At 62.9% G+C, this 55,039-nt stretch carries 59 protein-coding genes and 1 riboswitch (2 of these 60 cut by a window edge); of the genes, 31 read left to right on the top strand and 28 right to left on the bottom strand.

Annotated elements, in window-relative coordinates; genetic code table 11:
- Positions 1-800, bottom strand: the 5' portion of a protein-coding gene (locus RX328_RS19660; protein WP_213246344.1) for a winged helix-turn-helix domain-containing tetratricopeptide repeat protein. The gene continues 772 nt to the left of window position 1, outside the view; 800 of the gene's 1,572 nt are visible here — the first part of the coding sequence; it begins with the start codon at positions 798-800; its stop codon lies off the left edge, out of view.
- Positions 801-950: 150 nt separating this feature from the next.
- Between RX328_RS19660 and RX328_RS19655 the strand changes: the two genes are divergently transcribed.
- Complete coding sequence (locus RX328_RS19655) at positions 951-1,952, top strand: Bug family tripartite tricarboxylate transporter substrate binding protein (RefSeq protein WP_249725983.1); 1,002 nt, start codon at positions 951-953, stop codon at positions 1,950-1,952.
- A 98-nt stretch (positions 1,953-2,050) separates the two neighbouring features.
- Positions 2,051-2,269 (top strand): hypothetical protein, encoded by a 219-nt coding sequence (locus tag RX328_RS19650; protein ID WP_317258784.1) that lies wholly within the window; start codon positions 2,051-2,053, stop codon positions 2,267-2,269.
- Between the two features lie 49 nt (positions 2,270-2,318).
- Here RX328_RS19650 and alaS read toward each other — a convergent pair whose 3' ends face one another.
- Positions 2,319-4,991: an alanine--tRNA ligase gene (gene alaS, locus RX328_RS19645; protein ID WP_213246049.1), complete on the bottom strand. Its 2,673-nt coding sequence runs from the start codon at positions 4,989-4,991 to the stop codon at positions 2,319-2,321.
- A 211-nt stretch (positions 4,992-5,202) separates the two neighbouring features.
- A riboswitch (glycine riboswitch) is annotated at positions 5,203-5,293 on the top strand.
- Between the two features lie 140 nt (positions 5,294-5,433).
- On the opposite strand from alaS, the gene gcvT reads away from it, so the two are divergent.
- From gcvT to gcvP, 3 genes are all read left to right on the top strand, one after another.
- Positions 5,434-6,579, top strand: coding sequence for a glycine cleavage system aminomethyltransferase GcvT (gene gcvT, locus RX328_RS19640; protein ID WP_213246051.1), 1,146 nt, complete (start codon positions 5,434-5,436; stop codon positions 6,577-6,579).
- Between the two features lie 26 nt (positions 6,580-6,605).
- Positions 6,606-6,971 (top strand): glycine cleavage system protein GcvH, encoded by a 366-nt coding sequence (gene gcvH, locus RX328_RS19635; RefSeq protein ID WP_065728594.1) that lies wholly within the window; start codon positions 6,606-6,608, stop codon positions 6,969-6,971.
- A 172-nt stretch (positions 6,972-7,143) separates the two neighbouring features.
- The gene (gcvP, locus tag RX328_RS19630; RefSeq protein WP_213246053.1) at positions 7,144-10,032 is read left to right on the top strand and encodes an aminomethyl-transferring glycine dehydrogenase; all 2,889 of its coding nucleotides are present in this window, start codon (positions 7,144-7,146) and stop codon (positions 10,030-10,032) included.
- 116 nt (positions 10,033-10,148) lie between these two features.
- Here gcvP and RX328_RS19625 read toward each other — a convergent pair whose 3' ends face one another.
- The 3 genes from RX328_RS19625 to recA all read right to left on the bottom strand — a co-directional run bounded on the left by RX328_RS19625 (position 10,149) and on the right by recA (position 13,329).
- Positions 10,149-11,132 (bottom strand): hypothetical protein, encoded by a 984-nt coding sequence (locus RX328_RS19625; protein WP_213246054.1) that lies wholly within the window; start codon positions 11,130-11,132, stop codon positions 10,149-10,151.
- Complete coding sequence (locus RX328_RS19620; RefSeq protein WP_213246055.1) at positions 11,129-12,130, bottom strand: hypothetical protein; 1,002 nt, start codon at positions 12,128-12,130, stop codon at positions 11,129-11,131. Before RX328_RS19620 ends, RX328_RS19625 begins: the two co-directional genes overlap by 4 nt.
- 110 nt (positions 12,131-12,240) lie before the next feature.
- Positions 12,241-13,329 (bottom strand): recombinase RecA, encoded by a 1,089-nt coding sequence (gene recA, locus RX328_RS19615; protein ID WP_213246056.1) that lies wholly within the window; start codon positions 13,327-13,329, stop codon positions 12,241-12,243.
- 542 nt (positions 13,330-13,871) lie between these two features.
- Between recA and RX328_RS19610 the strand changes: the two genes are divergently transcribed.
- The 3 genes from RX328_RS19610 (at position 13,872) to RX328_RS19600 (ending at position 15,438) form a co-directional block, all read left to right on the top strand.
- Positions 13,872-14,051: a hypothetical protein gene (locus RX328_RS19610; protein WP_249726021.1), complete on the top strand. Its 180-nt coding sequence runs from the start codon at positions 13,872-13,874 to the stop codon at positions 14,049-14,051.
- A 749-nt stretch (positions 14,052-14,800) separates the two neighbouring features.
- On the top strand, positions 14,801-14,980 hold the full coding sequence (locus tag RX328_RS19605; protein ID WP_213246058.1) for a hypothetical protein: 180 nt from the start codon (positions 14,801-14,803) through the stop codon (positions 14,978-14,980).
- A gap of 164 nt (positions 14,981-15,144) precedes the next feature.
- Positions 15,145-15,438 carry a DUF6894 family protein gene (locus tag RX328_RS19600; RefSeq protein WP_312017923.1) on the top strand — a complete coding sequence of 98 codons (294 nt, stop codon included), beginning with the start codon at positions 15,145-15,147 and terminating at the stop codon, positions 15,436-15,438.
- 16 nt (positions 15,439-15,454) lie between these two features.
- Here RX328_RS19600 and RX328_RS19595 read toward each other — a convergent pair whose 3' ends face one another.
- From RX328_RS19595 to RX328_RS19585, 3 genes are all read right to left on the bottom strand, one after another.
- Complete coding sequence (locus RX328_RS19595; protein WP_213246059.1) at positions 15,455-15,790, bottom strand: PilZ domain-containing protein; 336 nt, start codon at positions 15,788-15,790, stop codon at positions 15,455-15,457.
- Between the two features lie 111 nt (positions 15,791-15,901).
- A complete protein-coding gene (locus tag RX328_RS19590; RefSeq protein WP_213246061.1) occupies positions 15,902-16,132 on the bottom strand; it encodes a hypothetical protein in 231 nt (76 codons plus the stop codon).
- 79 nt (positions 16,133-16,211) lie between these two features.
- Positions 16,212-16,490: a hypothetical protein gene (locus RX328_RS19585; RefSeq protein ID WP_213246063.1), complete on the bottom strand. Its 279-nt coding sequence runs from the start codon at positions 16,488-16,490 to the stop codon at positions 16,212-16,214.
- A 242-nt stretch (positions 16,491-16,732) separates the two neighbouring features.
- On the opposite strand from RX328_RS19585, the gene RX328_RS19580 reads away from it, so the two are divergent.
- Positions 16,733-17,194: a PaaI family thioesterase gene (locus RX328_RS19580; RefSeq protein ID WP_213246065.1), complete on the top strand. Its 462-nt coding sequence runs from the start codon at positions 16,733-16,735 to the stop codon at positions 17,192-17,194.
- Between the two features lie 831 nt (positions 17,195-18,025).
- On the opposite strand, the gene RX328_RS19575 is transcribed toward RX328_RS19580, so the two are convergent.
- Both RX328_RS19575 and RX328_RS19570 read right to left on the bottom strand, forming a co-directional pair.
- On the bottom strand, positions 18,026-20,059 hold the full coding sequence (locus RX328_RS19575; RefSeq protein ID WP_213246067.1) for a pyrroloquinoline quinone-dependent dehydrogenase: 2,034 nt from the start codon (positions 20,057-20,059) through the stop codon (positions 18,026-18,028).
- Positions 20,060-20,113: 54 nt separating this feature from the next.
- Positions 20,114-21,562, bottom strand: a complete 1,449-nt coding sequence (locus RX328_RS19570) for a caspase domain-containing protein (RefSeq protein WP_213246069.1) — start codon at positions 21,560-21,562, stop codon at positions 20,114-20,116.
- Between the two features lie 306 nt (positions 21,563-21,868).
- On the opposite strand from RX328_RS19570, the gene RX328_RS19565 reads away from it, so the two are divergent.
- Positions 21,869-22,177 carry a hypothetical protein gene (locus RX328_RS19565; protein ID WP_249725984.1) on the top strand — a complete coding sequence of 103 codons (309 nt, stop codon included), beginning with the start codon at positions 21,869-21,871 and terminating at the stop codon, positions 22,175-22,177.
- Positions 22,178-22,179: 2 nt separating this feature from the next.
- On the opposite strand, the gene RX328_RS19560 is transcribed toward RX328_RS19565, so the two are convergent.
- A complete protein-coding gene (locus RX328_RS19560; RefSeq protein ID WP_249725985.1) occupies positions 22,180-23,883 on the bottom strand; it encodes a ShlB/FhaC/HecB family hemolysin secretion/activation protein in 1,704 nt (567 codons plus the stop codon).
- A 213-nt stretch (positions 23,884-24,096) separates the two neighbouring features.
- Here RX328_RS19560 and RX328_RS19555 point away from each other — a divergent pair, with 213 nt between their 5' ends.
- The 4 genes from RX328_RS19555 to RX328_RS19540 all read left to right on the top strand — a co-directional run bounded on the left by RX328_RS19555 (position 24,097) and on the right by RX328_RS19540 (position 30,339).
- Positions 24,097-25,233: a FecR family protein gene (locus tag RX328_RS19555; RefSeq protein ID WP_213246073.1), complete on the top strand. Its 1,137-nt coding sequence runs from the start codon at positions 24,097-24,099 to the stop codon at positions 25,231-25,233.
- Between the two features lie 63 nt (positions 25,234-25,296).
- Complete coding sequence (locus RX328_RS19550) at positions 25,297-28,023, top strand: EAL domain-containing protein (RefSeq protein ID WP_213246074.1); 2,727 nt, start codon at positions 25,297-25,299, stop codon at positions 28,021-28,023.
- 174 nt (positions 28,024-28,197) lie between these two features.
- On the top strand, positions 28,198-29,394 hold the full coding sequence (locus tag RX328_RS19545; protein ID WP_213246076.1) for a GNAT family N-acetyltransferase: 1,197 nt from the start codon (positions 28,198-28,200) through the stop codon (positions 29,392-29,394).
- On the top strand, positions 29,395-30,339 hold the full coding sequence (locus RX328_RS19540) for a cupin-like domain-containing protein (protein WP_213246078.1): 945 nt from the start codon (positions 29,395-29,397) through the stop codon (positions 30,337-30,339). It abuts the gene before it with no gap.
- Positions 30,340-30,429: 90 nt separating this feature from the next.
- On the opposite strand, the gene RX328_RS19535 is transcribed toward RX328_RS19540, so the two are convergent.
- The 3 genes from RX328_RS19535 to RX328_RS19525 form a co-directional block, all read right to left on the bottom strand.
- On the bottom strand, positions 30,430-31,068 hold the full coding sequence (locus RX328_RS19535; RefSeq protein ID WP_213246080.1) for an NIPSNAP family protein: 639 nt from the start codon (positions 31,066-31,068) through the stop codon (positions 30,430-30,432).
- A gap of 129 nt (positions 31,069-31,197) precedes the next feature.
- Positions 31,198-31,863, bottom strand: a complete 666-nt coding sequence (locus tag RX328_RS19530; RefSeq protein WP_213246082.1) for a DsbA family oxidoreductase — start codon at positions 31,861-31,863, stop codon at positions 31,198-31,200.
- Positions 31,864-32,121: 258 nt separating this feature from the next.
- Positions 32,122-32,943 (bottom strand): helix-turn-helix domain-containing protein, encoded by an 822-nt coding sequence (locus RX328_RS19525; RefSeq protein WP_213246084.1) that lies wholly within the window; start codon positions 32,941-32,943, stop codon positions 32,122-32,124.
- Positions 32,944-33,043: 100 nt separating this feature from the next.
- Between RX328_RS19525 and RX328_RS19520 the strand changes: the two genes are divergently transcribed.
- Positions 33,044-33,265 (top strand): hypothetical protein, encoded by a 222-nt coding sequence (locus RX328_RS19520; RefSeq protein ID WP_213246086.1) that lies wholly within the window; start codon positions 33,044-33,046, stop codon positions 33,263-33,265.
- A 40-nt stretch (positions 33,266-33,305) separates the two neighbouring features.
- Positions 33,306-33,704, top strand: a complete 399-nt coding sequence (locus tag RX328_RS19515) for a hypothetical protein (protein ID WP_213246088.1) — start codon at positions 33,306-33,308, stop codon at positions 33,702-33,704.
- A gap of 138 nt (positions 33,705-33,842) precedes the next feature.
- Here RX328_RS19515 and RX328_RS19510 read toward each other — a convergent pair whose 3' ends face one another.
- The gene (locus RX328_RS19510; RefSeq protein WP_283772321.1) at positions 33,843-33,977 is read right to left on the bottom strand and encodes a hypothetical protein; all 135 of its coding nucleotides are present in this window, start codon (positions 33,975-33,977) and stop codon (positions 33,843-33,845) included.
- Complete coding sequence (locus tag RX328_RS19505) at positions 33,977-34,447, bottom strand: group III truncated hemoglobin (protein ID WP_213246089.1); 471 nt, start codon at positions 34,445-34,447, stop codon at positions 33,977-33,979. Before RX328_RS19505 ends, RX328_RS19510 begins: the two co-directional genes overlap by 1 nt.
- Before the next feature lie 84 nt (positions 34,448-34,531).
- Here RX328_RS19505 and RX328_RS19500 point away from each other — a divergent pair, with 84 nt between their 5' ends.
- From RX328_RS19500 to RX328_RS19490, 3 genes are all read left to right on the top strand, one after another.
- The gene (locus RX328_RS19500; protein WP_213246091.1) at positions 34,532-34,960 is read left to right on the top strand and encodes an RrF2 family transcriptional regulator; all 429 of its coding nucleotides are present in this window, start codon (positions 34,532-34,534) and stop codon (positions 34,958-34,960) included.
- A gap of 29 nt (positions 34,961-34,989) precedes the next feature.
- Complete coding sequence (locus RX328_RS19495; RefSeq protein ID WP_213246093.1) at positions 34,990-35,280, top strand: DUF6522 family protein; 291 nt, start codon at positions 34,990-34,992, stop codon at positions 35,278-35,280.
- Positions 35,281-35,450: 170 nt separating this feature from the next.
- On the top strand, positions 35,451-35,960 hold the full coding sequence (locus RX328_RS19490; RefSeq protein WP_317258783.1) for a class I SAM-dependent methyltransferase: 510 nt from the start codon (positions 35,451-35,453) through the stop codon (positions 35,958-35,960).
- Positions 35,961-36,036: 76 nt separating this feature from the next.
- Here RX328_RS19490 and RX328_RS19485 read toward each other — a convergent pair whose 3' ends face one another.
- Positions 36,037-36,720, bottom strand: coding sequence for an SET domain-containing protein (locus tag RX328_RS19485; RefSeq protein ID WP_213246097.1), 684 nt, complete (start codon positions 36,718-36,720; stop codon positions 36,037-36,039).
- Positions 36,721-36,932: 212 nt separating this feature from the next.
- On the opposite strand from RX328_RS19485, the gene RX328_RS19480 reads away from it, so the two are divergent.
- On the top strand, positions 36,933-37,481 hold the full coding sequence (locus RX328_RS19480; protein ID WP_249726015.1) for a hypothetical protein: 549 nt from the start codon (positions 36,933-36,935) through the stop codon (positions 37,479-37,481).
- A gap of 107 nt (positions 37,482-37,588) precedes the next feature.
- Complete coding sequence (locus tag RX328_RS19475) at positions 37,589-37,921, top strand: hypothetical protein (protein ID WP_213246101.1); 333 nt, start codon at positions 37,589-37,591, stop codon at positions 37,919-37,921.
- Positions 37,922-37,992: 71 nt separating this feature from the next.
- Here the strand turns inward: RX328_RS19475 and RX328_RS19470 are convergent, their stop codons facing one another.
- Positions 37,993-38,727 (bottom strand): TetR/AcrR family transcriptional regulator, encoded by a 735-nt coding sequence (locus RX328_RS19470; RefSeq protein ID WP_213246103.1) that lies wholly within the window; start codon positions 38,725-38,727, stop codon positions 37,993-37,995.
- A 111-nt stretch (positions 38,728-38,838) separates the two neighbouring features.
- Here RX328_RS19470 and RX328_RS19465 point away from each other — a divergent pair, with 111 nt between their 5' ends.
- The 4 genes from RX328_RS19465 (at position 38,839) to RX328_RS19450 (ending at position 42,129) form a co-directional block, all read left to right on the top strand.
- Complete coding sequence (locus tag RX328_RS19465; RefSeq protein WP_213246105.1) at positions 38,839-40,242, top strand: carotenoid oxygenase family protein; 1,404 nt, start codon at positions 38,839-38,841, stop codon at positions 40,240-40,242.
- Between the two features lie 285 nt (positions 40,243-40,527).
- Positions 40,528-41,106, top strand: a complete 579-nt coding sequence (locus RX328_RS19460; protein WP_213246107.1) for a hypothetical protein — start codon at positions 40,528-40,530, stop codon at positions 41,104-41,106.
- 43 nt (positions 41,107-41,149) lie between these two features.
- Positions 41,150-41,707: an inner membrane-spanning protein YciB gene (locus RX328_RS19455; protein ID WP_213246109.1), complete on the top strand. Its 558-nt coding sequence runs from the start codon at positions 41,150-41,152 to the stop codon at positions 41,705-41,707.
- A gap of 125 nt (positions 41,708-41,832) precedes the next feature.
- Positions 41,833-42,129 (top strand): hypothetical protein, encoded by a 297-nt coding sequence (locus RX328_RS19450; RefSeq protein WP_065730525.1) that lies wholly within the window; start codon positions 41,833-41,835, stop codon positions 42,127-42,129.
- 212 nt (positions 42,130-42,341) lie between these two features.
- On the opposite strand, the gene RX328_RS19445 is transcribed toward RX328_RS19450, so the two are convergent.
- Positions 42,342-42,908 (bottom strand): TetR/AcrR family transcriptional regulator, encoded by a 567-nt coding sequence (locus RX328_RS19445; protein ID WP_213246111.1) that lies wholly within the window; start codon positions 42,906-42,908, stop codon positions 42,342-42,344.
- Positions 42,909-43,007: 99 nt separating this feature from the next.
- Between RX328_RS19445 and RX328_RS19440 the strand changes: the two genes are divergently transcribed.
- Positions 43,008-43,451: a cupin domain-containing protein gene (locus RX328_RS19440; protein WP_213246113.1), complete on the top strand. Its 444-nt coding sequence runs from the start codon at positions 43,008-43,010 to the stop codon at positions 43,449-43,451.
- A gap of 80 nt (positions 43,452-43,531) precedes the next feature.
- Here RX328_RS19440 and RX328_RS19435 read toward each other — a convergent pair whose 3' ends face one another.
- Together RX328_RS19435 and RX328_RS19430 are read right to left on the bottom strand one after the other, a co-directional pair.
- Entirely contained in the window at positions 43,532-44,206 is a 675-nt protein-coding gene (locus tag RX328_RS19435) for a DUF429 domain-containing protein (RefSeq protein WP_213246115.1), read from the bottom strand.
- Complete coding sequence (locus RX328_RS19430) at positions 44,203-45,855, bottom strand: fumarate hydratase (protein ID WP_213246117.1); 1,653 nt, start codon at positions 45,853-45,855, stop codon at positions 44,203-44,205. The genes RX328_RS19435 and RX328_RS19430 overlap by 4 nt, the downstream gene beginning before the upstream one ends.
- Before the next feature lie 213 nt (positions 45,856-46,068).
- Here RX328_RS19430 and RX328_RS19425 point away from each other — a divergent pair, with 213 nt between their 5' ends.
- The 5 genes from RX328_RS19425 to RX328_RS19405 all read left to right on the top strand — a co-directional run bounded on the left by RX328_RS19425 (position 46,069) and on the right by RX328_RS19405 (position 48,671).
- Positions 46,069-46,620 (top strand): hypothetical protein, encoded by a 552-nt coding sequence (locus RX328_RS19425; RefSeq protein WP_213246119.1) that lies wholly within the window; start codon positions 46,069-46,071, stop codon positions 46,618-46,620.
- Between the two features lie 85 nt (positions 46,621-46,705).
- A complete protein-coding gene (locus RX328_RS19420; protein ID WP_213246121.1) occupies positions 46,706-47,182 on the top strand; it encodes a hypothetical protein in 477 nt (158 codons plus the stop codon).
- Positions 47,183-47,344: 162 nt separating this feature from the next.
- Positions 47,345-47,530 carry a hypothetical protein gene (locus RX328_RS19415; protein WP_213246123.1) on the top strand — a complete coding sequence of 62 codons (186 nt, stop codon included), beginning with the start codon at positions 47,345-47,347 and terminating at the stop codon, positions 47,528-47,530.
- Between the two features lie 90 nt (positions 47,531-47,620).
- Positions 47,621-48,295: a methyltransferase family protein gene (locus RX328_RS19410; RefSeq protein WP_213246125.1), complete on the top strand. Its 675-nt coding sequence runs from the start codon at positions 47,621-47,623 to the stop codon at positions 48,293-48,295.
- A gap of 16 nt (positions 48,296-48,311) precedes the next feature.
- Positions 48,312-48,671 carry a GFA family protein gene (locus RX328_RS19405; RefSeq protein WP_213246127.1) on the top strand — a complete coding sequence of 120 codons (360 nt, stop codon included), beginning with the start codon at positions 48,312-48,314 and terminating at the stop codon, positions 48,669-48,671.
- A 124-nt stretch (positions 48,672-48,795) separates the two neighbouring features.
- Here the strand turns inward: RX328_RS19405 and RX328_RS19400 are convergent, their stop codons facing one another.
- From RX328_RS19400 to flhB, 7 genes are all read right to left on the bottom strand, one after another.
- Positions 48,796-49,503 (bottom strand): glutathione S-transferase, encoded by a 708-nt coding sequence (locus RX328_RS19400; RefSeq protein ID WP_213246129.1) that lies wholly within the window; start codon positions 49,501-49,503, stop codon positions 48,796-48,798.
- Between the two features lie 59 nt (positions 49,504-49,562).
- Positions 49,563-49,751 (bottom strand): hypothetical protein, encoded by a 189-nt coding sequence (locus tag RX328_RS19395; protein WP_213246131.1) that lies wholly within the window; start codon positions 49,749-49,751, stop codon positions 49,563-49,565.
- Complete coding sequence (locus RX328_RS19390) at positions 49,748-50,023, bottom strand: hypothetical protein (protein WP_213246132.1); 276 nt, start codon at positions 50,021-50,023, stop codon at positions 49,748-49,750. Before RX328_RS19390 ends, RX328_RS19395 begins: the two co-directional genes overlap by 4 nt.
- A 126-nt stretch (positions 50,024-50,149) precedes the next feature.
- Complete coding sequence (locus RX328_RS19385) at positions 50,150-50,830, bottom strand: lectin (RefSeq protein WP_213246133.1); 681 nt, start codon at positions 50,828-50,830, stop codon at positions 50,150-50,152.
- A gap of 151 nt (positions 50,831-50,981) precedes the next feature.
- On the bottom strand, positions 50,982-51,968 hold the full coding sequence (locus tag RX328_RS19380; RefSeq protein WP_409410713.1) for a Tim44 domain-containing protein: 987 nt from the start codon (positions 51,966-51,968) through the stop codon (positions 50,982-50,984).
- A 204-nt stretch (positions 51,969-52,172) separates the two neighbouring features.
- Positions 52,173-54,737: a cell cycle histidine kinase CckA gene (gene cckA, locus RX328_RS19375; protein ID WP_213246135.1), complete on the bottom strand. Its 2,565-nt coding sequence runs from the start codon at positions 54,735-54,737 to the stop codon at positions 52,173-52,175.
- A gap of 147 nt (positions 54,738-54,884) precedes the next feature.
- Positions 54,885-55,039, bottom strand: partial view of a flagellar biosynthesis protein FlhB gene (gene flhB, locus RX328_RS19370; protein ID WP_213246136.1) — the end only. Its footprint extends 919 nt past the window's final position; the window shows 155 of its 1,074 coding nt (coding positions 920-1,074); its start codon lies off the right edge, out of view; the stop codon is at positions 54,885-54,887.

Here is a 55,039-nt window from a genome sequence, read left to right as displayed (position 1 = left end):
GAATCTGGATGTGGCGCCCGCGCCGCTCGTCGCGCCTCGGCCGTGACCAGCTCCGTTCCGAGCTGATTGGCAAGACGCGCGGCAATTTCATCCTGCATATCGAAGAGATCGGCGATTGGCTTGTCGAATCGTTCGGCCCACAGATGATTGCCGCTTTCTGCATCGATGAGCTGGACGTTGATGCGTATGCGACCTCCACCACGCTGCACGGACCCCTCAAGGATATAGCGAACGCCGAGTTCCAGACCGATTTGCTTCAGATCGACATGCCGTCCCTTGTAGGTAAAAGCAGTGTTGCGACCGATCACGAAGATACCAACCATGCGCGATAGATCCGTGGTGAGGCTCTCGGTCACGCCATCGGCGAAATATCCCTGCTCGGGATCAGGACTCAGATTGGTGAACGGCAAAACGACCAGCGAGGGTGTATTAGGAACGGCTAGGCCCGATTTCGGCGAGTCGCTTGCGAGCCTTGCGCCGGCGGGCGCGGGCGTTTCGTGCACGGTGCCGATGAAACGAACGCCCTTGCGCGGAAAAGTCTTGATCAGGCGCTGTTCATCTCCGGAATCACCAATCGCCTTCCGCGCAGCATTCAGGCGGGTAGTCAGGGCCACATCCGAGACGACGCGGCCTTGCCAAATGGCTCTTATGAGGTCGTCCTTGCTGACGACGCGTTCCCGATTGCCGATAAGATAGATAAGCAAGTCGAAAACCTTCGGCGCAATAACGATCACATCTGTCCCGCGACGCAGCTCGCGCCGGGCGGTATCGAAGGAAAAATCTTCAAAGAAATAGCGCAAGCCACTTCCCTGCACGACGGTCAACCATCGAAGTCCCTATGCCTGAGCGCAACAATAAGCTGTCGGTAAGGAAAAAGTAAGCCGAAGGCCAAGCATCTCCCATCCTTGCCGTGGTACATCCGAAGATAGAGCCCGCGCGGAGAAATTGAGATGAAGTCGGGGAGACAGTTGATGATCACACGACGTGACTTGTTGACCGTGTCGGCGGCCGGTGTCGCGTTCTCCGCCACGGGTCTCGTACAGCGGGCCATCGCACAACCGCTCGCTAGAACCGCGCATATACTGACGGGCTTCACGCCCGGGTTGCAGGACGCCTTGGCAAGGCTCATAGCCGGCCAGATGAAGGATTATGCGGAAACGATCGTGGTCGAGACCCGGCCTGGTGCAGCCGGTCGTGTCGCGGTCGAGGCAGTGAAGACTGCTGACCCCGACGGAACGGTCATGCTGCTCGCGCCGCTTGGATTCATGATGCTCTTTCCGCACGTCCACAAGACACTCAGATACGAGCCGCGGGATTTCACCCCGGTGTCGACCGTCGCCTCAACCCCGACCTTGCTGACGGTAGGTCCGAAGGTGCCGGGTGACGTAAGGACCCTTGCAGATTTCGTCGCCTGGTGCCGCGCCAACCCAAAGCAAGCCACCTACGGCACGGCGGGTGCCGGCACCACGCTGCATTTCCTCGGTGCGATGCTGGGCCGCACCGCCGGCTTCGATTTTCTTCACGTACCCTATCAAGGCAACGGCTCGATCCAGGATTTGCTCAAAGGGGAGATCGCATCAGCCATTATGCCAGTCGGCAGCTCCCTGGGCCTCGTCCGATCCGGAGATCTTCGTGCACTGGCGACCACCGGACCGCACCGCAGTCCGTTTCTTCCCGCTGTGCCAACGGTGGGAGAAGCTGGATATCCGTCGCTTGAGGACCTCACGTGGTATGGGGTTTTCGTTCCAGCGAAGACGCCAGCGAATATCGTCGAAAAGCTCAATGCTGCTATCCAAAGGGCCCTGCGCACCGACGAGGTAAAGTCCGGCATGGCAAAATTAGCAGTCGAAGTTGACGCGATCTCCATGGGGGACTTTGCCCGGCTGATCGCATCGCAATCCGAACGATGGAAAGCGATCGTTCAAGCAACCGGGTTCGTCCCGACTGATTGAAGGCCCCGGGGGCGCCTACCAGGCAATATCCTGCATTCCGAGCCAGGTGCACTGGCGGACTGGTGAAGCTGGCTCCTATCCAAACCGGGAGCCTGCACATGCAAGCACCTCGGATCCATTTCATTGTCGTGTCACCAACCACTCGAAGCTCGATCCTGCTGATGAGATCCGATCGCCGCACCTCGGCAGCGCTCATGGCAACCATCGCCTTTCGCAACGTACCGACGTTCGATCCGAGCGATACGATTCCGCCGAGCACCATGACAATCGATCCGATGGCGGCGACCTGGCTGGAGCCGAACGGCCGAGCATCATAACGAGCGGCAATGCGACGCCGCAAGGTTCAATGCCAGAAATGGCGGCAGGTCAGGCCCCAGCCATCGCCTGTTCGATCGCCGACAGCGCCGCGTTGGCCTTGGCTCCATCGGGGCCGCCAGCCTGCGCCATGTCGGGCCGGCCGCCGCCGCCCTTTCCGCCGAGCGCTTCCGAGCCCTTGCGCACCAGTTCGACGGCGTTGAATCGCGCCGTCAGATCGGCGGTGACGCCGACGACGATGCCGGCCTTGCCGTCTTCGGTGACGCCGACGATCGCGACGACGCCGGAGCCGATCTGCTTCTTGCCGTCGTCGACCAGGCTCTTGAGATCCTTGGTCTCGACGCCCTCGACCGCGCGGGCCAGTAGCTTGACGCCGCCCGCTTCGCGCACGCCGCCGGCCGCCGCGCCGTTGCCCGCGCCGCCACCCATCGCGAGCTTCTTGCGCGCATCCGACAGATCGCGCTCGAGCTTCTTGCGCTCTTCCATCAGCGCTGCGATGCGCGCCGGCATGTCGTCGACGCTGGTGCGCAGCTCGAACGCCGCCGTCTTCGCAATCGCCATCGTATCATTGGCGTGCTTGCGCGCATGACGCCCGGTCAAGGCCTCGATGCGTCGTACGCCTGAGGCCACCGCACTTTCGCCGGTCACCGAGATCAGGCCGATATCGCCGGTGCGGCGCACATGGGTGCCGCCGCACAATTCGACCGACCAGCCGAGCGCGTTCTGGCCGTGCGCGCGGGCCTGCTTGCCCATCGAGACCACGCGGACCTCGTCGCCGTATTTCTCGCCGAACAGGGCGCGCGCGCCGGCTTCGCGGGCATCATCGACCGCCATCAGCCGCGTCGTCACCTCGTCGTTTTCGAGCACCACGTCGTTGGCGATGTCCTCGACGCGGGCGAGCTCTTCCGCCGTGATCGGTTTTGGATGCACGAAGTCGAAGCGCAAACGGTCGGGCGCTACCAGCGAGCCGCGCTGGGCGATATGGTCGCCGAGCACCTGGCGCAGCGCCTCGTGCAGCAGATGCGTCGCCGAGTGATGGGCGCGGATCGATGACCGGCGCGCATGATCGACCTCGAGCTGCAGCGCGGTGCCTACCTTCAGCGTGCCCTGCTCCACGGTGCCCAGATGCGCGAACAGATCGCCCGCCTTCTTCTGCGTGTCGGTAACGCGGAACTTGACGCCCTCGCCCGTCAGCAAGCCGGTGTCGCCGACCTGACCCCCGGACTCCGCATAAAACGGCGTCTGGTTCAAAACGATCGCGCCGCTCTCGCCCGTCTTCAGGCTGTCGGCATCCTTGCCGTCCTTGACCAGCGCCGTGACCACGCCCTCGGCGCTCTCCGTGTCGTAGCCAAGGAATTCGGTGGCGCCGAGCTTTTCGCGCAACGGGAACCAGATGGCCTCGCTGGCGGTATCGCCCGAGCCGGCCCACGACGCGCGCGCCTTTTCGCGCTGCCGCTCCATGGCGTCAGAGAACGCCGCCTGGTCGACGCTGATGCCGCGCGATTTCAGCGCGTCCTGCGTGAGATCCAGCGGAAAGCCGTAGGTGTCGTACAGCGTGAAGGCGGTGTCGCCGTCGAACATGTCGCCCTTCTTCAGGCCGGCGCTCTTCTCGTCGAGAATCGCTAGCCCGCGCTCCAGCGTCTTGCGGAAACGGGTCTCTTCCAGCCGCAGCGTTTCCTCGATCAGGTTTTCGGCGCGCACCAGATCCGGATAGGCCTGACCCATCTCGCGCACGAGGGCCCAGACCAGACGATGCATCAGCGGCTCGCGCGCGCCGAGGAGCTGCGCGTGGCGCATCGCACGGCGCATGATCCGGCGCAGCACATAGCCGCGGCCTTCGTTCGACGGCAGCACGCCGTCGGCAACGAGGAAGGCTGAAGAGCGCAGGTGGTCCGCGATGACCCGGAACGACCCAACGTTCTTTTCCTCCGGCCCATGCCCGAGGGCCGAAGCGGCGGCATCGATCAGATGACGGAAAAGATCGGTCTCGAAGACGCTGTCGACGCCCTGCAGGATGCAGGCCATGCGCTCCAGCCCCATGCCGGTGTCGATCGACGGGCGCGGCAGCGCGACGCGCTCGTCCTTCGTCACCTGCTCGAACTGCATGAAGACCAGGTTCCAGAATTCAAGGAAGCGATCGCCGTCCTCTTCCGGGCTGCCCGGAGGCCCGCCCCAAATATGCTCGCCGCGGTCGATGAATATCTCGGAGCACGGACCGCACGGGCCGGTGTCTCCCATCGCCCAGAAATTGTCCGAGGTGGCGATCCGGATGATGCGGTCGTCCGAGAAGCCGGCGATGTTCTTCCAGTGGCGCGCCGCCTCCTCGTCGTCGTGGTAGACGGTAACGAGCAGCTTGTCCTTCTTCAGCGCGAATTCCTTTGTGATCAGGTTCCAGGCGAGCTCGATCGCACGCTCCTTGAAATAGTCGCCGAACGAGAAATTGCCGAGCATCTCAAAGAAGGTGAGATGCCGCGCGGTGTAGCCGACATTGTCGAGGTCGTTGTGCTTGCCGCCGGCGCGCACGCATTTCTGCGAGGTGGTGGCGCGCTGGTAAGGGCGCTTCTCGACGCCGGTGAAGACGTTCTTGAACTGCACCATGCCGGCATTGGTGAACATCAGCGTCGGGTCGTTACGCGGCACGAGCGGCGAGGACGGCACGATCTCGTGGCCGTTCTCGGCAAAGAAGTCCAAAAATTTCGACCTGATCTCGTTAACGCCGCTCATGTCCATTCCAATCGGAAATATGGCCGGGTTGGGCTGCAAATAGCCCAATCTTCCGGCCGAACGCTTTTAGACAAGGGCCGTCGCGGTGTCCAGAAACTGTGCAGGCGGATCATAGGCTTGCCGCAGCACACAAGATGGCGCGCAAGTCCCGTTGATAATGCTGCGGCTGCGTTGACAGGCTTGGCAGGGCTGTGTTTCCCTCCTATCTGTAAGACGTCACGTCGGGAGAGATCGGCTTAAGCGCCGGCGCCGAAGGAGCAACCGCCCCGGAAACTCTCAGGCAAACGGACCGCGTGATGAAATAGCATCTGGAAAGAGACGCCGGGCAAACATGTGCCCAGGGCGTCCGCCGACGGGATAATACTCTCAGGCACAGCGACAGATGGGGCTTTCTTTGGGTTGTTCGGGGGCTGGTCCCCGGAACCCGCTGAGGGCCTTAACGATGCTGGCACGCGATGAAGCTCCCCTAAAACGCACCCCGTTGCACGCGCTTCACGTCGGGCGGGGCGGCAAAATGGTTCCCTTCGCGGGCTATGAGATGCCGGTGCAATTTCCGGCCGGCGTGCTCAGGGAACATCTGCATACACGAAGCGCCGCCGGCCTGTTCGACGTCTCCCATATGGGCCAACTCACGCTGCGGGCGAAATCCGGCAAAGTGGAGGACGCGGCACTGGCGCTGGAGCGGCTGTTGCCGCAGGACATCCTGGCGGTTGCGCCGGGACGGCAGCGCTACGCGCAGTTCACCAATGAAGACGGCGGCATTCTCGACGATCTGATGGTGGCGAATTTCGGCGACCACCTGTTTCTGGTCGTCAACGCCGCCTGCAAGGCCGAGGACGAAGCGCATCTGCGCGCGCATCTCTCGGATACCTGCATCATCGATTCGCTGACGGACCGCGCGCTGATCGCGCTGCAGGGGCCGAAGGCGGAGTCGGTACTGGCGAAGCTCGGCGCCGACGTCGCCACCATGCGGTTCATGGATAGCGGCCCGCGCCAGGTCGCCGGCCTTGACTGCTTCGTCTCCCGCTCGGGCTATACCGGCGAGGACGGCTTTGAGATCTCGGTACCGGCCGAACAGGCCGAGGCGCTGGTGACGGCGCTGCTCGATAACACCGATGTGCAGCCGATCGGACTTGGCGCGCGCGACAGCCTGCGGCTGGAAGCCGGGCTCTGCCTCTATGGCCACGACATCGACACCACGACGACGCCGGTCGAGGGCGCGCTGGAATGGTCTGTGCAGAAAAGCCGCCGCAGCGGCGGCGCCCGCGCCGGCGGCTTTCCGGGCGCAGAAAAAATCCTCTCACAGTTTGAAAAAGGCGCATCGCGCCGCCGCGTCGGCTTGCGCGCGCAAGGCCGCGCGCCGGTGCGCGAAGGCGCGCTGCTGTTTGCCGATACTGCTTCGAACGATCCCATCGGCAATGTCACCTCGGGCGGTTTTGGCCCGAGCCTCAATGCGCCGGTGGCTATGGGGTATCTGCCGACCGCACTCGCCGCAAACGGCACGCAGGTCTTTGCCGAAGTGCGCGGCCAGCGCCTGCCGCTGCAGGTCGCAGCCATGCCCTTCGTTCCCAACACTTACAAGCGCTGAACCTGCAAACGCTGAAGGAAGTTTTCATGACGACGCTGTTCACATCCGACCACGAATGGCTCCGCATCGAGGGCGATGTCGCCACCATCGGGGTCACTGATTACGCGCAGTCGCAGCTCGGCGACGTCGTGTTCGTCGAACTGCCGAAAGTCGGCCGCGCCCTGAAGAAGGCCGAAGCCGCCGCGGTGGTCGAATCGGTGAAGGCCGCCTCCGACGTCTACGCGCCGATCTCTGGCGAAGTGATCGAGGTCAACGAAGCGCTCGCCGCCGAGCCCGCGCTGGTCAATTCCGACGCCGGCGGCAAGGCGTGGTTCTTCAAGCTGAAGATCGCGGACAAAAGCGAACTCGGCGGCCTGATGGATGAGGCCGCGTACAAGGCACACACGGCGTGAGGATGATGAGGCAACCGGCAACCTCATACTCGCTGTCATCGTCCGCGGAGGCGGACGATCCAGTACGCCGGGAAGTCTCGGTTCAATCGCTGACGTCACGGCGTACTGGATACCCCGCCTTCGCGGGGTATGACGCCGGGGGCGGGCATGACGATCAACAAGGGAAATTGCGATGAACGCGCCGCTCAACACCACCGCCGCAGCCGCCACCGATTTCGTTCGCCGGCATATCGGCCCCTCGCCGCGCGACATCAGCGCGATGCTGGAGAGCGTCGGCGCGAAAAGCCTCGGCCAATTGATGAGCCAGACGCTGCCGTCGACGATCCGGCAGAAGGCGCCGCTGGATGTCGGCCCCGCGTTGAGCGAAATCGAGGCGCTTTCGCATATGCGCGAGCTCGCCGCGCAGAACCAGGTGTTCACCTCGCTGATCGGCCAAGGCTATTCCGGCACCATTCTGCCCACGGTGATCCAGCGCAACATTCTGGAGAACCCGGCCTGGTACACCGCCTATACGCCTTATCAGCCGGAGATCAGCCAGGGGCGGCTGGAAGCGCTGTTCAACTTCCAGACCATGATCTGCGACCTCACCGGGCTCGATGTGGCCAACGCCTCGCTGCTCGATGAAGGCACCGCCGCAGCGGAGGCGATGGCGCTGGCCGAGCGCGCCTCGCAGGTGAAAACAAAATCGTTCTTCGTCGATGCGGAAGTGCATCCGCAAACGCTCGCCGTGCTGCGCACCCGTGCCGAGCCGCTGGGCTGGAATCTCGTCCTCGGCGATCCCCTCGCCGATCTCGAAGGCGCCGATGTGTTCGGCGGTCTGCTGCAATATCCGGGAACGACGGGCGCGGTGCGCGACCTCCGGCCGGCGATTGCTTCGCTGCGCGCCAAGGGCGCGCTCGCCGTCGTCGCGGCCGATCTGCTGGCGCTGACGCTGATCGCCTCGCCCGGCGAACTTGGCGCCGACATCGCCATCGGCTCGGCGCAGCGGTTCGGCGTGCCGATGGGCTATGGCGGCCCGCACGCGGCTTATATGTCGGTGCGCGACGCGCTAAAGCGCTCGCTGCCCGGCCGCATCGTCGGACTGTCGGTGGATTCGCGGGGGCAGCCGGCCTATCGGCTGGCGCTGCAGACCCGCGAGCAGCACATCCGCCGTGAAAAGGCCACCTCCAACATCTGCACCGCGCAGGTGCTGCTGGCGGTGATCGCCTCGATGTACGCGGTCTATCACGGCCCGGAAGGCTTGACGCATATCGCCCGCACCATGCACCGCCGCGCCGCGGTGCTGGCGGCGGGACTGACCAAACTCGGCTATGCACCGGCGTCGCCGGCGTTCTTCGATACGATCACGGTTGCCGCGGGCGCGAAGCAGAGCGAGATCGTCGCGCGCGCGCTCGTCGAGAAGATCAACCTTCGCATCGGTGACGGCACATTCGGCATCGCCGTGGATGAAACGACAACGGCCGCGACAGTGGAAGCGGTGTGGCGCGCCTTCGGCGGCAAGCTGTCTTATGCAGATGTCGAGTTGGGCGCGCGCGAAACGTTGCCCGCCGAACTGAAGCGCGACAGCGCCTTTCTCGTCCATCCCGTGTTCCACACGCATCGCTCCGAGACCGAGCTGCTGCGCTATATGCGTAAGCTCAGTGATCGCGACCTCGCGCTCGACCGCGCCATGATCCCGCTCGGCTCCTGCACCATGAAGCTGAACGCGACCACGGAAATGATCCCGCTGACCTGGCCCGAGTTCGGCTCGCTCCATCCGTTCGCCCCGCGCGAACAGGCGGCCGGCTATCACGCGCTGTTTGCGCGGCTGGAAAAATGGCTATGTGACATCACCGGCTATGACGCGGTCTCGCTGCAGCCGAATTCCGGCGCGCAGGGCGAGTATGCCGGGCTGCTCGCGATCCGCGCCTATCATGCCGCGCGCGGCGAGCCGCACCGCAAGGTGTGCCTGATCCCCTCCTCCGCGCACGGCACCAATCCGGCGTCTGCCAGCATGGTCGGCATGGAGGTAGTTGTGACGGCCTGCGACGCGCGCGGCGACGTCGACGTCGACGATCTCCGCGCCAAGGCGGAGAAGCATTCCAAAAATCTCGCCGCCGTGATGATCACCTATCCCTCGACACATGGCGTGTTCGAGGAGCACATCACGGAGATCTGCGACATCGTGCACAGCCATGGCGGCCAGGTCTATCTTGACGGCGCCAACATGAATGCGCAGGTCGGCCTCTCGCGCCCCGGCGACTACGGCGCCGACGTCTCGCATCTCAACCTGCACAAGACGTTCTGCATCCCGCATGGCGGCGGCGGCCCGGGCATGGGCCCAATCGGCGTGAAGGCGCATCTCGCGCCCTATCTGCCGAGTCATCCTTCAAATTGCGATCCCACGACCGACGGCGCCGTGCCGCATCCCGTCGGGCCGGTATCGGCGGCGCCGTTCGGCTCGGCATCGATCCTGACCATCTCCTACATCTACATCCTGATGATGGGTGGCGAAGGCCTGACGCGCGCCACCGAAATGGCGATCCTCAACGCCAATTACATTGCGAGCCGCCTCGATCCGCATTTCCCAGTGCTTTACAAGAACGCCAAGGGTCGCGTCGCGCATGAATGCATCGTCGATCCGCGCCCGCTGAAGGCGACAAGCGGCGTCACCGTCGACGACATCGCAAAGCGCCTGATCGACTACAGCTTCCACGCGCCGACCATGAGTTTTCCGGTGCCGGGCACGCTGATGATCGAGCCGACGGAATCGGAATCGAAGGCGGAGCTGGACCGATTCTGCGACGCCATGATCGCGATCCGAAGCGAAATCACGGAGATCGAGATCGGCCGCTGGAAGGTCGAAGCCTCGCCCTTGCGCCACGCCCCGCACACCGTGCATGACATTGTCGATGATGCGTGGAACCGCGCCTATAGCCGCGCCACGGGTTGTTTCCCCGATGGCGTCTCGCGCACGGACAAATATTGGAGCCCGGTGGGACGGGTCGACAATGTCTATGGCGACCGCAATCTGGTGTGCTCGTGCCCACCGGTGAGTGACTACGCGCAGGCGGCGGAGTGATGCTCTTGTAGGATGGGTAGAGCGATAGCGAAACCCATCATAGCGCCGCATCTGTGGTGAGAGACGCGATGGGTTTCGCTGCGCTCTACCCCATCCTACGGTCTACGGTCGTGCCGCTACGGCGCAACAAGCACCGGATCCCAACGCCACAAATTATCGTTGGTCAGGTGCGTGCCACCCCACCAGCGGTCGATCGGGTTATGCCGGCTGAAATCTTCGGTGCCGGCCAAAATTGCCTTGCCGAGCGCGGTGAGCGATAGCCGGCTTTCCCTATATCGCGCGAAACGCTCATGCTCGTCGTGCATCTCGAGAGTGAATGGCCATTCGGCGAGGCCCGACACAGCCGGGATCGGTGCCAGCGCAAGTCTCTCCAGCAGCAAACCGGCTTCCCAGTAACCGAACACGCGTCGCTGAAAGCGCTGCCTGTGATGGGGAAAGACGTCAAAGGGATGCCCGTAGCCGGCCGAGATCAATTCCAGCATCCGCAGTTCGGAGGCGCCGAGCCCGGTTGCGCGTCCTGGAAGCTCTTCGAGCATTTCCAGAACACACCGCCTGAGCTGCGGCAAGATGCTGAGGTCCCTGCTCAGCAGATCGAACCACGGTTCTGGCGTGAGTGAACGGTAGGCCTGCCAGGCAAGGCTTGCGACTTCAAGATGACCGTCGGTTATCTCCACGCCCGGGAAATTCAATTCGGCAAGACGCGCCGGTTCTATTTCGTTAAGGGAGGCATCCACATGTCGCAGAATGATATCCAAGCTTTTGGCCTGCGGGCCGAGATAGTCCATCAGCCAGATCAGTATCAGTTGGGCATTGGGCGGGGCTTCCATCCAGAGCTCGACGGCCTCAAAACGTTCGCAAGCCTCGATCAATCCGAGGTCGTTGATTCCGAATTTCTGCAGGCGCGGCGGCGGCACGGAATCGAGCCAGTGCGAGCCCGCCTCTTGCGTTGTCCTCGTCGCCAAGAACGCCGCACGCTCCGCATCGGAACGCGGCGGCCCCCAGACCAGCCGAGGCTCGATGGCAATCGCGAGGTCAGCATGACCTGCCGACACCACGCCGCCCGCGCTGGAGGAATCTGCTGTCAGGATCAGGCGCGTCATGGCACGCCAGCCCGCGCGCGTCCGGGCTTCACCAGCGCCGGATTCCAGCGCCAGAGATTGTCGTTGGTCAAATGCGTGCCGCCCCACCAGCGGTCGATCGGATTGTGCCGACTGAAGTCTTCCTTATGGGCGAGAACAGCCTCGCCGAATTCGGTGATCGACAGCTCGCTTCGCAGATAAGCCGTGTGCCGGTCCCGCAAATTTTCACGGTCGAGCGTGCGCAGTTCCTCGTCGAGGCCTGCCACGGCCGGTCGCGGGCCATGCGCAAGCCCGTCCAGCAGATAGCCGCATTCCCACTCGCCGAAGATGCGCGTTTGCCGCAGTTGGTAGAGATGGAAGAGCGCATTCGTGAGCGAGTATCCCCGAGCAATCAGCTCGAGCATCCGCGTTTCGGTGGCGCCAAGCCCTGTCGAACTTGACGGCAGTTCTTCAAGCAGATCGATCAAAACGGGCTTGAGAAGCGGAAGCGCGCTCAAGTCCTTGTAGAGCAGATCGAAGCAGGCCTCCGGCGTCGGCGCGCGATAGGCCTGCCAGGCCGCGCTCGCCGTCGCCAATTCCTTTTCCGTGATGTCAACGGCCGGCGGCTGCCACCTGCCGAGCCGTTCAAGCTCAATCATCGCGAGGTCAACCAGACGAAACTTCAACTTCGCGACAGTCTCCGGATAAGATCGGAAATAATCGAGCAGCCAGATCAGTTGCAACTGCGCATTGGGTTGCGTGTCGAACCATAGTTCGACCGTCTCATAGTGCTGACAGAATTCAGCCAGACTGAGATCCCTGCGACTTCTGTTTTTGGTTTTGTTCCACCCGGTGGCAAAGTCCGACCAGTGATGCCCGGGTTTCAGATCTGACGTGCCCGGGCCAAGATAGGCTGCGAGTTCGTCCGGCGAAGGCAACGGTCCCCAGCCGAAGCGAAAGAAGAAAGTAAGCGCGAGATCGGCGAATTCCGACTTGGTGAATTCCGGGATCAGCCAGCCGGTCAGGATCAGAGGCTTCATCACACTCACCCACACCACCAAACAAAACGGGCGCTGAGAACGTCGGCAACTCAACGTCCGCAGCGCCCGTCCGTCACTTCAGGCCTTAACCCCTGAAGCATTTCCAAAGCTTATTCGTCTGCCGGCTCCTCGCCCTCGGCGTCGCGCTCGGCGGGACCGGCCAGAATCTGCTCGGCGATCAGGCCGGAGTTCTGGCGAATCGCCATCTCGATCTTGGCAGTCATGTCAGGGTTGGCCTTGAGGAAGGCTTTTGCGTTCTCGCGTCCCTGGCCGAGCCGCTGGCTGTCATAGGAAAACCAGGCGCCGGATTTTTCGACGATGCCGGCCTTGACGCCGAGATCGAGGATCTCGCCCATCTTGGAGACGCCCTCGCCATACATGATGTCGAACTCGACCTGCTTGAAGGGCGGCGCCAGCTTGTTCTTCACCACCTTGACGCGGGTGGTGTTGCCGACGACTTCGTCGCGCTCCTTGATCGCGCCGATGCGGCGAATGTCGAGGCGGACGGAGGCGTAAAATTTCAGCGCGTTGCCGCCGGTGGTGGTTTCAGGCGAGCCGTACATCACGCCGATCTTCATGCGGATCTGGTTGATGAAGATCACCATGGTGTTGGACTTGTTGATCGAGGCGGTGAGCTTGCGCAGCGCCTGGCTCATCAGCCGCGCCTGCAGACCGGGCAGCGCATCGCCCATCTCGCCCTCGAGTTCGGCCTTCGGCACCAGGGCCGCCACCGAATCGACCACCAGCACGTCGATCGCGCCGGAGCGCACCAGCGTGTCGCAGATTTCCAAGGCCTGCTCGCCGGTATCGGGCTGCGAGATCAGGAGCTCGTCGATGTTGACGCCGAGCTTGCGCGCATAGACCGGGTCAAGCGCATGTTCGGCGTCGATGAAGGCGCAGATGCCGCCCTTCTTCTGCCCTTCCGCCACCGTGTGCAGCGCCAGCGTGGTCTTGCCGGAGGATTCCGGCCCGTAGATTTCGACCACCCGCCCCTTCGGCAGCCCGCCGACACCAAGCGCAATGTCGAGCCCGAGCGAGCCCGACGACACCGTCTCGACATCCATCGAGCGATCGTTCTTGCCCAGCTTCATCACCGAGCCCTTGCCGAACTGGCGCTCGATCTGGGAGAGCGCGGCGGACAGGGCCTTGGTCTTATCCATGGAGGATCCTTCAACGATACGCAGGGCAGTAGCGGACATAATACGTGCTCCTTATGGCGGGGATTCGCGAGCGGGAAAACGGCGGTGAGCGGCTTTTAGGATTCGATTTCGTCTAGGAATCCATGTACCATCTTTGTTCTATGTTCGCAATATGTTCTTTTCGCCGGATTCATTTCCGAGTCCTTCGCCCGCACAAAAAATAAAAAGAGGGCCGCCTCTCGGCGGCCCTCTGCCGGTACAAATTGGTTCGGAATGAAAAGCAGCCCCGGCGACATTAAGCATAGAGTCATCCACACGCATTTTTGGAGTCCGTAACACCACGGTGTTTCGGTACCGGAACTAGAATCCCAGCTCCCGGCGTGTCCTGACGAAGATGGCCCCGCTCCTCACCTTCCGCTGCCCGGAGGTGACCCGGCGCGGGGCTGGCGCCTTCGGCCCCCAAGTCCGAATGCACGATCCGCGGTGAGCGCACCGACTTAAGTATAGTTTTGCACTTTCCCCGGAACGGATTTCGCCGCAGTGCGTAATCGCAGCGGGTGCGACGGGTAGTGGTGACAGGTAGTAAACGGGGAACCAGTATTGTGCCGGGCAAGAAATACCTCGCGGAACAAGCGGCAACCTTTCTCAAATTTGCAATGGCCACCACGGATCCGGAAGTTGCCGCGGGCTTTCTCGACAAGGCCGCCGACCTTCGGGCCAGAAGTGAAGAGGCGCCCGACGCCAGCCCCCGGGCGCCTGATGTAGAGCAGCCGGAAAGCTAGCTCTCGCGATGAGGCCGCCGAACCGGCGGCCTCATCGTTATCCGATCTGTAATCGGGAGGTGGTGACGTCACCTACAATTTTAGGCGTGCTCGGTTCGATCTGAACTGTCCATCAAGGCGCCGCACGCTATGCCCAGCGGCATGCACGTGACCGCCCCCGTGACCACCCTTGCCTACGAACCCATCCTGCCGACGCTTCAACACCATGGCGCACATCTCCTCACATGGCTGTTGAACCTCAGCCGCACGCCGGAGCCGTCAAGGCTGCCGCAGCCCGTCCGGCCGGACGCGCCGTCGAGAACCCATATTCCGCCGCGGCAGCCTTATCCATCGCGGCAGGAATAGGAAGCCGGCACCCCGGACATCCCGGATGGCCGTCCAAGCGGGCAGATACTCCCCCCGCGCGCCCCGTTCGGCGTGCTCATCGCCCAGCAAATTTGTCTCGGGCGCGTTGAACCTTTTTCCTATCGCCCCCGACAACATTCTTGCCTGGGATATTGCATCACTCGGGGAATAGGCCTGCGCCGCCAAGCGACCATACTCCGCTTGCGCGGCGCAGTGCTTTTTGTGCGCCGCGGAAATTGGGTCGGCAAGGGAATTCGGTCACGCCCATGGGGTTGAAACTCGATGGGAGGGAGCGGATTCGGCCGTGCGCGTCGCGGCAAAGGCATTGTCAGCGGCTGTAACAATTCCAATTTTAAATGAGAGGTCCGGTTCGAAGCGGTCGAGAGCCGCAGCGGAATTTCCATATGATCCACAAGGGCGTCGAATACACCGTGACGGCGGTCGCTCCGGGCATCTGGAAATGGCAATTCCGTATCGGGGACAGGGTCGTCACGGGCAAGACCGAAGCCAAGCTCAATCTGCTTGCTATCCGGCGGGTCCAGCTTCGGATTGATCGGGAGCTGAAAAAAGCCAAACGGGAGTAACCAGCTCGGCGGCGGCTTCCGCGGGCCTTCCACCCGAGAAATTTCTCCGCAAATCATCAGCTTAGAGCTGAGCGATAACCCGGTTTACATGCCCGATAACGTGCTTGGGCCCGTAAAAACCCGGAGTTGATTTTCCGATACGCGAGGAATTCACTCGCCGGAGGATGGGGATCTCGGGGCCAACGGCGGCCCCTTTTGCATTTGGTCAGCTTGCCATGCCGATCTTTTTCTTCAGCGTTCGACATGGCGAGGACGCATGCGTCAGCACTGACGGTGCGGAATTTGCCGATCACAACGCCGCGTGGAAGGAAATGACCGGGGTCTGCGGTGACATGATCGCGGAGGTTTCCCGGAAGCTGGCTGAAAACGCCGAATGGCAGATGGAATTGCTGGATGAATCCAAAAAGCCGATATTCCGGATTCGCCTGATGGCCGAGACGCTGCAGGATACCGATTAAACGAAAGGCAGATTAGTCAGGCATGAGCCTTCCGGGAAGCGGTATCGGATTCACTTGGCGGCGCGACGCCGTTGCGCAGCTCACGGGCGGAGACGAAGCGGACGCCGACCAATTCGCCCCTGCGCCAGATCAGCGTGCATACCCGCCGCACCTCACCGCCTGCGGTGAGAGAAAGGCCGAACACCCTGGGAACCGCGAGGTCGCCCACATCCAGGCAGGCGCCGTTCTCGGAAATGTCGAGGATGTAGCACTCGATCCATGGCGCATCCGGCGCCGGAATCAGGAATCCCGGCTTGCGCAAGTCGACCCGAACGAATTTGCGGGCACCAAGGTCTTTGCGGTCTCTCGCCATGATTTCTCCTGAGCGGGAAACGCTAGGCGGAATACCTGAATAGCGGGTTATCGGAATCCGGCAAAAATCGAGGAGTCGATGTTAATTCCGGCGCCAGGCGAGCTGCATCGCCTAATCGGCGCTGGCAAGCCGGCGCATGGTGAATTCGATGTCGCCACTGGGCAGCTCGCGCCAGCTTTCGACCGAGCTCATATAGGCGGCCTTGGGATAGCGGTTGAGGAAGTCGCGCGCCCTCGCCCTCGCTTCGTCGCGCGGCAGCGTGAAGGTCTCACGCAAAAAGCCGTCGTCCGGCTTGCGCCGTCCGGCCATCCGGCTCGCGAGATCGCGCGGACGAAAGACCATGTCGTAACTCCAGACACATGACGACAGGTCTAATATAGGGGTGGCGGCGAACAAATCCTACTCGCCGCTGTCGCTGACGTTACTGGCTGGCGCTGCCGGTCTTGCTCTTCTTGGCGGGCGCCGCGGCCTTGGGCGCCTCGGTACTGCGCACCGCGCCCCAAGGATCGGAAGAAGCCTTGGCATCGGGAATCTTCCTTAAAGAGTCCTTGTAGGCTTTTTCCCTGATCGCATCCTGCTCCTTTTCCTCCGGCGTCTTGGACTGGAATTCCGGCATCAGGTTGATGTTGGGGGTCGACATCTGCGCGTAGGCCGGCACCGTCAACAACACCACCATCGCGGCCGCGCTCAGCATTTTCATGACGCTCTCCTTTTACGTTTTGGCAAATCTACCACCCCCTCAACCGGGCCGCCAAGCACGGCGGCCCCAACCTTTGGTCGACGTAGCTCGGCGCGGGGCGCAGGCGTGCACTTGCAGGATTCGGCGATTGCGTCCAATCGCTCCGGATCGCGCCGTATTTGGGGCGCGGCGTCAGTGTTCCCTTCGCCGCAATGGCCACTACAATGCGCAGACAATAATATCAGGCAAGGAAACGGGCGTTCATGCAACAACAGCCACAAACAACGGAGTTCGGCATTGCTGAAGCCAGGCGGGTGCTTGGCGAGGTGTTTGCGCCATGGGTGATGGATCTCAATCTGTCGATCGAGCGCTTTGACTCTGCCCCGCCCGGCGATGCCGCTGACTGGCAACCGGGCGCGATCCTGCGCCTGCCGTTCTCGGAGCGGCTGTGCCGCAATGGGGGCACGGTCTCGGGCCAGGCGCTGATGGCATTCGCCGACACCGCGATGGTGATCGCCAATCTCGCCGCCAACCGCGGCTACCGCGCAATGACGACGGTCGACCAGACCACGCATTTCATGCGCGCGGTCTCTGCCTCCGACGTACTGGCCGACGCGCGCGTGGTCCGCCTCGGGCGCACCATGAGCTTCGGTCGCGTCACGCTGCTTTCCGCCGCCGACGCCAAGCCGGTGGCGATGGTCTCGAGCGCGTTCGCGATGATGTAGCGCCGTAGGGTGGCAAAGGCGCTCTTCCGCCGTGCCCACCATTCCAGCGTTCGGTGCAAATGATGGTGGGCACGCTTGCGCTTTGCCTACCCTACAAGCTGCGAGCTGATTTGCTGCGCGTACAAGCACAATCTCGTGCAGCGGCCTGCGACACGATGGCACGACGGGCAAATCACTCAAAACCTGTCCAGCCCTTCGCGCAAAAATATTCCGCTTAACTTGTCACGCAAATCATCTGCATAACTCCGCCCGTCTCACCCGATTGAGGGGCGGCTCGCGATCGTCACGAACGTGCGGTGAGATGCGATGGACGCTGAATGCGCAAGACGTAGGCGCAGGAAGCGTACGGCGAAGTCGTGTGGTCCTGATGTCGCGGTGCTGGCATTAAGTCCGAGAGAAGCGAAGCTTCCCTCGGGGGCGACGGTGGCAAGAAAGCCGTTCACCGGGGAGAGCACGAAGTAAGCCGTAAAGCCATTGCGCAGGGAAGGCCGGGATGCTCCCGCTGTACCTGTATGCTCGTGTGCGTGTTCTTTTGCGCACGTTGCACACGAGACCGCGGGTGCGGCGCGCACCCGGTCTTCCCTGCGCCCTCTGTTTGGAAGAGGGCGGGAAGTGAAAAGCAAACTCGGGCGCAATGCGCCGCGAGAAGGCCGCTTCATATTCCGTTGTCGTCACCCGCGAAGGCGGGTGACCCAGTATTCCAGAGACGCCAGTGATTAAACCGAGAAGCCGCGGCGTATTGGATCCCCGCCTTCGCGGGGATGACAGCCTGCGTAGGATGGGTAGAGCGAATGCAGCGAGCCGGACGCTGACAGCAGAGGGTGCGTGCACTCACGCTCGCCCCACCCTTCCCCGCCGCCAGCGCAACGCAATCACCGTCAGCAGCACAACCAACCCAACCGCAATCGCCCCGCTCATAAATCGCCCGCCGGGCCGGTCGATGGTGCGCGACCACAGCGAGGGCGCCTCACCCTGACGCGCCAGGCGGAACGCCACCACGCTGTCGCCGATCGTGGTGCCGGACTCGGAATGACCGCCGGCACCGATCGCGACATATTGCTCACCCTTCCACATGTACGTCATGGGATTGGCAACACCCGGCACCGGCAGCCGCCCCTGCCACAGCTCCTGTCCCGATCGCGCATCGAAGGCGCGCAAATATGCGTCCATCGCGCCGGTGAAGACGAGGCCGCCGGCGGTGATCGCGACGCCACTGAAGAGCGGCGTGCCGAACGGAAAGGCGATGCCGAGCGGCGCACGATCTTCCGTGGTGCCGACCCTGGATCGCCAGAGAATCTTCCCCGCCTTCAGATCGACCGCAACCATCTCGCCCCAGGGCGGCTTGTTGCACAACAGCCCCAGCTGCGACAGTGCGACGGCGCGCGTCATCGCAAACGGCGTGCCGTGTTGCCGTCCGAAGTCATGACCGGGCGCCGGGTTGAAGCCGTCGGCCACAGCGGCACGTGGAAGTAGTTTGATAATGTGAATCGCCCGCGTCGTATTGGCGTAAAGGATCTGGCTGACCGGATCGAACGCGGCGCCGCCCCAGTTCACGCCGCCGCCGGTCATTGGAAATACCACGGTGCCTTGCGTGGACGGCGGCGTGTAGAGGCCTTCATTGCGCGCCGACGCGACCTGCGCGCGGCAGGCCCCGCTGTCCCAGAACGGAATCAGGCCGAACAATTCGTCGGTCGAGATCTGTTGCGGCAGCAGCGCCGGGACGTGGGTCGGGAACGGCTGCGTCGGCGAGAGCTGCTCGCCTTCGGCGCCGCCCTGCGGCACCGCGCGTTCCTCCACCGGCCACACCGGCTCGCCGGTATCGCGGTCGAGCACGAACACAAAACCTTGTTTGGTGGGCTGGATCACGACATCGCGCTGGCCTTGGCCGGTATCGACACGCGCCAATGTCGGCTGCGCCGGCAGGTCGTAATCCCAGACATCGTGGTGCACGGTCTGAAACGACCACACCCGCTCGCCGGTCTCGGCGCGCAGCGCCACAACCGAATTGGCGTAGTCATTGTTGCCGGGCCGCTTGCCGCCCCAGAAATCCGGGCTCGGCGAGGACGTGGGCAAGAATACCAGGCCGCGCTCCTCGTCCACCGACATCGGCGCCCAGACATTGGCGTGGCCGGCAATCACGCCATCATGCACCAGCGGATCGAAGCTCCAGCGCGGTTGCCCGGTTCGCGCATCGAAAGCGCGCACCGTGCCCGGCGGTGCGTCGACACGGCGATTATCTGCAATTGCGGAGCCGACGATGACAGTGTCGCTGATAATGACGGGCGCCGACGTGATCTGGAATTCGCCGGGCCACTCCAATGGACCGAGTGCGAACTTGATCTCGCCATTGTTGCCGAAATCGGCGCAAGGGACGCCGGTCCTGGCGTCGAGCGCAATCACGCGCACGTCGTTGGTGCCCATGAATATCCGTGCACGGCAGGCGGCAGTCTCCGTGGCGCGCGCGTCGAGCCAATAGGCGACGCCACGGCAAGTGTAGCGGTTGGCCGGGCGTTGCGCGGTCGAGATACCAGGATCGTACCGCCACTTCGGCACGCCGCTGCCGGGATCGAGCGCGATGACCTCGTTGAAGGGCGAGCAGAAGATCAGGCTGTCCTCGACAAGCAGCGGCGTGGCCTGAAACTTGGTCCGCTTCATTGCCTCGACCGGCCTGCGATCGAGGTCGCCGGTGCGAAACTCCCAGGCGCGAACCAGACTGCCGACATTGTCGGGCGCGATCTGCTTCAGCGGCGAAAACCGCGATCCGCCGCGATCGCCGCCCCAATGCTCCCAGGCGGAAGCAGGAGGCGAATTGCGCGCACAGAAGATGGCGACGATCAAAGCGAACAGACAAACCGGATTTCGCATCCTGCCCCGCAAGCGCAACCCAACGCTTGCGGGATCGATTACCCTATCGGCACGTCAGTATCTACCCCGACTGCCGTGGTCGCCATAATTGCCGCCGCGTCCGCCGCCAAATCCGCCGAGACCGATCCCGATGCCGATGCTGACCGGTGGCGGCGGTGGCGGCTGCTCGTAGACCACGCGCGGCGGCGGACGGCGAACGACTACGACGTCCTCATCTACCTCACGCACGCGACGCGGCGGCTTGCGATCGACGCGCTTCGGCGGATCGGGCTCGACGCGCCGGGCCGGCGCGTTGACCTTGATCGGCTGCTGCTGCGGCGGCTGCACGTTGCAGGGGCACATCGGCGCGGCCAGCGCGACGTTTTGCGGCACGGCGGCGTTGGTGGCAGCGACCGCCGGCGTGAAGTCGGGGCGGTTGCGCAGCCGCTGTTCCAGCTTGCGCGCGGTCGCGGCCAGATCGCTGTCGGGGAATTTCGCCAAGAACGAGCGATATCCGGCCGCAGTGTTGATGAGCACGGCCTCGTTCCACGCCACCATGCGCCGGTGCCGAACCAGCCAGTCGCGCGCCAGCCGCCCGAGCGTCGTCTGCGGGTAAAGGCCGGCAAACGCCTCGTAGGCTTCGTCGGTACCGTCGGCCACGATCAACTCGTTCGCCGCCTCGACCGGCTTGCCCTTCAGATCGCGCGTCCACTCGGCCACCGTCTTCTTGGGCTGCGCGGCAGGCTTGGGTCCGGCGACCGAGGCGCCGGAAAAGCGGAAATCCTCGGTCAGCGAAGAGCTGTCCCACGGCGTCTGCCGCCCCTCAGTGACCTTGTTCACGGCGAGGCGCACGCGCTTGAAGGTCTCCTCGATTGGAATCCCCTGCTCTTTGCCGGCTGCGAGCAGCGCGGTCGTATACGGGCTGTTGGAGCCGGAGCCGTCTTCCGCGACCGCGCCGGGCGAAGTCGAGAACGACAGGAACGTGCCGGGCGAGCCGACCTTGGCGTCGACCAGCGCAAGGCCGCTGCCGGCGGTCTTGAGGTCGGGGAACGGATTGTTGCGGCAGGCATCGAGCATCAGGATGCGCATCCTGCTCGGCACCGATGTCAGCGTGTTCAGGATGTCGTTGAGGCGCACCGCCTGGATCGGAATGTCGGCTTCCCGCTTCGGATCGATGTCGACCGGGACCAGAAAATTCTCGCCGTCGATCTGCAGCCCATGGCCGGCGTAAAACACCAGGGCGACCGTATCGGCGCCCCTCGCAGCCACCTTGCCGGCGAAGTCGCTGACCGCCTCCCGCATTTGATTCTGCGAAAGATCGGCCGCGGTCGAAACCTCGAAGCCGGAATCGGTCAGCAATTGCGTGACCGCCTTGGCGTCATTGGCTGGATTGGGCAGCGCGGGCACCGAGCGATAGGCGGATTGGCCGATCACCAGTGCGAGGCGACTTTCGGCGGAGGCCGAATGCGTACCTAGAAGCAACGCGGCGGGAACGATCAACCCAAACAGCGCGTGACGGAGCATGATGCCACCTCCCGACAATACAGGCTGTGGATTGGTCATGCCCCCGCAGCCAAAGGTTCAAGCCGGCGGCGCCATGTGAGGCGTGACGATGGCCCGATTCAACGGCGATCTTGCCGCAGGCCCAAGTCCTCGGCAGTGATCTGCATCACAGTCTCGGAATCGTTATGTTGATTGCACCGCAATGCCCTGTCCGGAACGCGTCTTCGCGATACAAACAACCTCCGATGCGGCAGATCGTGGTACATATAGCGCTGGTGGCGGGCGCGGTGCGGCTTTGCCGACGTCCGCGCGCCGGTGCCGGAGTTCATGCGCGGCAAGGCGCCCGACCCGCCCGCGCTGGGAACGCCGCCGGACGTCAAGCTGCTGCTGCGGCAGAAACTGGATTCGGTGTTCCTGGCGGCCTCGCAGCCGACCCAGGTCCGCGTTTCCGAGCCGCGCCCGAATCTACGCGGCCCGGGCTGGACCGCCTGCGTCAAGGCCGAAGTCGTCTCGGTGACCGGCAAGCCGCTGGGTACGCAGACCTACCGGATCGAAATTTCCGACGGCGCGATCGCCGATCGCCAAAAGGTCGAAGCCGAGGATACCTGTGCGACGGAGAGCTACGAGCCGGTCTAACCCTACAGACACCGCGTCGTCGCCCGCACCGGACAGAGCTTCAGCGCGCTCGTCAGGGAGAACAGCACGCGTGCGCCGCGGGTGGGATTATCAGGCGCGCGATAGCTGAGTGGCGCGGCGGCGCCGATGTCGGCTTGCAGGCCTTCGGCGAGGAAGAAGCGAACGCCGCCGCCGGCCGAGGTCAGCGACAGCCCGTCGCTGAGCCGGTACCCGTGATTCCAGGCCACACCGCTGTCGACGAAGCCGTAGAGTTGGTAGCCGCTCAGATATTGCAGGTTCGTCTTCTGGTCGAAGCGCAGTTCGACCGTGCCTGCGAGACCGTTGTCGCCGCTGATCTCGGCGCTGCCATAGCCGCGCCCGAACGCGATGCCGCCGAGATAGAATTGCTGCGAGGTGAAGAGCGCGCCGGATGCCGCCTGGCCGGCAGCGGCGAGCTTCACCGACCATGCATCCGTCAGCGTCTGATAGCGCGTGAACCAAAAATTCAGCGCGGAGAATGTGCCGGACGCGCCGACGCGCGACAGATAATCGTCGTCCCGATGCGAGGCATCGAGAATGTCGAAGCCCTGGCGATAGTTCATCGTCAGATAATTGATGCCGCCGAAATGGTCCTGCAGGCGGTAGTCCGATGTGAGGCTCGCGGTGCGGATACGATCGGCATAGATCCGGCCGAACACGTCGTTTTCGGTGGCGTTGGTGAATCCTGCAGCCGCGGTCAGCGTCAGGCTGGACTTCTGCGATTGCACCGGAGCGATGCTGCCGCGAACTTCGAACGAATGGGTTTTGATGTTGTCGCTGTAGAGACGGCGGTAATCACCGGGCCAAACTTCGCTGTAATAGCCGGACGCGCCGATGCGGGCGCCGTCGGTGCCGACGGGCACTTCGTAGGACAGGCGACCAAACGCGAGCTGCCTCGGATCGCCGGGCGTGGTCGAGAGGTTGAACACCAGCGAGTCGCCGGGCGCGAGATAGGAATTGAACGCCGCCGTCCCATAGCTTTGCCACGGTCCGACGGACGACGATCCGAGATTGTCTATACCGAACGATGTGAAGACGTGCCAGGTTTTCACGGAGAGGATCAGGCGGAAATGGCCGGTTGTCGTCCCGATCTCATCGATCGCAGTGTCCACGATCCGCACGCCTGGGCGGCCGTTGATCAGCAGCAATTGCCGTTCCAGCGTTGCAAGCCGCGAGGGCCGTTCGGCCAGCACGGCATCGAGCATGGGCCGGACGCCGAATTCGTCGGCGCCGTCCTCCTTCAGCGTCAGCTCCGTGATGCTGCCTTCGACGACCTGAATGCGAAGCGCGCCGCTCTGGATATCCTGCGGCGGGATGATCGCCCGGCTGAGGTGAAATCCGGCGGCGCGATAGATCTCGCTGACCGCGCTGGCCATAGCCGCCAAATCCGCCTGCGACACCTTTTTCCCGATATAGGGTTGATACGCCGTCACCAGCCGGTCCTGCGGTATCGCAACGGCACCGCTGATCGAGACGCGCCGAAGCACGAACAGCGGCTTGGTGTCTCCCTGCCCCTCCGCGCCGGCGAATTGCGGCGACGGCAATCGGGGCCGCCCGTTCGCACCCTGGCTGGATTGTTGGTCCTCGAAACGCTTTTCGGTCTGCCGCGGATCGTAACCCGGCTGATGCGCTTGCTGCGCGCGTGCCGGAAAACAGGCAACAGAAATCCACAGCCCGAGGCCAACCATCACCACACGGGATAAAGCTGAACACGTCCGCTTCCGTAATTGTACGGATAAGGAACGAGAATCGTGGGTGGAACCGCTAGCCATATGATTTTTAATAGAAAATTATGGTCAACGAATGGTTAACGCGTCGCGCGGAGAACACGGCTTCCACTCACTCAATGTTGAAACATTTCCGATAGCGTCCGGGACAAAGCGGCAATCGGAGAGAGTTTCATGCGTGCGATCCCTCACGTCTCGAGAACACTCGCGGCGATGTTCTTCCTGGCGACGGCTTCCGCCGCTTACGCGGCCGATGACGGCGACTGGACCGTCAGCAAGTCCTCGGGCGAGGTCTGGCTCACCGGCAGCGGCGTGCAGCAGGCATCGATCAAACAGGAAGACGTGTTGAAGCCGGGCGATACGGTTCGCACCGGCCGCACCGGTCGCGTGCTGTTGAAGCGCGGCGAGGAAATGATCATGGTCGCACCGAATTCCGTGATCGGCGTCCCCGCCCAAAAGAAGGAAGGGCTGTCGACCACGATCGTGCAGCAGGCGGGGTCGATCCTGCTCGACGTCGAAAAACGCAACGTCAAGCATTTCGAGGTCGAAACGCCCTACCTCGCCGCCGTGGTGAAGGGCACGCAATTCCGCGTCACCGTGAATGCCGGCAAGACCACCGTCGACGTGATCCGCGGCCAGGTCGAAGTCGCCGATTTCAAGTCGGGTCAGATCGCGCAAGTCATGGCCGGGCAGCATGCGACGGCCTTCGCCAGCGGCAAGACCGGGCTATCGCTGGGCGGAGCTGGCGTGCTCGCCCCGATCGAGCACGGCAAGCCGCGCGCGCCTTCCATCGAGCGCGTGCCGGTGCCGCGCAATGGTCTCTCCGCGCCGCGTCATGCGGCCAACGGACAGAACAAGCATGCGAACGCCCATCCCGCCAAACATGGCGTCACCCGCATCTCCACGTCGATCGGCGAAGTTCGGGTGAACTTCCATCGCGTCACTAACGGTCTCGCCCATGGCACCTCGGCTTCGGCCGGCGCGGCGCGGGGCGCCTCCGAACGCAATACGGTCTGGAGCTCATCCACGCCCGGCACAGACATGGCGGCCGCCAACAATGGTCAAGGAGATAATGGCAACGGAGCCGCCGCGAGTGCCGCCGGTCGAGCAAATGCAAGCGCGGTAGCGGCTGTCGCCGGGGGTAACGCCAATGGCGGTAACGGCAACAGCGGCAATGGTAACAGCGGCAATGGTAACAGCGGCAATGGTAACGGCAATGGCAATGGCGGCAACGAAAATGCCGCCAACGGAAATGGCAACGGAGCTAACGGCAGCGGCCGTGGCAACAGCGGACACGGAAGAGGCCGCTAGCCGCAGAATCAACTTCAGGAGCCGGACAACCTCTCAACCCCGAACCACCAGAATGGTGACCAAGTGAGACGATATCGGCCACATATTTTCGTGATGATTGCGTTGGCAATTGTCCTAACGGGCGGCTGGCACAGCTCGCTTCGCAACGTGCTGGCCGACCTGCGGTTCGCCTGGCAGTCACGACAAGTCAGCGGTGACATCGTGGTGATCGCGATCGACGCATCGTCGATCGAGAGGATCGGCGTCTGGCCGTGGCCGCGCCTGCTCCACGCCGAACTGATCCGGCAGCTTCAGAAGGCAGACGTCCAGGACATCGCGCTCGACGTCGACTTCTCCACACCTTCGGATGCGTCGTCGGACCGAAACTTCGCCGAGGCCCTCGAGGGCGCCGGCGGATCGGTCGTACTGCCCTCCTTCCAGCAGCCCCGCACCGACAGGACGACGCTTCACGTCAATCGCCCGTTGCAGCAATTCGCCGAACATTCGTGGTCGGCGATCGTCAATGTCGAGGTCGGGCCCGATGGCCTCGTCCGGAGATATCCGTTCGGTGAGAAGCTGGACGGCAAATTCGTACCCTCGATGGCTGCCGTGCTCGCCGGCCAATATGCCGAAAAGCGCACGCCCTTCCTGATCGACTTCAGCATCCGAACGGCCGGAATCCCCAAAGTGTCCTTTGCCGACGTTCTGAGCGGCGACCCGGCGACACTGCAAAAACTCAGGGGCAAGAAGGTCGTCATCGGCGGCACGGCGCTCGAACTCGGTGACCGCTTCAGCGTGCCGAACGGTGTAATCCTGTCCGGCCCGGTACTGCAGACGCTGGCTGCGGAGTCGCTGCTGCAGAACCGCGCGCTGCAATGGACCTCGGGCGTCGTCACGGCGGCCGGCCTGGCGTTGCTCGCCTTGCTGATGCTGTTCTCATGGCGCCGCCTCTCCGCCGGCAAGAGGGTGGCGCTGCTCGGCGCCACGGCTGGCACCCTCGAGGCCGGGGCGTTTGCCCTGCAGGCGGCGTTTCCGCTCATTCTGGATACGTCGCTGTTTCATATCGCCATCATCGTTTACGTCGCGGCCATCGCCCTCGATGAAATCGACATCCGGGACCTGCTCGGCAGGGTCGCCGAGAGCCGCTTTCAGCGCGTGGCGATGTCGCTCGGCGACGGCCTGATCTGTACCGACTCCAACTACCTGATCACGGTGTGGAATCCGGGCGCGACCGCGATCTTCGGCTATCTGCCCGAAGAGATCATCGGCCGGCCGTTCGACGAGATTTGCGCACGTGACGAAGCCCTCGCCACATCCGGCTTTTCCATCAAGAACGCTGCTCATCTCGCTGCCGGATCGGTGGTCGAGTTCGACGGACGTCGCCGCAATGGCGAGGTGTTTCCGGTCGAGGCCTCCTTCTCCGGCTGGCAAGGCACCGACGGGTTTCAATTCGGCGCGATCCTGCGCGATATCTCGGTACGCAAGCGCGAAGCCGAGAGAGTGAGATATCTGGCGGAACACGACACGCTGACGGGACTCATCAACCGCAACACGCTTCACGCCCAGCTCGAGACCAAGATTTCCGCGGCCGAGACGGACGGCCGCAAGGTGGCGCTGCTGGTGATCGGCATCGACGGCTTCCAGCAGATCAACGACATGCTGGGCAACACCTGTGGCGATCTCGTGCTCCGCGCCATTTCGCAGCGACTAATGGCGGCTATTCCGCCGGCGGGTCTGGTCGCTCGTTTGAGCGGAGACGAATTCGCCATTGCCGTTCCGACCAGCGACATCGGAGAAAACCTCAGCCGCTTCGCCGAACAGATCGGCGACGGCTTCGACGCGCCGCTTTTGGCCGGAAACCGCCACCTCCGCGTCAAGGTCAGCATTGGAGCCGCCGTTTGCCCAGGCGATGGACGAACGGCGGACGAACTCCTCAGCAACGCCCATCTGGCGCTGAGCCGCGCCAAGGCGATCAACCGCGGCGGCTACGTGCTGTTCGAAGACTCGATCCGCCGCGAACTTGAGAAGCGCCTGACGCTGGAAGCGGAGCTGGCGCTGGCCGCGGAACGCAATGAGTTCGAATTGTTCTACCAACCGCAATTTCATCTGGCCGATGGCCAATTGATCGGCGCCGAAGCCTTGATCCGCTGGCGTCATCCCGAGCGGGGCCTGGTTTCGCCGGGCGAATTCATGCCGGTCGTCAACACCTCTCCGATTTCCGAGCGGATCGCCGAATGGGTTCTCCAAGCCGCCTGCACCCATGGAGCCGCTTGGGAACGCGCGGGACACAAGCTCCGTATCGGTGTCAACCTTTCGCCGTCCCAGTTGGAGTCCGGTGACCTCGCGGTCTCGGTCGCGCAGGTGCTCGCCAGCACCGGCTTTAGTCCAACCAGCCTCGAGCTCGAGGTCACCGAAGACATCCTGCTCCACGATGAGCAGGCCGCGCTGAATACGTTCCTCGAGATTCAGGAGCTTGGCATTCGCCTGTCCTTCGACGATTTCGGGACGGGTTTTGCCAGCTTGAGCTATCTGAAGAAATTCCCGCTCGACGGGCTGAAGATCGACCGCTCTTTCGTGTTGGGTTTGCTGACCAATCCAGATGACGCGGCGATCGTCAGTTCGACGATCGGACTTAGCAAGCAACTGGGCCTGTCCGTTATCGCCGAAGGCATCGAGGATCGCGCAACGGCCGACCTCCTGGTCAGGATGGGCTGCGAAGAGGGACAGGGTTATTGCTTCGGCAAGCCGATGCCCGCTCGGGATTTCGAAGCCAGATTCCTGACCGCTCCCGCGACCGCCGAGGTGGCGTGACGGCCGGGCCGCCTGATCAGGCTGAACGATCGGTTAACGCGACACCTCAAATCCGAGCGTCGTAACAACGCTATTTTCCACCTCTTTGCACTAGCGTCGCCCCGTGAACGCGATGAACCAACGACGCTCTCAAGGTGTCGCCCGTACAAAAATCGCGAACGGGGATTCGGGGAAGTGGCCGATATTACCGATACATCGACGGTGCGCCGAGCATCGAGCAATGAAATTAACGCTCGCGCGCCAGACATTGGCGAGGCACTGACGCCGCTTACCGGCGTCTCCGCGACCCAGTGGCGCGCGCTCACCGAAGGTGCCGCCGAGCCGAACGGCTATTACTTGCCCGAATGGGAATTGGCGGTGAATGCTTCGGCGCGGGGGCGCATGAACGCCGCCGCGCTCGGCGCGTGGCGCGATGCATCCACGTTGATCGGCCTCGTGCCCGTGATCTCGATGTGGCGCGCCTATAAGATCCCGCTCCCCGCTCTGGTGAGCGCCGATCCCTACGGCACGCTTTGCACGCCGCTGCTCGATCGCGACATGGCGGAAGAAGCCGTCACAAGCATCCTGCGCCGGGCCCGGCGGGCCGGCGCGCATGCGCTGATTTTCCGCGCCACCTCGCTCGATGGCGCAGCCATGAAGGCCTTTACCGAGGTGCTGCATCGCGGCGGCATGCAGCCGCTGGTGCTGCAGTCGCATATCCGCGCCTGCCTCGATGCCACTGGTGACGCCGATACAGTACTGCGCGACGCGCTCGGCGCAAAGAAACTGAAAGAGCTGCGCCGCCAGCGCAATCGCCTCGCCGAACACGGCGCCGTCCACTTCGACGTGGCGCGGACGCCCGCTGAGATCGCTGCCGCCGTCGAAACATTCCTGGAGCTGGAGGCCAGCGGCTGGAAGGGCCAGCGTGGCACCGCGCTCGGCCAGGACGAAGGCGATGCGGCGTTCATCCGCCGCGCCTCTTCGGAGCTGGCTGGAACCGGCCAGTGCGAGATCGTGACCTTGCGTGCCGGCGAGGCGCCGGTGGCGACAGCGATCGTGCTGCGCCATCAGGATCGCGCCTTCTATTTCAAGCTCGGCGTCGATGAGCGCTTTGCGAAGTTTTCGCCGGGCGTGCAACTGACGCTGGAGCTGACGCAGCATCTTTGCGCCGATCCAGCCATTGCCATGGTGGATTCCACCGCAAATCCCGACCATCCCATGATCAACCCGATCTGGCGCGGACGCCTTGCGATCGGCGACGTGTTGATTCCGCTGCGGCGGAACGATCCGGTCGTGGCGTTGATTCGCGTTGCGCTCCGCTTGCGCGGCACGATCCGTGAACCGGCACGCCACATCGTTCATTTTATCAGAGCACGGCAGGAGAAATCCTAAATGAATACGCTCACCGCCATCGCACCCGTCATTACGGCCGACCATGACGCGCTCCGCCGCGACTTTCCGCTAAAACCGTTCGCGATCCGCCACAAGCTCGCTGGCCATCCGCTGCTGACGCTGCCACGCATCGCGCAATTGGCTTCCGAGCTGCCGCGCGACCTGATCGAATATAATTCCGGCAAGGTCGCGATCAGCCAGAATCCGGACGCGATTCCGACCGTCAACCTCGACCCCGTCGAAGTCGTGAAAAGCATTGAGACGGCCGGCGCCTGGATGGTGCTCAAGCGCGTCGAGAATTCGCCGGAATATCGGGCGCTGCTGGAGGATACGCTGCTGTCGGTCGCCCGTGCCCGTGGCTTCAACAGCTTGGCTGATGCTAGTTTCGAGCAGGTCGAGGGGTTCCTGTTCGTGTCCTCGCCGAATTCGACCACGCCATTTCATCTCGACAGCGAAGACAATTTCTTCGTACACATCCACGGCGAAAAATTCTTCACGATCTTCAACAACACCGACCGTTCGATCGTCTCCGACGACGAGATCGAGCGCTCGATGACCAAGCATCGCAATCTGAAATATGACGAGAGCATTGCGCCACGGGGCAAGGAATTCCACCTGTTCGCAGGCGACGGCTGCTATGTGCCGTATCAATGGCCGCACTGGGTGCGCACCGCAGGTTCGTTCTCGATCTCGATGGCGATCACCTGGAAGACGCGCGAAGTGCGGCGACTGAACGATCTGCACTTCTTCAATTCGATGCTGCGCAGCATCGGTCTGCCGCAGCAGCCGCCGGGCAAACAGCCAGTGCTCGACGCGCTGAAGCTTGCGTTCTATCGCACCGTGACGACCGCAATCAGACCGCTGCGCGCCTCGATGGCGATGCGACGTGTGCTGCGGCGGATCGCGCTCGGGAAACGCGCGAATTATTATTTGAAGGGGGCGTAGCCGCGCCCGTAGCCCGGGTGAAGCGGAAGCGTAACCCGGGAATCCCGGGTGCCGGATTGCGCTTCGCTCCATCCGGGCTACTTCATCGCCTCACTGCAACGGCGAGTGCGGCGCCGGCAACATGATGGTCGAATGCATCTCCTCGAGGAATCCTGGACCCTTCCCGAGAAATTCCTGCCACGCCGGATCCTTCATCGCGTTCCCGCGCGCTTCGGCGCGCGCGTTCAGGCTGGGATAAGCCCAGATGTGGCAGGCTTCGTTCGGCTGGCCCGCTTCGGTCGTCCAGAGGCCGACGATCTTTGAGTATTTTTCGCGCTCCGGCAGCACAGCGGTGAACGCATCGAGCCATTGCTTCAGGCCGCCAGCCGCTTTGGCGCGGTAATTGCGCAGTTCATAGACATTGCCGGTCGATGCCGGGGCCACCGGAGGCCTCACCGCGTTCATCAGGCGAACGTCCTGACGAACCAGCAAGGGGCGGATCAGCGGTACGTACTCGCCGGTCCAGCGCGGGTTTTTCGCAAGCTCGGCGCGCAACCGGGCGCGCTCGTCGAAACTGTTGTAGCTCCACATGTGCAGGACCTGGTTGAGCGGACCGATCTCGGTCGACCAGTAGCCTTCGAGCTTGCCGTAATCGTCCTTGCGGATTTCGCGCGACACGGTGCTCGCGGCCTTGATTATGTCGCCAAGCGTGCCGGGCTTTACGGTGTAGGTGCGCAGTTCGTAGATCATGATGCCTCCCCAAGTTTTTTGCTGTTTGTTGTTTGGGGCAGCACTCCTGCCAAACGCTACACTGCGCTGTGCGGAGAGAGGCCCCGACCCTCTCCCCGCAAGAGCGGGGTGAGGGAGAAAACTCCTCGGCTACTCCGCCGCCTGCGCGTTGATTTCGCCGGAAACCTGCCGGATCGCGCGGGCGAGTTGCTCGGCCGGCTGGGCGCCGGAGACGGCATATTTCTGCGCGAACACGAAAGTGGGGACGCCCGAGATGCCTTTGTCGGATGCTTCCTGAGCCTGGCCGGAGATCAGTGCGACGTCCTCATCGGTTGCAAGCCGTTTGCGGACGTCGTCGGAATCGAGGCCGACATCGGCCGCGGCCTGTACCAGTACGTTCACGTCCGTCAGATCGCCGCCATCGCGAAAATACAATTCCATCAGGCGCTGCTTCATTTCGGCTGCCTTGCCCAGCGCTTCCGCCCAATGGATCAGGCGATGGCAATCGATGGTGTTGGGCTGGCGCTTTACGAGTTCGGGCCGGTAGGTCAGTCCCTCCTCGCCCGCGGCAGCGACGACGCGGCCGGCAATGCCCTTGTAGGCCTCGACCGAGCCGAATTTTGCGGTGAGATATTCGTCGCGGCTGATGCCCTCGCGCGGCACCCAGGAATTGAGGAAGAACGGCCGCCAGCGCACTTCGACGGGAACGTCCGGCACCAGCGCCAGCGCATTCTCGATCCGGCGTTTGCCGATGTAGCACCAGGGGCAGACCACGTCGGAGACGATGTCGATCTTGAGAGGTTTGAGGGTGCTCATCGGGGTCGTCCTTCGCTAAATGAAGCCCGGAAGGTAGTCCGATCCGACGAGGAGACAAGGGCAATCGCCGCATGTCTCGTATCACTTCACCTCTGCGGTTATCGCCCGATATGCTGCAGAGCAGCGCGACCACGGCGCTGACGACGGCGCAAATCGGCGACTCCCCCAGCCGACCGCACAATGTAGGATGGTAGAGCGAAGCGAAACCCAGCAACCGTGCCGGTCTCAAAATGATGGGTATCGCTTCGCTCCACCCACCTACGGCAGCTTCGCCGCCATTTTCCGCATCCGCTCGGCAGTCAGATCGTCGGCGGGGAAAAACGTTTCTAGCGCTAACTCCTGCAGTGTGATGTCGACCGGCGTGCCGAACACCATGGTGGTCGAGATGAAGCTCAGCACATCGCCATTGTGGCGCAGCTTGAAGGGAATAGCGACATTGTCGGCCGAGATCGGCCCCGAGCGCGCCGGCATCCGATAGGCTTTCAGCTCCTGATATAGCTTCAGCAGTTCGGGATCGGCCGTTGCCTCGCACTGGCGATGCAGCCGCTCCAGCAAATGCGCGCTCCATTCGGCGAGGTTGACCGTGCGCGGCGCGAGCCCCTCGGGATGAAAGGCGAGCCGCATAATATTTAAGGGCTGCCCCAGCAGATGCGGCGGCACACCTTCGAGCAGCGGCGCCACCATGCGGTTGGCCGTCACCAGATTCCAGCGCCGGTCATAGGCCAGCGCTGGATTGGGCTCGTGGGCCTTCAGCACCAGGTCGATCGCCTGCCGGGCGGATTTGAGCGCCGGATCGTCCAGCGAGCGTTGCGGAAAGGCCGGAGCAAAACCCGCCGCGACCAGGAGCACGTTGCGTTCACGCAAGGGGACCTCCAATCGCTCGGCAAGCTTGAGCACCATTTCCCGCGATGGCGCGGCGCGGCCGGTTTCGACAAAACTGAGGTGACGCGCGGATATTTCAGCATCGCTGGCCAAATCGAGCTGGCTCAGATGGCGGCGCTGGCGCCATTCGCGCAAGTGATCGCCAATATGGAGGGGGTGGGTTCGTTCGGCTCGCGCCGTGGCAGCATGTGCGTTCATGTTGGAAAACCTACCATGCGAATTTCGCCCATTCCATTACGTTCAAGGTAATCGAAACGGGTCACGAACTGGCTCATCTTGGGAGCACAGGAGATGACCCATGCTGATGCTGTCGCTGTTCCGCTTTGTCACCGCCATGATCCCCTGGGTGCGCAATCTGGTCACCTGGCTCGTGGCACGCTCCCTGAACATGCCCGAGCCCCTGGTGCACGACACCGGTGTCTTCGTGTTCATGCAGGTGCGGACGATCGAGAACAAGGTCGGCAAGGCGATCTGCCCGGTGCGGCTGATGCGTCAGCTCCGGTCACTGCTGCAACACTGACCCTGCCCTTAAGAATCCACCCCAAGCAAAGGAGAACGTCATGATCCATCCGTCCACCTTCCTGAGCCGCGCCCTGCTCGCCGACGCCATCTTCAGCGGCGTCGCTGCGGTGGCGCTGACGGCCGGCGCCGGCGCGCTCGCGCCGTTCCTCAACCTGCCCGAAGTCTTGCTGCGCGAAACTGGCCTGTTCCTGATCGCCTATACGGCGCTGGTCGGCTGGTTGGCGACTAGGTCGACGTTGATGAAGGCGCTAGTGTTGTTCGTGATCATCGGTAATGCGGCCTGGACGCTGGGCAGCATCGCGCTGCTGTTCTCCGGCGCGGTGTCGCCGAACCTGCTCGGTCAGGTCTTCATCGTGGCGCAGGCGATTGCAACCGGCGTGTTTGCCGAGTTGCAGTATATTGGGCTGCGCAAGAGTGGCGGTGTGATCGCCGCTTAGGCCACACCCGTCATTGCTAGCCAACGGGTCGCGCGAATGCGCGCCCGATGACAGGCTCCGCGAAGCAATCCATGCCTCCACGCGGGGATAGATGGGTTGCTTCGTCGCTTGCGCTCCTCGCAATGACGGGGATAAGCCTCAACTCAAAATCACCGCCGCGATCATTCCGGCAAAAGTCAGCACCAGCCCGATGACCAGCATCGGCACCAGGCTGCTGCCCGAGTACGGGTTGGCCTGTTCTTTGTTCGTCACGACATGTGCACCATAAGCCATCACACTGCTCCTGCCTCATTGCGTCGAAATCTTTCACCGTTTGCGAGCATGACGCCGTTGGCGCCGGCAATGCCAAGCTCGAGGCTCGCTGCAATCCGCCGCGCCCGTTCCACGAAATGCGCTTCCGCCTCCGGCGGGCAGATCTCGCGCGCGGTGGCCTCGAATAGGACAAGCCAGCGGTCGAAATGCGCGGCATCGACCGACAGTAGCATATGCTTGGCCATTGGCGTGCCGTGATAGCGGCCGGTCATCAGCGCGACGGACGACCAGAATGCGCACATCTGCTGCAAATGCGGCTCCCAGTCCTTGATACGCGCGTCGAAGATCGGCCCCAGCACCGCGTCCTCGCGGACTTTGGCGTAGAAGCCGCGCACCAGGCGCTCGATCATCGACTCGTCAATTCCGGTTCGTTGCATGATCTCGGCCGTGAGCCGTTCGCGCCGCTCCGGCCCTGCCACGATCGCTTCCATTTCGCCTGCCCTTAAAATAGGTATTTCAATACCTATTTAGACGGCTATAGATGAATTGCAAGCAGACCTTTTGAGAGGGGCTCCATGCGCCTGACGTCGTTCACGGATTTTGCCTTGCGCGCCCTGATGCGGCTGGCGGGCGAACCCGGCCGTTCCTTTGCCACCAATGAAATTGCGGCCGAGTTCGGCATATCCCGCAACCATCTGGCCAAGGTAGTGCGCGATCTCGCCGATAGCGGCTTTATCTCAACCCAGCGCGGCGGCGGCGGCGGCTTCATGCTGGCCCGCCCGGCCCAGTCGATCACCATCGGCGAGGTGGTTCGCGCGCTGGAAGGGCCGCCGCTGGTCGAATGTTTTCGTGAGGATGGCGGTAATTGCGTGCTAAAGCCGCGCTGCCGGCTGAAAGCGAAGCTGGCCGCCGCCCGCGAAGCTTTCATGCGCGAGCTCGACGCCACGACGCTGGCGGAATGCGCCTACCCCGCGCAGCCCAGACGCAGTCCGGTGACCGCGTGAGGCCCGCACCGAAGCATCAGGACTTGAACATGAAACCGATCGAATTCGAGAATGGCATCGTGCGGATCGATGCCGCGATCGTCGCCGAAGGCCTCGGCCTTGCGCTGCCGGCCCTTCAGAAGGAGATGCGGGCGGGCAAGATCACGAGCTTTGCCGAGCGCGGCATCGATGCCGACTTTGGCCGGCATCGGCTGACCTTCCTGTCCGCTCATCGGCGGTTTCGCATCGTGGTCGACGAAACAGGCACTATCGTTCAACGATCGGCGGTCGACTTCGGCGATTCGTCGTTACCGAAATCAGTACGCAAGCCTGGCGGATAAACCGCCGCACGCTCAGAAAGCTGTGCAGGAAACAGATGACATCAGCACAAGTCAGCGGCACGGAAGGATATGCCAGCGAAGCCGAACAGTTGTTCCAGCGCTACGAAAGCGTTCGGGCGGCTGAAAATCACCGCCATGTCCTGCATCTGATACCGAGAGCCCCGGCCCGCGTGCTCGATATCGGTTCAGGAACTGGACGGGACGCGGCCTGGTTCGCAACCTTCGGGCATCGTGTTATCGCCGTCGAGCCTACCGATGCCCTGCGTATCCCCGCGATGGCGCTGCATCCCTCTCCCCTGATCGAATGGTTCGACGACAGCCTGCCCGATCTGGTCCGCCTGCGGGCACGCGGCGAGACGTTTGATCTCGTGATGCTGACTGCGGTGTGGATGCATCTCGACCAAACCCAGCGTCAATATGCGATGCCGAATCTGGCCTCGCTGATTGGGTCGGGCGGCACTATCGCCATGACGATCCGGCATGGGCCCGTATCGCCCGCGCGGCGGATGTTTGAAATCCCCGCCGAGGAGACTATCGCGTTTGCGCAGGCGCACGGCTTGCACTGTGTCTTGAATGTGGCTTCTGAATCCCACCAGGAGAGAAATCGCGCTGCCGGCATCACATGGACAAACCTGGCGTTCGTGAAGGCAGACGTTGCGGGTCATTTTCGCGCTAAGTGAGCCCCGGCGCTCCTGAAGAAGCGCGTCGAAACAAAGGGCGAGAGCCTTGCTCGGATTCAATCAGGGCGAAGCAGCCCTATGCCTGGAGGGCCGGCGCTGGCGCGGAGGGCGGCTGTTTCCGGCCGGCGGGCTTCTTGCCGGCAACCCTGGCGCGGCTGTTGCCGTTCAGATGCTTACCATTGAGCGAATGGCCATTGAGCTTTTTCGATTTCTGCTCAGCCTTCGCCTTCAATTTATCCTTCAGCTTCGCGTCGGCCTTGGCCAATTTTTCCGCCTGCTTCAGCGCTTTGCGCTCGGCCTTCGCCTTCAGCCGCGCCTTCTCCGCCCGCGCTTCGGCACGCTTCTTCTTGCGCTTCTTCTCGCAGGCTGCGCATTTGCAGCCGATCGGCTTCAGATAGGCTTTGAAATAATCGGTGCCGTAATCGTAGTTGATCTCCTCGCCCGGCTCGATGTCCTTGATGGCACGGATGAACACCTTGCGTTTACGGGGCTTGACGTCGGATTCGGCGTTCGGCCGGCAGGAATGGTTGATATAGCGGGCGATGTTCTTGCGCACCGAGCCGTCGATGGTCCAGCGGTCGTTCAGTTCGAACAAATATTTGTTCTCGATCGCGTCTTCTTCTTTCTTCTTCGAATCAAGAAGCGGCCCGAAATAGCGGATGATCTTGGTGCCCTTCTTGATCGGCTTGGTGGCGAAAAGGCCAAGTCCGGTGCGGGAGCGGCCGACGCGATAGGGTTTATTTGAGGGAATAGAGGGCATGACGACTGGATGACTGCACGCTTGCAAAACGAGGAATTAAGAAGCCGCCCTTCTAGGACGATTCCAACCGAATGTCAGGTATTTCGCGACGTTTCCGTGAACCTTCCCCAGATTGCACATGTCTGATCTTCGAGGTTCCAGAAGAAATGAGTGGCAGGATGAAACGTTCCGCACAATTGATCGCATCGGCCGCAGCTCTGTTGTCTGGCCTGATGTCGCCGGCGAACGCCCAGACTTTTGGCAGTAGCTACACGTCGACCGCGCCGAAGGACTGCCACACGGTCGGCAAGCCCGAGTCTGACGGCAGCACGACGCAGGTCTGCCCCGGCAAATCGGGGCTGGTGGTACTGATCAGCGAGGGCGACCTGCGTGAAACCGTCTCGGTCGGGCGAAACCGCGAGGCCGCCGCTAAGGAGCCGGCCGCGGAGGCTTGGTTCGGCCCCTTCAATTCGACCAGCCACACCGTCGAATGGCGGGCGGTCGATGGCAGGCCGTTCGCGATCATTCAGCGCTGGCTGATCGCCGATAACAACGACCTGGACAAGACCGGAAGCCCGATCACGAAACCGATGCTCGCGGTGACGCGATTGCCGCCGGGGCCGGTCTGCCACGTCGCCTATATCGATGGCCAGGCCAACCGCAATGCCAACGAGCTCGCGCGCCAGGCCGCGGACGAATTTGCGCGTGATTTCAAGTGCGGCAAGGACGAAGTGAAGGTGATTGGCGAGCGCGGCCGCGCGGTGGAATTGGCAAGGCCGTGATGGTAGATGCAGTCCGGCGCTTTCTTGCCGCATTAACGTCAAAGCTTCAGGCTTGAGTGGTTGAACCTTGTCAAACCTAGTTATTTCACGCACCACCCGGGGCAGCGATGCACATAAAACTCCTGGCACTCCTCATCGTCGGCATCGTCCTCTCCGGCTGCTGCGCCTCCGGAACTGGCTGCTCGACGCAGATGGCGGGCGCGCCGATCGCCTGGGACGGGTTGGGTGAACCGCCGTCGGCAAATGACGGGCCAGGCGAGGACAAGCGCCCTAAACGGAGAACCGCCCGCAATCGCGAGATCATTCTCGGCCCCCTGAACGAAGCCCCGCCCAGATCGGACACCAAAGCGCGCTACGACGAGTGGACGCGACAGCCCAACGAAGACGCGGAAGCCGACGCAAGGCTCGCGCGGCAAACCAAAATTTGCAGGGGTTGCTGAGCGGGACGCCAGCCGCAACCGTCGCCGCGCAGCTCCATTCCGCCTGCGAACTCCCGCAGAGCGCCGCCGTCCTATGCCCCCGGCGGCCGCGGCACTGTCGAACGCAGCATCGCATCCAGAAGCTGGTCGACGCCAGTCCCCTCGGGCAGCCGGTGCAGGATGTCCTTGAGCCTTCCGTCAAGCAGCAGCGTGGTGAAGCCGTGCACCAGCGACCACGCGCGTGCGATCGCGGCGGCGTGGTCGAGCGACAAAGTCTCCAGCGCTTCGCCGGCGAGTTTCTCGTTGCGGCTGAGGCTCACAGCGGTGGCCAGTCCTTGGAATGAGGCCGTAGCCGCCTCGTGCAGCGAGGGCCGCGTCATGTCGAGCCGCTCGGTCCGGAACATCAGCCCGTACATGCCGGGACGCGCCTGCGCATAGGCAACATAGGCCTTGGCGCGCGCCATCGCCTTCATCAGCGGCTGCGTTTCGGTGTTGCCCGCCGCGGTCATCGCCTCGTTGAACCGCCGGAATCCGATGGCGGCGAGTTCGCTCAACAGCCCGGTGAGATCGCCGAAATGATGGGTCGGCGCCGCATGCGACACGCCGGCCTCGCGCGCAACCGCCCGCAGCGTCAAGCCCGACAGCCCGTCGCGTTCCAGCACCCGCTCCGCCGCGGCGAGCAAGGCGTCGTGCAGATCGCCGTGATGATATGGGGTCTCGCCGGCCGGACGACGACGCCGGCTGGCCGGCCTCTCCGCCACTGGTTTCGCCGCCCTGCGCTTTGCGGGCGGGCGGATCGTTCTGGTTTCTCGCGATGTTCTTGCCATGCGAGTCCCTTATAATCACAATTTTTACACTGTAAAGATTTTGCTTGACGGCGGCTCGCGGCATCCCTACTGATATCTTTACGATGTAAAGATAAAGCCGGAGGAAACGTAATGCTCGACCAGGTGACGACCGAGATGGCCCGGACCAATCTGGCGCCGATCCCGATGGAATGCGACGCGCCAAATCTCAAGGTGACCGGCGAATTGCCGCGCGAGCTCAACGGCACGCTCTATCGCAACGGCCCCAACCCGCAGTTCGATGCGCCTGGCGCCCACTGGTTCGTCGGCGACGGCATGCTGCACGCCTTCCATCTGGAGAACGGCCGCGCCAGCTATCGCAATCGCTGGGTCCGCACCCCGAAATGGCTGGCAGAGCACGACGCTGGCCGCGCGCTGTTCGGCGGCTTCGGCCGCAGGCTGCCAGATACACCTGCCTCAGTTACGCAAGACGGCGGCGTAGCCAATACCAACATCATCTTTCATGGCGGTCGCCTGCTGGCGCTTGAGGAAGGCCATTTGCCGACCGAGATCGAGCCCGGCACGCTCAACCGGCTCGGCTATTGCGATTATGGCAAAGGCATCTCTGGACCGTTCACGGCGCATCCCAAGATCGATCCCGTCACCGGCGAGATGGTGTTCTTCGGCTACAACGCCGCAGGCCCCCTCACCCCCGCCCTCTCCTTCGGCTCTGTCAATGCCGCCGGCGTGGTAACGCGCTTCGATCGCTTCGAGGCCCCCTATGCCAGCATGGTGCACGACTTCATCGTCACCAAAAATCATCTGCTGTTTCCGATCCTGCCGCTCACCGGGAGCATCGAGCGCGCCATGACGGGCCGGCCGCCCTATGCCTGGGAGCCGGACAAGGGCGCCTATGTCGGAGTCATGAAGCGCAACGGCTCCGCCAAGGACATCGTCTGGTTTCGCGCCGAGTGCTGCTACGTCTTCCACGTCATGAACGCGTGGGAGGACGGCGACCGCATCATTGCCGACGTCATGCAGTACGAGGAGCCGCCGCTGTTCACCCATCCCGACGGCACGCCCACCGATCCCGCCAAGTCGCGCGCCCGGCTGTGCCGCTGGACCTTCGATCTCTCGGCGAATACCGATCGCTTCACGCAAACCTGGCTCGACGACATTACCGGCGAATTCCCGCGCGTCTGCGATCGAAGCGTCGGTTCAGCCAACCGGCATGGATGGTACGCCTGCGCCAATCCCGACCTGCCGACTTCAGGCGGATTGTCGGGCCTGGTACATGTCGACGGCAATGGATCGCGCCTTGGCCAGTACCTGCTGCCCGCCGGCGATACGATCTCGGAAGCAGTGTTCGTCCCACGCGGCGATGACGCCAGCGAGGGTGACGGCTGGCTGATGTCGGTGGTCTGGCGCGCCCGCGAAAACCGCAGCGACCTCGCGGTATTCCATGCCACCGATGTCGAAGCCGGACCGGTGGCACTAGTGAAGCTCGGACATCGTGTCCCCGACGGCATCCACGGCAATTGGGTTGGCGCGGCCTAAGCGCGCTATAGCCTCCGCGATGCCGGGGCGCGACGTTGTCGCGCCCTACGTTGCAAGCGTCGGCCGAGTCGGCGGCATCACGATCACGCTCGTTTTGCTGCTCGCCTGCGCCCTCACGTTTCTCTCGCTTGCGATATTGGGCGCCTGGAGCGCCCGCAGACCGTTGCAAAGACAATCACATATCGCCGCCCGTCGAATTTAGACAGTGTAAAGATTTTGCTTGACGAGTCCCGTCCCGGTCCTTAGTGTATCTTTACAATGTAAAGATTAGCCCGAGAGGCTGCCATGACAATCTTCCTGATCCTTGCTCCCTTCGGCTCCTTCGCGCTGCTGATGCTGGTGACGTCAGCCCAGGTCAGCCTGTTCGCTTCGGCCGCGATCTGCCTTGCTGTCGTTGCCATCGACGTTGCTCGCGGTCGTTCGATCAAGATGCTCGGCGCGGGCTGCGTCGTCGTTTTCGCCGGGATAGGCGCTTGGGTCACGCTGATCGACCCGAACCTGAGCAACTCGGCCGTCAAGCTGGCAACCGATGTCGGCGTGCTGGCGATCTCGCTGGCATCGCTGATTATCCGCAAGCCGTTCGTGCTGCAATACGCGCTGGAAGCCGTCGATAACGAGACGGCAAAGCTGCCCGGCTTCATGAAGGCGATCTATCTCATCACCTGGGCCTGGACCGGCGCATTCGTCCTGATGATCGTCGGCAACATGCTGACGATCTATGTGCCGGGCTTCCCACTCTGGATCGGACTCGCTATCGCATTCGCCGCCCGCAACAGTGCCGGCTATTTCACGACATGGTATCCACAATATCGCAGGGCGAAGCATGGTGTCCCGCCGGCGAGCGCCCTGCCCGGCGCCAAATGAAGATACGTTTCCAACCCGAAACCCATCAGCAGAGAGCAAAACGATGAAGGACGTATTCGCCAGACTGGGCGCCGATTTTTTCTCCACCATCCTGTTCATCGCAATCTACCTCGCGACTGACAATGTGCTGCTGGCGACCGGCGTCGCAATCGCGGGCGCCATCGCCCAGGTGATCTACTCGCGCGTCAAGGGCAAGGGGCTCGGCTACATGACGTGGGCCAGCCTGGCGCTGGTCATCGTGCTCGGCAGCGCGACGCTTCTGACCCACGATCCCCGCTTCGTGCTGGCGAAACCCGCAATCGGGCATTTCGCGATCGGCGTCATCATGCTCAAGCGCGGCTGGATGTTGCGCTACATGCCCTCCGTCGTGACCCAGACCGTTCCCGAATGTGTCACCTTCGCGGGCTATGCTTGGGCCGCACTGTGTTTCCTACTCGCCGCTGGCACCATCGGTGTCGCGCTGACCGGCGACATGAAGCTGTGGACGTTCTATGTGACCGTCGTGCTGGTAGGCGCCAAGATTGCCGCCTTCGCAATTCAATACGTCGCGTTCCGTATTGTGGTCGGCAGCCGAATTCGCGCCGCTGCCCAGCAAGCCTGAGAAATACGCGTCAAAAAGGCGCTTGAGACGATTGGGCTTGTGTGGCGAGATAGGCTATACCGCGCACGAGTTTGGCGGATCTAGCAGGCCATTTCGGCTTGCCGTGCAAATGTCGGGAGACAAAGATGGCCGTGGACGGAAACTGGAACATCACCATGAGCACGCCAATGGGCGAGCGCAAGGCGACGCTTTCGCTGCAAAGCGCTGGCAACACGTTGACGGGAACGCAGGGCGCCGACGGCAATTCCGGTGAAATTTTTGACGGCACCGTCAACGGCGACGACGTCGCCTGGAAGATCTCCATCACCAACCCGATGCCACTCACGCTTGCCTTCACCGGCAAGGTGTCCGGCGACAGCATGTCCGGCGAAATGGGCATCGGCCCGATGGGCAGCTTTCCCTTCACGGGAGCGCGGGCCTGATGGCTAGGAGGCCGCAGCGCCTCCCTTTCTCTCGACAATGCATAAGACAACCCTGTCTCTCGACGATGTAGTCTCGCGGCAGCGCAGCAGGTGCCCGAGCCTACGCGATCAATCTACGCGTAGCGCAACACACATGTTGCAGCAGATCGGGTGGCTTGGGCGCCCATCGAACCGCGAGGCGTCAGACGACTGCCGCCAACTCGGCGAACTTGTCACGCAATCCGGTATTTCTCTAAAATCGCGTCCAGGATCGTCTCGGAAAGATTTTCGATCCGCTCCTCGTCGAGCTGCAGAATATCCTTCATGGTGATGTAGCTCTCGAAGCCGGAGGCGGCGGCGAGCGCCAGCGTGAGCTCCTCGGATCTTTTCTCGCCAAGTCCCGCGCGGGCAGGCGTCAGCGCTTCAACGAACATGGGCAGGCGGCGCGCCGCACGCCGGTAGCGGGGAGCACCGTCCGGTCCCGGCTCCATGGCACGCGCCGCAAAGACACGCAGGCGGTTTTCCGATGAGCGGTAGAAGGAAAGCCAGTAACGGCGCACCGCATGTACGCGCTCACGCGCAGAAGCGCCTTCCGGAATGACATTTTCTGGTACGGCCACCGTGCCGTCCAAAACGGCTTCCAGAGCCAGAGCGGCAGGATCGGAAAAATAGCGGTAGGCAGTGGCGCGCGAAATGCTGGCTTCGTCCGCCACAGCCGCCACGTTGACCTCGACTCCCCTGTCGATCAGGGCGCGCGTGGCCGCCAGCAGGTCGCGGCGAGTGCGCAGTTTCTGTCCCAAGCGTTCGCGGTCGGTGGTCGTTGCGGATTGAGATTGATTATTGTGTCTCACCATGAGATGATTGTCTCATAATGATGCCTGTCCTGCAAGGAGGCGAATATGAACGAAACTGACACCTATCATCTGTTCGGCAATCTCATACGGTTTCATTCGCGCGGGGAGATGGGCTATTGCCTCGTGGACGTGACCACCGCCCCGGGTGCTGGGGTGCCACCCAACAGCCACCCGGGCGACAACGAGGTCTTCTGCATTTTGGAGGGCATCTATGCCTTCGTCATCGAGGGCGAGGAGCGCATCGCGCGCCCCGGTGATGTGGTGCCCATCCCGAACGGGGCTGTCCATGCACTGAAGAATATCGGCGAAGGCTCAGGGCGGATGTTCGTCTTCAATGTGCCCGGCAGAATCCATGCGGCGTTCTTTGCGAGCCTGGGCGAGCCCATGCCCAGAGGTGCCCGCGACTTTCCTCCACCCTCCGACACCCCACCTGACATCCCCCGGCTCATCGAACAGGCGAGGGAGCTGGGCGTCACAATTCACCACTGACCATCGCACGAAGGGGCTCTACATGCGCGGGATTGTAGCTGACGTGATCCCGGCTTTGGTTGGATAGGACCGGTATCGCGTCAACACCAGATCTGCATCGGCAGGCCGTGCGCATCGCGCGGCGGTATCCCGTCCGGAACGCAACGAGCGGCGTCGCGTGCAGCGATCGCAACAGCACAGGCGTCAAGCACGTCATCGCGTTTGGCGCCGGTAGCGATACGTTCGTCGGCCAACCACCTGTCGATCTCCCTGATCCCTTCCCGCTTGAGCAGCGCGCGGCGGGTACGGATTCCTTCCTCGGACTTCTTCGACGGCAGCGGCTCGTATTCGTTCAGGCGCAAGAAAACCAGTTCCGGATGAGCCTCGCGAATGTCGTGCGCGCGGTTGGCCCGCACGAACGTATCCACCTCCATGATCTTCGGTCCGAGGTGCCAGAGCTGGCGCGACACCCGCTTTTGGCCGCGTTGCAATGCACCTCGATTGGCCTGGTCGGGATCGGAGAATTCGGTCCACAGCCAACGCCGCGCGCCGGTGAACACGCGTGAACAATGCGGCCGTAACCTCCCGCGGGCGAGGAGGTCACAGGCCCGCTCGCCGTCATCGGTCATGCCCATGGGAATATCGATCGCCGCGCGGTCGAAGCGAACAGACAACGCTTCGGCAACGTCGCGACAGAAGCTGATCCTGTGAAAGCCGCCGTCAAGCAGCACGGCGACCCAGCCCTTGCTGAACCCGTCGAGGCCGAGCGCCCTCACCCCAGATTCAGTTCCTTGAAGAAGTCATTGCCCTTGTCGTCGATGATGATGAAGGCCGGGAAATCCACCACTTCGATGCGCCAGATCGCTTCCATGCCGAGTTCGGGATATTCCACCATCTCGACCTTTTTGATGCAATGCTCGGCGAGATTTGCCGCAGCTCCGCCGATCGAACCGAGATAGAAGCCGCCGTGCTTCTTGCAGGCTTCGCGCACCGCGACTGCCCGGTTGCCCTTGGCGACCATCACCATCGAGCCGCCCGCCGCCTGGAACTGGTCGACGAACGAGTCCATGCGTCCCGCAGTGGTCGGGCCGAACGCGCCGGAGGCGTAACCATCGGGCGTCTTGGCGGGGCCGGCGTAGTACACCGGATGGTTCTTGAAGTAATCCGGCAGCGGCTCTCCCTTCTCCAACCGCTCGCGCAATTTGGCGTGCGCGGAATCGCGCGCGACGATCATGGTGCCGGTCATCGAGACGCGCGTCTTGATCGGGTACTTCGACAGCGTCGCCAGGATCTCTTTCATCGGCTGGTTGAGGTCGATCTTGACGACCTCGCCGCCGAGCGACTGCTCGACAGCCGGCAGATATTGCGCCGGGTTGTGCTCGAGCTCTTCGAGATAGACGCCGTCCTTGGTGATCTTGCCAAGCACCTGGCGGTCCGCCGAACAGGAGACGCCGAGCCCGATCGGGAGCGAGGCGCCGTGGCGCGGCATCCGGATCACGCGCACGTCGTGGCAGAAATATTTGCCGCCGAACTGCGCGCCGACGCCGAGCGACTGCGTCATCTTCAGGATTTCCTGCTCCATCTCCAGATCACGGAACGCGTTGCCGTCGGCCGAGCCGTGGGTCGGCAGCGCATCGAGATAGCGCGCAGAAGCGAGTTTTACGGTCTTCATGCAGAGCTCAGCGGAGGTGCCGCCGATCACGATGGCAAGGTGATACGGCGGGCACGCGGCGGTGCCGAGGGTGAGCACCTTCTCCTTCAGGAACGCCAGCAGGCGATCTTTGGTCAGAACGGAAGGCGTCGCCTGAAACAGAAAGCTCTTGTTGGCGCTGCCGCCGCCCTTGGCCATGAACATGAATTTGTAGGCGTCGTCACCCTCGGCGTAGATCTCGCATTGCGCCGGCATGTTGTTGGCGGTGTTCTTTTCCTCATACATCGACAGCGGCGCCACCTGCGAATAGCGCAGGTTACGGCGCAGGTAGGCATCGCGTGCACCTTCCGAGAGCGCCGCCTCGTCGTCGCCATCGGTGATGATGTTGCAGCCCTTCTTGCCCATGATGATCGCGGTGCCGGTATCCTGGCACATCGGCAGCACGCCGCCGGCGGCGATGTTGGCGTTCTTCAGGAAATCAAAGGCGACGAACTTGTCGTTGTCGCTGGCTTCCTTGTCTTCCAGGATCGAGCGCAACTGCTTCAGGTGCCCCGGCCGCAGATAGTGATTGATGTCGCCGAAGGCAGCTTCCGATAGCGCCCGCAACGCCTCGCGCGATACCACCAGCATGTCTTTGCCGAGCACCTTCTCGACCCGCACGCCCTCGCTCGTGATCTTCTTATAGGGCGTGGTGTCCGGCCCCAGCGGAAACAGCGGCGTATGCTTGTAGGGCGGAACGGGTTTCTGGTCGGGAAAAGCGGTCGGGGCGTTCATGTCGATATCTCGGGTTGGAGCCGGCGGCGGCCGGAACGGCGCCGCGAAGATAGACCCGTTCTAAGCATTTTTTGACCAAAAGGAAGGTTTGCTTGCCCCGAACGGAGGGGCCGGAACGGGCAGTAACCGTAGCAGTACGGGCGATTGAACCGTTCCGGGTACGTTTCAGACAAACGGAAATTCCAGATATTCCGCCATCGATTGCGATCAGAAATGACCTCCGCCACGACACTGAACGATGAGGCCGCTGCGCCGATCCGCCCCCCGCGGTTGCTCGGGCTTTATCTGTTTCTGATCATCATTGCCGCCATCGAGGCCTTCGAAGGGCTTTCGCATTTGCCGATGCTGTTCGGCGATATGTCGGAAATTCCCGGCCCCGGCGTCGGTGGCGCGATCATCAAGGCGTATGTGTTCAGCCATCCCGTGCTGGCGCTGGCGGCGCTGGGGTTTGCCACCGTTGGCCGGCTGCATTACGCCGTCATCGCGCTCGGCGCGCTCGTGCTGATGAACTGGCTGAACTACATGCCGTCGGTGGTGCGGCACGGCTTCGACTTCAGCGGCATCTCCGCCTTCCAGACGCCCGTCCAGATCGTTGCGTTTCCGCTGATGGCTGCCTGCGCCATCGCGCTCGCCACACGCAAGGAGCGGCTGGGACTTGCCACCCTGCTGGTCAGCATTCCCACGCTGATCGACGTCCTCACCGTGATCGTTAATATGCTCGGCGTGATCGTCTTTGCGATCGGCATCATGATTTACGGGTTCTGACACACATCAAGATCAAGTTGACTTCCGCGCGGCGCCCTTGCAGGAAATCCGCGCGCGGGTTTGAATGGCGCAAAGGGGCATTCACATGAGTTTGGGATCACTATTTCGCCGATCAACCTTGCTTGCCGCCACGCTGGCGCTGGTTGCGACGGTCGGCGCATCGCCGGCGCAGGCCGACCGCTGCGACGATATCGCCAAGGAATTGAAGAACCAGATCGACGGCCTCAAGATCAGCGTCAATACCGGCAACATGATCTATCTGACGCATCCGGCGGCGAAAGAGCTGTCGCTCGGCTGCCGCGGCCGCAATTACTCCAACGAGCTCTATGCCAAGACGGACCGCAAGCCGAAGCCGCAATTTTTCGAACTGGTCGCCTCGGCCGGCGCCATCATTTTCACGATTCCGAAGCCCGACGTTGCGACCGGCTCCTCGCGCTGCATCAAGCGCATGGGCATTCTGCGCGGCGACAAGGTTTCCATGCGCTTCCGCCGGCTCAACATGGAATGCACGCGCACCAAGACCGAAGCCTCGATCGTGGTGACCCGCGGCAAGGACGAATAGCCGGACAGCCGGAGCTGCGATACGTCGCATTCTAACGAAAGCGGCAGCGCCTCGTTCACCATCGGACGGGATTGACACCTGCGGCCGCGATTGGCGGTTGCGGATTCACCAATCGTTCGTTCAACCCGGCCAGTATCGGAGGCAAGCAAAAGGATGCTTCCGATGAATGTCCCTGCTGTCGCCGCAACGGTGGTGGTCAAACCGCCTGAAGTCCCCGTGTTCAAGGCTCCCGACAAGACACCCGACGTGCAGAACGGCGCTGCCGCCGACGGCACCCGCACGCCGCAGCCGACGCTGATCGCTCCCCTGCCGCCGGGTCAGGGAACGCGGATCGACCAACTGGCCTGACGGCAGGCCGCCTGCCCGCGGCAACCCAGCGCCGCAAGTTTGCCGAAAAAATGCGCTATCCTGTTGCGCGTGGGGCAATGGAACCCGCGCATGATCGCCAAACTTCTGCTGCAGAACACCATCGTCGTCGTCGGCATGGGCGCGCTATTGTTCGCCGCGGCGGGGTCGCTGGACTGGCCGGGGGCGTGGGTGATGTTGATCGTTAGCGCGATCCTCGGTCCTGCCTGCGGATTGTGGCTTGCCAAGACCGATCCGGCGCTGCTCGCCGAGCGCATGCGGCCGAAATTTCAGGCCGACCAGCCCGCTGCCGACAAGATATTCATGCTGATATTTGTCGCGGCGCTATTGCTATGGCTGGTCGCGATCGGGCTGGACCGCCGCGCCGACGCCTCCGACGTTCCACTGCTGCTGCAGGCGCTCGGCCTCGCGATGTTCTTACTCTCGATCGCATTCATCATGTGGGTGTTCCGCGAAAATTCGTTCGCCGCGCCGGTCGTAAAGGTGCAGGCCGCACGCCACCAACGCGTGATCTCGAGCGGGCCTTACGCCTTCGTCCGCCATCCAATGTATAGCGCCGTCATGCTGTACTTCATCGGAATACCGCTGCTCCTGGGATCGTGGTGGGGTGTGGCGTTCGCGCCGGTGTTCGCCGTGCTGTTCGCGATTCGCGCCCGCATCGAGGAGCGCGCGTTGATCGAAGGGCTTCCGGGCTATGCTGACTACGCCGCCCGCGTGCGCTATCGTCTGGTGCCCGGAATTTGGTGAGAAGGATGACGGAGAGATGCCCGACAGCAAGACCTACACCGGCGGCTGCCATTGCGGCCAGGTGCGCTTCGAATGCACCACCGATCTAGCGATGGTCACGGCCTGCAACTGCTCGATCTGCACCAAGAAAGGGCTGCATTTCACCTTCCTCGACCCGAAAAGTTTTCACCTCCGCGCCGGCGAAGAAAACCTGAAGGAATATCTCTTCAACAAGCACGCGATCCACCACCAGCTTTGCGTCGATTGCGGCGTCGATGTGTTCGCGCGCGGCAAGAAGCCCGACGGCACCGACGTAGTGGCGGTCAATGTGAGCTGTTTTGACGGCATCGAACTGTCGAAGTTGCAGATGACGCCGGTGGATGGCAGGAGCATGTGATACAACATCAGTCGTCATGCCCGGGCTTGTCCCGGCTATCCACGTCCTTTGACGCGGCGCGAAGAAAAGTCGTGGATGCCCGGGTCAAGCCCGGGCATGACGAAGGAGAGAGCTAAGACGCGATTCAAGCATCCAGCGACTTGTACCTTCGGAAAATCCCCTCCTCGTTGAATTCAATCCTTCGATCGCTCGCCAGATACGCCTTGATGTTCGGCCGCACCGCGACGCGGTCGCGCAGCTCGACGAGACCGGGAATTTCGCTCTCGAAGGCATTCATCCGTTTCGGAAACGCATAGCGCAGGCCTTCGACGATCTGAAACAGCGACAGGTCGACATAGGTCAGGCGGCGGCCGGTGACATAGGTCCCGCCATTGGCCTGCAGTAGATCTTCGAAATAGCCGAGATATTTCGGCACGCGCGACTTCCAGAACTCATCGGTGCGTTTTTTTGCCGGCGCTTTCTGCTCCTCATAGTACAGTGACGGCCCGAGCGGATGATGGGTGTCGTGAACTTCCAGCACCAGGTCCGCGATCGTGAGCTGTAGTTGGTGCACCCATAATCTGCCGGCTTCCGTCTTCGGCGCCAGCCCGTGCCGTGATCCGAGATAGAGCAGGATGTTGGCGGTCTGCCCGATCACGAGCTTCCCGGCTTTCAGGAACGGCGGCGCGAAGGGCGGCGTTCCCTTCCCGACTTCCATCATGCGCGTCATCGCGGCCATACCGTTGCCGTGGCGCGCCACGTCGGTATAGCCGGCGCCGGCCTCTTCCAGCGCGAGACGCACGTACTCGCCGCGGCCCTGAATGGTCGGCCAGTAGTAAAGCTCGTAATGCATCGAAGGCGCCTCCTGATGCCGGTTTGACAGGGCCAACAAATCATCCCGCCATTCGTTCGTCACGCCAGACGCTGCGGAACTGGACTGGACGGGAAAGCTTCCGAAAGCGGCGCAAAAAAAGCCGCCTCTGGGGCGGCTTGATCGACAAACTTGAAAAATTGACGGGCTTCACCGCCAGCGCCGGGAATGACGGCGACCAGAGCGACGTCCTCCTCGTCAAATATCGGATCGGCCGCAAATCGTTTCAATCGTCATCGTCACGGTGCCAGCGGTGCATAGGGCCGTAGCGCTCGCGAACGGTGTTACGCATGTATGTCGGTCGTCCGCGATCAGCGTCGATGCGGACGCTGCGCCGCTCGTAAATTCTCCGCCCACGGCCATCGTCCGTTGTGATGGTATCGACACGGGTGTGAACGCCGTTCGATGAGTTGGAACTGGAATTCGACGACGTGTTGCCAGCCAGCGCCACCGTTGTGGGCGCCAGGACGGTCAAAATCAACGCGACAAGCAGACGTTTCATGGCAAGGCCTCCGACCCGATCAAAACTCCACAGACAATCAGGAGTTCCGAGATCAGGCGGCAGACCAGGCCCGTTCCGTCTACGATAACTTCCTCTCCCATAGCAGGAGCGCAAACCGCCGCCTGATCAGTTCGTCGCGAAACAATAAAACAGTCCATCACCGCCGGTGCTCTTCAGGTCGGCCTGCGAACAGCCGCCGTCGGGCCCGCGCGAGGGATGCGACGAATTCCAGGATTTCGAGGCGTCGTCGTCGCGCAGTCCCACGCGATCGGAATGTCCGACCATTGCAGCGCCTTGCGTCGAACTCGTCCAGTTCCTGCAGGTGCGATCTTCGCCGGCGGTAAACGCGGTGCCGTCGGGCTGCGATCCCGTCAGTATGTCGTGGCGATTGGGCGTATCGCCGCGGCCATTGATGACCTCGCCCTTCTCGCTCAAGGCGGTCTGCTTGGTGAGGCCGTTGGCGCCGTGCAGTTCGGCGACGTCCTTGGCAATCACGGTGCCTTTGGCATTCTGCCACGGCCCCTTGCCGATACGGTCGCGCGCGTTCACCGCAGGTGCACCGTCGGCGCCTTGCGTTGATAGATAGGCGCGCCAGGTTTTGCCTCCGGCACCGGCGGCCTGCGCCAGCGTCTGGCAATGATTGTCGGCGCCGGCAAGACCGCCGAGATTGCCGCCATTGCCGATGCCGTTGCTGGTCACGAAGAAGCTGGTATTGGCGGATTGCGCATGCGCAGGCGCGCTTGCGAGAATCGACATGGCGGCGAGGGCGAAGCACGCCGGCGAGATGATCCGGGCGAAGCTGTTCATGGAAGACCTCCCTTTGTGGACCGTGTCTCATCAACACGCGGCCGCAATCATTATTCCGGCAGGGCGAAGCCCGAAACGGAGCATGCATTCCCGCAAAGAAAAAGGCGCTGCGGAACAGGCCGCAGCGCCTTCTTCGTATTGGTGCAGACGATCAGTTGGTCTGCTGGATCGCCGAGAGTTCCCAGTCGCCGCCGCGGCGGCGGGCGAAGGTCCAAACTTCGGTGGCCTCGATCGGGGTTTCGCTGCCCGCGACCAAACGGCCCGTGGTGCGCTCAAGGGTCTTGTCGACCAGCGAGAACCGCATCGCCACGCTGGCATAATCGGTTTCGCCTTCGCGCCAGGCTTCCGCAAGATCGCCCTGCAGCAGCTTGACGTCGGACACCTTGTTGACGTCGTTGCGGGCCTTGTTCTCCTCGAGGTCCTTGGAGAAGTAGGACACCATCTCAGGCGTCGCCAGCGTATGCAGTTTGGCGACATCCTCGTTCGACCAAGCCGCCTGGACTTCGCCGAGCAGCCGCTCGAACGCCTCATAGTCGGCCGGCTGGATTTCCAGCGCCGGCTGGCTCGAACCCAGCCCAAAGCCACCCAGTCCGGAGCGGAAGCTGGTCTGGGCGCCGGGGCCTTCAGCAGGCCCACTGGTGGGGGGCGCATTGGCATAGGCGGAGGCCGGCGTATGGCGGCGCTGCCACCACGACATCGCCAGACGCACCACGATCACGATCAGCGCGATCTGCAGCAGCAGGCCGATGATCGAGGACAGGCCTCCGAGGCCGGAGAACAATCCGCCGCCGAACAGCATGCCGAGCAGGCCGGCGCCGAGGAAGCCCGCGGCGAGACCGCCGAGCATGCCCATGCCGGGCCGGTTGAAGAAGCCGCCCTTGTTGGCTGCGCCCGCGGCCGGATTACCCGCTGCGGCGGTGCCCGGCTGGGTAAAGGTGCGGTTCATGGGTTGCGCCGCACCCGGAGCGGTAGTCGTGCTCGGGGGCGCCGAATAGGTCTTGGATCCCCGCGAACCGGAGCTGCCGCCGCCGCCAACGCGAGCGTCAGCCGCATCGATTGTGATCGCCAGGGGAACCGCCACGGACAGGACAATGGCCATAGCCCGTACAATTCCGCGCGCAGTCTGCGTGAAATTCATGTCTTTTTCCTCTTTCCCCGACATGGGGAAGTGCCCCTAAGATGGGCAGACCGGCCCAAAAGTGAAGCCGCTATAGGGACGCATGGCTGCGGCCCTCGGTCGCGGGGATGTGACGATATAGCCGAAAAGGCTCACGCCGGTGTGACGAACGGGCGCCCAAGATCGCTCAAGGCCGTCTGGAAAGCGTGAACCGGTGAGCCAACCTCACGACGCCGTCATCGTCTCCTTGACCTTCTCGACCAGCGCGGAGAGCGCAAACGGCTTCGGCAGGAAGGCGAATTGTTCGTTCTCCGGCAAGCTCTTGTCAAAAGCTTCTTCAGCGTAACCTGAGACGAAGATGATCTTCAGGTTCGGATTGCGCTTGCGCATTTCGCGCAACAGCGTCGGGCCGTCCATTTCGGGCATGACGACGTCGGAGACGACGAGATCGACGGCGCCGTCCTTTTCGTCCAGCGCCTCCATCGCATCGATGCCGTTGGAGGCCTCGATCACGCTGTAGCCGCGCGAGCGCAGGCCGCGCGCATTCAGCGACCGCAAGCCGTCCTCGTCCTCCACCAGCAGGATGGTGCCCTGCCCGGTCAGGTCGGGCCGCGGCTTCGGCGGCTCGGCCGTCCCTTCCTTGGCCACGCCATTGGCGGCGGGCGCATCCGGCTGCGCTTCCAGTTCGGGCCGATGACGCGGCAGGAAGATGCGGAACGTGGTGCCTTCCCCGGGCGTGGAGTCGACATAGACGAAGCCACCGGTCTGCTTGACGATGCCGTACACCGTGGAAAGGCCGAGCCCGGTGCCCTTGCCGACCTCCTTGGTCGAGAAGAACGGCTCGAAGATCTTGTCGACGATGTCGGCCGGGATTCCGGTGCCGGTATCGGAAATGTCGATCCGTACGTAATCAGCGGCCGGCATGCCCTTGTGCGAAAGCTGCGCGGCTTCGTCGACCGTCACGTTGGCGGTCCTTACCGTCAGTTTGCCGCCATCGGGCATCGCATCGCGCGCATTGACCGCGAGATTGACGACCACCTGCTCGAACTGCGAGACGTCGACTTTGACCGGCCAGAGATCGCGACCGTGCACGAGGTCGAGCTTGACCTTCTCGCCGATCAGGCGGCGCAGCAGCATGGTGAGGTCGGAAAGCGCATCGCCGAGGTCGAGCACCTGCGGCCGCAGCGTCTGGCGGCGCGAGAACGCGAGCAGTTGCCGCACCAGCGTCGCCGCGCGGGTTGCGTTCTGCTTGATCTGCATGATGTCCTGGAACGACGGATCGGTCGGCTTGTGCGCGTTGAGGAGAAAATCGTTCGCCATCATGATGGCTGACAGCACGTTGTTGAAGTCGTGCGCGATGCCGCCGGCGAGTTGGCCGACCATGTCCATCTTCTGCGACTGATTGATCTGGTTTTCCAGCGTGCGCCGCTCGGTGGTCTCGAGCAGATAGACGATGGCGGCTTCGGTATCGCGCTCGTCCTCTTCGACCGCGGTGACGAAGAACTGGCCCCAGCGTTCCCTGACGCCGTCGAGCATGGCCTCGACGGGTGCGATGTCGCCCTGTCCTTCGGCCGCCTGGTTGATCGCCGCGATCAAAAGGCTGCGGTCGCGCGCGTTCACTGCGCGGAAGATCGACTTCTGCGCCGCGCCGTCCGGGCTCAGGCTTTGCGCGAGCTTGGCGAAGCGGGCATTGGCGCGCACCACCGCGCCGTCGCGATCGACGGTCGCAATCGCCATCGGCGTATGATCGAAGAACCGCATGAAGCGGACTTCCGCGGCACGTTCGGGGTCGGAATGCTCGTCGCGCGCGCGGCTGATCACGAGCGTGCGCGACGAACCCGGCGAGCCGTCGGCGCCGAAGGCGAGCTTGTGATAGAGCCGCACCGGCATCGTCTTGCCGCCGCGCATGCGCAGGTCGATATCGAACACTTCGGTTTTGACCTCGCCGGGTACCGCTACGATCGAGGTCAGGAGCGAGGCGCCATCGCCGGAGACGATATCGGTAAGCTTCAACCCGCCGGATCCAATCTCGGCGAGATCGTAATCGAGCCAGTTCGCCAGCGTGGCGTTGACATAGATGACGTCGCCGGCCGGATCGACCGAGAAGAAGCCGCATGGCGCATGATCGAGATATTCGATCGCGTGCTGCAGTTCCCGGAATACGTCTTCCTGACGCTCGCGGTCCCGCGTGATGTCAGCGATCGACCACACCGCGTATTTTGCTTCGCGCTTGCTCTGGCCGAGCGGGCGAACCCGCATCCGCAGCCAGCGGCCCTGCGCGCCGTCAGAGCCGGCGATGCGGACCTCCTCCTGCTGCCGCTTGCCTTCACGGGCGGCCTTGAGCAGACGGAACACGGCTTCGGAGACGTCGGGATTGCCGATGAAGACGCGCTCGACTGGCCGCACGTCCTGCGCGGTGGCAGCTCCGGTCAGCGCCTGATAGGCGGCGTTGGAATAGACCACGTGCCCTTTGGGGTCGGTCACCGCCAGTCCGTCATAGGCGTGATCGGCGATGCGGCCCATTACCGGATCGTCGGCGCTGCGGTCGGTGAAGCGAATGATACCGGCGGCAAAGGCGAACAGATTGAACAGGCCGACCATGGCCAAAAGCGCCAGCACGCCGAGAATGTAAGGCTGAGCCTGGGCGCGGCCGATGGTCATCAGGGCCACCGCCACCGCGACGATGCCGGCGGCCACCAGCAACACCAGCACGATGCTACCGCCCCGCCGCGCCGGCTCGTGGGCCGCGAAGGGCTCGGTGGGCGAATGGCTGTCGGTTTCGGCGGTCATCTGAAGAAGCACTGCCCATCGGCAAGGAGGTGACGCGCGGGGTCACGCGCCGCTCTTGAGTGCCTGAATCGGACCCGCAAGCGCAAGTCCATTAGGCGGTTATTTGACAGGTTGAAGGCATTTCAAGGCGTTTTCCAGCGGTTCCCCTCACATTCCTCGGCTCGCAAACCCATTCTTGAGGCGCATGACATAACCGATGATCTCGGCCACCGCGTGATAGTGCTCGACCGGAATCTCCTCGTCGATATCGACGGTGGCATGAAGCGCGCGCGCCAACGGCACGTTCTCCACGATCGGTATGT

The organism is Bradyrhizobium sp. sBnM-33 (assembly GCF_032917945.1).
Taxonomy (GTDB): Bacteria; Pseudomonadota; Alphaproteobacteria; order Rhizobiales; family Xanthobacteraceae; genus Bradyrhizobium.
This window is presented reverse-complemented; position numbering and strand designations above follow the sequence as displayed.

What these genes read in the sequence shown, in the direction of transcription:
- RX328_RS19410 (WP_213246125.1), top strand. Translation starts at nt 47,621, where the DNA reads ATGATCGCCAAACTTCTGCTGCAGAACACCATCGTCGTCGTCGGCATG.
- RX328_RS19565 (WP_249725984.1), top strand. Translation starts at nt 21,869, where the DNA reads ATGCGCGGCAAGGCGCCCGACCCGCCCGCGCTGGGAACGCCGCCGGAC.
- RX328_RS19620 (WP_213246055.1), bottom strand. Translation starts at nt 12,130, where the DNA reads ATGAAGCCTCTGATCCTGACCGGCTGGCTGATCCCGGAATTCACCAAG.
- cckA (WP_213246135.1), bottom strand. Translation starts at nt 54,737, where the DNA reads ATGACCGCCGAAACCGACAGCCATTCGCCCACCGAGCCCTTCGCGGCC.
- RX328_RS19495 (WP_213246093.1), top strand. Translation starts at nt 34,990, where the DNA reads ATGAAACCGATCGAATTCGAGAATGGCATCGTGCGGATCGATGCCGCG.
- RX328_RS19450 (WP_065730525.1), top strand. Translation starts at nt 41,833, where the DNA reads ATGGCCGTGGACGGAAACTGGAACATCACCATGAGCACGCCAATGGGC.
- RX328_RS19580 (WP_213246065.1), top strand. Translation starts at nt 16,733, where the DNA reads ATGCAACAACAGCCACAAACAACGGAGTTCGGCATTGCTGAAGCCAGG.
- RX328_RS19480 (WP_249726015.1), top strand. Translation starts at nt 36,933, where the DNA reads ATGTCGCCGGCGAACGCCCAGACTTTTGGCAGTAGCTACACGTCGACC.
- RX328_RS19455 (WP_213246109.1), top strand. Translation starts at nt 41,150, where the DNA reads ATGAAGGACGTATTCGCCAGACTGGGCGCCGATTTTTTCTCCACCATC.
- RX328_RS19390 (WP_213246132.1), bottom strand. Translation starts at nt 50,023, where the DNA reads ATGAAACGTCTGCTTGTCGCGTTGATTTTGACCGTCCTGGCGCCCACA.
- alaS (WP_213246049.1), bottom strand. Translation starts at nt 4,991, where the DNA reads ATGAGCGGCGTTAACGAGATCAGGTCGAAATTTTTGGACTTCTTTGCC.
- RX328_RS19590 (WP_213246061.1), bottom strand. Translation starts at nt 16,132, where the DNA reads ATGGTCTTTCGTCCGCGCGATCTCGCGAGCCGGATGGCCGGACGGCGC.
- RX328_RS19485 (WP_213246097.1), bottom strand. Translation starts at nt 36,720, where the DNA reads ATGCCCTCTATTCCCTCAAATAAACCCTATCGCGTCGGCCGCTCCCGC.
- RX328_RS19510 (WP_283772321.1), bottom strand. Translation starts at nt 33,977, where the DNA reads ATGGCTTATGGTGCACATGTCGTGACGAACAAAGAACAGGCCAACCCG.
- RX328_RS19520 (WP_213246086.1), top strand. Translation starts at nt 33,044, where the DNA reads ATGCTGATGCTGTCGCTGTTCCGCTTTGTCACCGCCATGATCCCCTGG.
- gcvT (WP_213246051.1), top strand. Translation starts at nt 5,434, where the DNA reads ATGCTGGCACGCGATGAAGCTCCCCTAAAACGCACCCCGTTGCACGCG.
- RX328_RS19420 (WP_213246121.1), top strand. Translation starts at nt 46,706, where the DNA reads ATGAGTTTGGGATCACTATTTCGCCGATCAACCTTGCTTGCCGCCACG.
- RX328_RS19525 (WP_213246084.1), bottom strand. Translation starts at nt 32,943, where the DNA reads ATGAACGCACATGCTGCCACGGCGCGAGCCGAACGAACCCACCCCCTC.
- RX328_RS19500 (WP_213246091.1), top strand. Translation starts at nt 34,532, where the DNA reads ATGCGCCTGACGTCGTTCACGGATTTTGCCTTGCGCGCCCTGATGCGG.
- RX328_RS19405 (WP_213246127.1), top strand. Translation starts at nt 48,312, where the DNA reads ATGCCCGACAGCAAGACCTACACCGGCGGCTGCCATTGCGGCCAGGTG.
- RX328_RS19570 (WP_213246069.1), bottom strand. Translation starts at nt 21,562, where the DNA reads ATGCTCCGTCACGCGCTGTTTGGGTTGATCGTTCCCGCCGCGTTGCTT.
- RX328_RS19535 (WP_213246080.1), bottom strand. Translation starts at nt 31,068, where the DNA reads ATGATCTACGAACTGCGCACCTACACCGTAAAGCCCGGCACGCTTGGC.
- RX328_RS19540 (WP_213246078.1), top strand. Translation starts at nt 29,395, where the DNA reads ATGAATACGCTCACCGCCATCGCACCCGTCATTACGGCCGACCATGAC.
- RX328_RS19425 (WP_213246119.1), top strand. Translation starts at nt 46,069, where the DNA reads ATGACCTCCGCCACGACACTGAACGATGAGGCCGCTGCGCCGATCCGC.
- RX328_RS19515 (WP_213246088.1), top strand. Translation starts at nt 33,306, where the DNA reads ATGATCCATCCGTCCACCTTCCTGAGCCGCGCCCTGCTCGCCGACGCC.
- RX328_RS19625 (WP_213246054.1), bottom strand. Translation starts at nt 11,132, where the DNA reads ATGACGCGCCTGATCCTGACAGCAGATTCCTCCAGCGCGGGCGGCGTG.
- gcvP (WP_213246053.1), top strand. Translation starts at nt 7,144, where the DNA reads ATGAACGCGCCGCTCAACACCACCGCCGCAGCCGCCACCGATTTCGTT.
- RX328_RS19430 (WP_213246117.1), bottom strand. Translation starts at nt 45,855, where the DNA reads ATGAACGCCCCGACCGCTTTTCCCGACCAGAAACCCGTTCCGCCCTAC.
- RX328_RS19605 (WP_213246058.1), top strand. Translation starts at nt 14,801, where the DNA reads ATGATCCACAAGGGCGTCGAATACACCGTGACGGCGGTCGCTCCGGGC.
- RX328_RS19650 (WP_317258784.1), top strand. Translation starts at nt 2,051, where the DNA reads ATGCAAGCACCTCGGATCCATTTCATTGTCGTGTCACCAACCACTCGA.
- RX328_RS19460 (WP_213246107.1), top strand. Translation starts at nt 40,528, where the DNA reads ATGACAATCTTCCTGATCCTTGCTCCCTTCGGCTCCTTCGCGCTGCTG.
- RX328_RS19530 (WP_213246082.1), bottom strand. Translation starts at nt 31,863, where the DNA reads ATGAGCACCCTCAAACCTCTCAAGATCGACATCGTCTCCGACGTGGTC.
- RX328_RS19595 (WP_213246059.1), bottom strand. Translation starts at nt 15,790, where the DNA reads ATGGCGAGAGACCGCAAAGACCTTGGTGCCCGCAAATTCGTTCGGGTC.
- RX328_RS19600 (WP_312017923.1), top strand. Translation starts at nt 15,145, where the DNA reads ATGGGGATCTCGGGGCCAACGGCGGCCCCTTTTGCATTTGGTCAGCTT.
- RX328_RS19415 (WP_213246123.1), top strand. Translation starts at nt 47,345, where the DNA reads ATGAATGTCCCTGCTGTCGCCGCAACGGTGGTGGTCAAACCGCCTGAA.
- RX328_RS19585 (WP_213246063.1), bottom strand. Translation starts at nt 16,490, where the DNA reads ATGAAAATGCTGAGCGCGGCCGCGATGGTGGTGTTGTTGACGGTGCCG.
- RX328_RS19465 (WP_213246105.1), top strand. Translation starts at nt 38,839, where the DNA reads ATGCTCGACCAGGTGACGACCGAGATGGCCCGGACCAATCTGGCGCCG.
- RX328_RS19475 (WP_213246101.1), top strand. Translation starts at nt 37,589, where the DNA reads ATGCACATAAAACTCCTGGCACTCCTCATCGTCGGCATCGTCCTCTCC.
- RX328_RS19655 (WP_249725983.1), top strand. Translation starts at nt 951, where the DNA reads ATGAAGTCGGGGAGACAGTTGATGATCACACGACGTGACTTGTTGACC.
- RX328_RS19385 (WP_213246133.1), bottom strand. Translation starts at nt 50,830, where the DNA reads ATGAACAGCTTCGCCCGGATCATCTCGCCGGCGTGCTTCGCCCTCGCC.
- gcvH (WP_065728594.1), top strand. Translation starts at nt 6,606, where the DNA reads ATGACGACGCTGTTCACATCCGACCACGAATGGCTCCGCATCGAGGGC.
- RX328_RS19400 (WP_213246129.1), bottom strand. Translation starts at nt 49,503, where the DNA reads ATGCATTACGAGCTTTACTACTGGCCGACCATTCAGGGCCGCGGCGAG.
- RX328_RS19575 (WP_213246067.1), bottom strand. Translation starts at nt 20,059, where the DNA reads ATGCGAAATCCGGTTTGTCTGTTCGCTTTGATCGTCGCCATCTTCTGT.
- RX328_RS19560 (WP_249725985.1), bottom strand. Translation starts at nt 23,883, where the DNA reads ATGGTTGGCCTCGGGCTGTGGATTTCTGTTGCCTGTTTTCCGGCACGC.
- RX328_RS19470 (WP_213246103.1), bottom strand. Translation starts at nt 38,727, where the DNA reads ATGGCAAGAACATCGCGAGAAACCAGAACGATCCGCCCGCCCGCAAAG.
- RX328_RS19555 (WP_213246073.1), top strand. Translation starts at nt 24,097, where the DNA reads ATGCGTGCGATCCCTCACGTCTCGAGAACACTCGCGGCGATGTTCTTC.
- RX328_RS19505 (WP_213246089.1), bottom strand. Translation starts at nt 34,447, where the DNA reads ATGGAAGCGATCGTGGCAGGGCCGGAGCGGCGCGAACGGCTCACGGCC.
- RX328_RS19440 (WP_213246113.1), top strand. Translation starts at nt 43,008, where the DNA reads ATGAACGAAACTGACACCTATCATCTGTTCGGCAATCTCATACGGTTT.
- RX328_RS19380 (WP_409410713.1), bottom strand. Translation starts at nt 51,968, where the DNA reads ATGAATTTCACGCAGACTGCGCGCGGAATTGTACGGGCTATGGCCATT.
- recA (WP_213246056.1), bottom strand. Translation starts at nt 13,329, where the DNA reads ATGTCCGCTACTGCCCTGCGTATCGTTGAAGGATCCTCCATGGATAAG.